The sequence below is a fragment of the Ruegeria sp. AB6 genome (genome assembly GCF_056542685.1).
Genome location: NZ_JBQGAD010000005.1, coordinates 230,687 through 288,357, shown reverse-complemented (window position 1 = coordinate 288,357; position 57,671 = coordinate 230,687). Strand labels below are relative to the sequence as shown.

The window sequence follows — 57,671 nt, the reverse complement described above, 5'->3', positions numbered from 1 at the left end:
CCTCGGGGCGGATGAACATCATGGCGTCATCCCCCTCTTTCAACTTGCCTTGGTTGGCGGTGGAAATTCGCGCCACTAGATCACCAGAGCGATTGGTCGCGATCATCGCCTCATTGCCCATGACCTGCTTGATCTTGCCCCGGAACACATTGTTTTCCCCAACGAATGAGGCCGCGAAGGCTGTGTTGGGATCATTGTAGATGGTCTTGCCATCGGCAATCTGGTCGATCACGCCCGCACGCATCACGGCGATGTTGTCGGACATGGTCAACGCCTCGCCCTGGTCGTGGGTGATGTAGATGAAGGTGATGCCGACACGCTGCTGAATCTCGCGCAGCTCGGTGCGCATATGCTGGCGTAGCTTCAGATCCAGCGCCGAAAGTGGTTCATCCAGCAGCAGCACATCGGGTTCGGCACAAAGCGCACGGGCAATGGCGACCCGCTGGCGCTGACCACCCGACAGCTCGCTGGGCAGTTTGTCGCCCTGCCCCGGCAGCGCGATCATGTCCAAAAGCTCATCGGCGCGCTTGCGGCGTTCCTTGGCGCTGGCGCCCTTGATCTCCATGGAAAAGGTGATGTTCTCCCACACTTTCATCAGTGGAAACAGCGCGAGGTTCTGGAAGATCAGAGCTGTAGGGCGTTTGTTCGGTCCAATCCCGCGCATGTCGTTGCCGCCGATCAGAACCTTGCCCTCGCTGGGGTCCAGAAAGCCCGAAACCGCACGCAGGATCGTGGTCTTGCCACAGCCCGAAGGGCCAAGGAACGAAAAGAAATCGCCCCCGTTTATGTTCACATTCGCGTCCCGCACCGCGACGAAATCGCCAAAACGAATCCACAGGTTCTCAAGATCTACACCGACCCCAGCACTCATGTTTGCTATCTCCGATGGATGCGGGTGTTAACCGCATAAAATTGGGCTCCGTCACGCTAAACCGTGCGGATTAAAGGCCCCCCGCAATGTCGCGGGGGGGTAACGTTTCTAAGCGATCAGGCGCTCTTGAACTTGTTGACGAATTCGGTCCGGGTTTCAGCGTACCACGGTGCTTCGGCCGGCCATGGGTTGAGGTTGGCCAACGAGTCGCCCGGATAGGCTTCGGCAAAGTTCTTCTTGTAGGTGTCGCCCGAATACTGATCGGCACCCAGAACCGGTGAGTTATAGCCGTGACTGTCAATCGCCACACCAGCCGGCTTCGCCTGATAAGCGAAGTCGATGAAGGCGTAGATCTGGTCGATATTTGCCGCACCGGTCGGAATCGACATACCGTCAACCCAGGCCATCGCACCTTCGACAGGAGCTTGGTAGTGCACCGGCTCGCCCGCCGATTTCAGCGCCAGCGGCGGACCATCCCAGGTCTGGCCGACAACAACACCTTCGTTCAGCAGGCCGTTTTTCTGAGTATCCGCGTCGTTCCAGATCAGTTTGATCCGGTTCTTGCGTTCGATGCACCAGTCGGTGATCTGACCCCAAACCTTGCGCATGGTGTCCTCGTCACCATAAGCGGCCCAGACCGAGCCCGGCTCCATCTCACCCGAACGTTCCATGTAAAGACCTGCGCCCAGCATCATCGAATGCGCGCGGCCCATGGTTTTGCCCGCATTCTCCTCGGACCAAACATCGCCATAAGACGGCGCATCGCCTTCGGGCAGCCATAGATCGGTGCGATAGGCAATGCCCTCGGTGCCCCAGATATGCGGCAGCCAGTGCACGCCCGCATCGCCAAAGTTCCACGCATCTGTGCCAATAGCGGCCATCGCCGGGTTCACCAGATCAATCGGTACCTTGTTCATGTCGAAGGGCTGCAGCAACTCAAGCGGTTCCCACTGCAAGGACCGGTTGTTGGTGGGCGAGACGATGTCAAAGCCTTGGCCCTTGGTCGCCTTCATCTTGTTGATGATCTCTTCGTTCGACCCGATGCCGGTATAGTTAACCTTGATTCCGGTCAGAGTTTCAAACTCTTGCAGGAAACTGGGTGGCAGATAATCCGACCACATCAGAATGTTGATCTCACCTGAAGAGGCCAGTGCGCTTTTGCTGTAAAGAGGGGCCGCCAGAGCCGCGGCACCTGCGCTTTTCAGCACCGTCCGCCTGGACAGGTTTGTTAGTTTAGTCATTGTTAGATCTCCCGTTGTAAATCCGTTTTTTTGTTTTTGTGGATACAGGTTAGACCTTTGCGATCCAGCTGTCAGTCCAAAAGTGACAGTTGGCAGTTTCCATAAGTCCAGTTTGAATTGACTTGGCGCCTTTGCGACCGCGTAACACCGCTGGTCGACGGGTCGGAAGATTTAACCAACCGGTGCGTTCACAAGCTAAAAAACACGTTCCATTATCCGATTAAGGCACGTTGGAATACCTGGCGGCGTGGCCGACAGGTACAATCGAAACGATCAACGCTGATGATTAAATTGGACTTCACCAATTCGCAGAAAAGTCAGGACTTGCTGCGCATAGATTTTCCGTCGTGAAACAAATGCACCTTTTCGGGACGGGCTGAGACACCAACAGTTTGTCCCCGCATATTGCGCTGGATACCCTGCAACTTGGCAATCACAGATTCAGCCCCGGTGCGGTTTTCAAAGTACAGCAGTGTGACTTCGCCTAGTGCCTCGGTGAAGTCCACCACCCCTTGAAAGGCCGCGTCCGCGTCAGCTGGAACAAAATCTTCTGGCCGGATGCCGACATTCACTTGTTTGCCCATGTCCTCCGCCTGGGTCGCGATAGCGCTCGTGATCGTTCCACCGGCCTCTAGCGTGACAACTGTCGTTTCGCCCGTTTGTGTGATGATACCGGGCAGCAGGTTCATCGAAGGCGAGCCGATGAATTGCGCGACAAATTCGTTATCCGGCGTCTCGTACAATTCCAGCGGAGTCCCAACCTGCGCGATCCCCTTGTTGGCAAGAACCACGATGCGACTGGCCAAAGTCATCGCCTCGACCTGATCATGGGTCACATAGATCATGGTGCTGTCAGGCATCGCCTCTTTCAGGCGCGCGATTTCGATCCGGGTGGCAACTCGCAAGGCGGCGTCGAGATTCGAGAGCGGTTCGTCAAACAGATAGACCTTGGGATCGCGGACAATGGCCCGCCCAATGGCAACCCGCTGACGTTGTCCCCCCGACAGTGCCTTGGGGAGCCGATCCAGAAATGGTTCCAACTGAAGGATACGCGCGGCGCGTTCGACAGCGGCATCCACATCCGCCGCAGGCATTTTGGCGATCTTGAGAGCAAAGGCCATATTCTCGCGCACGGTCATGTGGGGATAAAGCGCATAGCTTTGGAACACCATCGCAATGCCGCGCTGCGCCGGGGGCACATCGTTCATGACCTGCCCTTCGATCTCAAGCGTCCCGCCCGAGATCTTCTCCAGCCCTGCAATCATACGTAGCAAGGTGGATTTACCGCAGCCCGAAGGACCGACGAAAACGATCAGCTCGCCCCGGTCAATGTCCAGATTGATGTTCTTCAGAACATCCACATGACCATATGTCTTGGCCACATCCGTAAGTTTGAGCTCAGACATAACCTACCCCTTGTCCCGCGCCAGCAGACAGAATTGCGCAGCGTCGAGGGACAAAGCCCCTTCCCCTTCGACGCTGCCCAACTCCTCCCCGATTACGTACCAGTTCCCCTCTGGCATAGTGATTTGGGTCGAATCCGAGCCCAGATTGAAGGCACAGAACACCTGTTCAGTCGGGGCGTCCCGCAGGAAAGTCAGAACAGGGCCGTTTTGGGTCATTTGCTCCTGTTCTCCGGACATCAGTGCCGGATGCGCATGTCGCAGCGCAATCGCGCGGCGATAGTGATGCAGCATCGAGTTCGGGTCCTGCTCCAACCTGTCTACCGCGCGCTCGGCTTGCAGCGGGCTGACGGGCAGCCAAGGACGACCGGCGCTAAATCCCGATTGCTCGTCCTGCGCGGCCCAGACCATCGGCGTGCGGCATCCGTCGCGGCCTTTGAATTCTGGCCAGAATTCGATGCCATAGGGATCTTGCAGGTCTTCGAACGCCACATCGGCCTCGGGCAGGCCCAGTTCCTCACCCTGATACAGGCAGGCAGAGCCGCGAAGGCACATCATTAGAACCGCGTGCTGTCGAACGGCCTCGTCGCTTAATCCCCAACGTGTCGCGTGTCGCTGAACGTCATGGTTCGAGAAGGCCCAGCAAGGCCACGCGTCACCGGCCTTGTCCTCTAACTGATCGAAAACCTGTTTGGCGTAAGACGCAGTCAATGCGCGTTTTTCCAGAAACTCGAAGGCGTAGCACATGTGCATCCGTTTATCGCCGGAGGTGTATTCGCCCATGATCTCAAGCCCGCGCTGCGCGTCGCCGACCTCACCCAGACAAGCGCGGCCTTCATATTCGTCTGTCAACGCACGCAACCGTTCGAGGAAGGCGATATTCTCAGGCTGGCTTTTGGAGAAAAGGTGATCTTGATGGTTATAGGGGTTCACCATCGGCGCAATCGAGGCGTTGCGCTGATCCATCGGCAGGCCGGGGTTGTCGCGCAGCTGCATGTCGTGGAAGTAGAAGTTGATTGTATCCAGCCGGAACCCATCGACGCCCAAATCCAGCCAGAACCGGGCCAAATCCAGCAAGGCGTCCTGAACCGCCGAACAATGGAAATTCAAGTCGGGCTGCGAAGTCAGGAAGTTGTGCAGATAATACTGCAATCGCCGCGAGTCCCACTGCCAGGCCGAGCCTCCGAAGATCGACAACCAGTTGTTTGGCGGCGTTCCGTCCGGTTTCGGGTCCGCCCAGACATACCAATCGGACTTTTCGTTTTCGCGGTTGGACCTGCTCTCACTGAACCACGGGTGCTGATCCGAAGTGTGCGACAGCACCAGGTCGATCATCACTTTCAGCCCAAGCCCATGCGCCTGATCCAAAAGCTCTTTGAAATCCGCCATCGTTCCGAACATCGGGTCGACATCGCGGTAGTCGCTGACATCATATCCAAAGTCCTTCATCGGAGATTTGAAGAACGGCGATATCCAGATCGCATCGACCCCAAGCGAGGCGATATAGCCCAGACGCTGAGTAATCCCTTTCAGGTCGCCAATTCCGTCGCCATTGCTGTCCTGAAAGCTGCGGGGATAGATCTGATAGATCACACCACCGCGCCACCAATCGGACGCTGCTTGGGTTGCCTTCGTTGTGTCCACAGTGTTCTGCACGTTCATCAGAAGCCTCTATTTGACGGATCCGGCCAACAGGCCTCGAACCAGATATTTTTGCATTGCGAAGAAAACGATCAGCGGCACGGCGATCGATACGAACGCCGCCGTGGCCAGAATTTCCCAGTTGCCGCCCCGCGTGCCCAGCAGTTCGACGATCTGGTTGGTCATGACGGTGGTTTGACCAGACGCGTCGATCAAAAAGACCTTGGCAACCAGCAGATCATTCCAAGTCCACAGGAACTGGAAGATCGCAAAAGAAGCCAGCGCTGGGAAACTCAGAGGCAGGATCAGTTTGGTGAAGATCTGGAACTCGGTCGCCCCGTCGACCCGCGCGTTTTCGATCAGGTCTCGGGGAAGGCCAGCCATGTAGTTGCGCAGCAGGTAGATTGCCAGCGGCATGCCGAACCCGGTATGGGCCATCCAAACCCCAAGGTAGCCTTTCCCGATCCCGATATTGAGGTGGAATTTCAAAAGTGGGATCAGCGCCAGTTGCAACGGCACCACCAACAATCCAACTACGGCAGCAATCAGCAGGGCGCGGCCGGGGAAATCCATCCACGCCAACGCATAGGCCGCAAAGGCGGCCACCAAGATCGGAATGATTGTCGCAGGAATGGTCACAGTCAGAGTATTGAAGAACGCCCGCCCCATGCTGTCAGAAGAATCTTCGGCCAACAAAACCTTGTGGTAATTGGCCAACGTGAACTCGGGCGGCAATTCTGCGGTCACGAACACACGCGCGCCCCGGCTGCCGGTAAATTCTTCCGAATTCTCCATCCGGTAGTTGCCTTGCGCGTCCACGGTAATCGTACCCCCCCGACGCAGCTCAGCAGTATCACCCGGAACAAACGCATCCACGGCCCGAGAGCTGACACCCCATTGAGAGATCGTAGCCGTCGTGCCCGCGTCAAACAGGTTGCCTTCGATCACGTAAACCCCGTTTTCCAGAACCTGTGTGTCCGGCGCTGCAGACCGCAAAGTCAGATTCTGTTCGGACGGGAAAAGCGATTTCCACCAGCCGCTTGTGGCAATCTGATCGGCCGTGCGAAAAGACGAGATCAACAGCCCAAGTGTTGGCACCACCCAAAGCACGACCAGAAATATGACCGAGGCATGGACGACCCAGCGCAGCGCCGGTTTGGTTCCTACAATATCGCTCATGGCCTCACTCCATCTCTTTGCGCGCGTTGCGCACGTTCCAGATCAGGATCGGGGTGACCAGCAGCATGATCACCATGGCCGAGGCCGACCCCACACCCCAGTCATTGGCGCGGAACAGCTTGTCATACATGTAGTTGGCCAGAACCTGTGTCTCCCACTGGCCGTTGGTCATGGCAAAGACGATGTCAAAGACCTTGAGCACGGTGATCGTGATCGTGGTCCATACGACCAGAATTGTGGTCTTGATCTGCGGCACCTTGATGCGGAAGAAAATCTGAAACGGGTTGGCGCCGTCCAGAATGGCGGCCTCGACGGTTTCCTCGGGGATGCCACGCAAGGCCGCGGACAGGATCACCATGGCAAAGCCGGTCTGAATCCAAATCAGCACGACCATCAGGAAGAAACTGTTCCAGAACGGGATGGTCAGCCAAGTTTGCGGCTCGGTCCCGCCAAAGAAGATATAAAGCGCGTTCAGCATCCCGATCTGATCCTGTTCGGCCGGGCGAGTGTCATAGACCAGCTTCCAGATCACCGATGCACCCACAAAAGAAATCGCCATCGGCATGAAGATCAGCGACTTGGCGATATTGCCCCAACGAATGCGGTCGGTCAGTTGCGCAACCAAAAGACCCAAAGCGGTGGACATCGCCGGCACGATGATCAACCAGAACATGTTGTTGCGCATGGCTTCCCAGAACTTGGGCTCATTCGCCATCTGGATGTAGTTTTCCAGGCCCACCCATTCATAGCCCCCACCGGGTACCCGATCCGTAAGGGACAAGCGCAGCGTTTCGACCACCGGATAGGCCAGATACAGACCCAACGCCGCCAACGCCGGGAACAGAAACAACCACGGACGGATCATGTTGGCGCGGTTGATATTGCGCCCTGCATTCGGGCCGCGCGCCGGGAACAGCACTTTGTCCAGAAACTGGTTGGAGAGGTAGAAATAGCCCACACACCCTGACACGCCGATGGCGATGGTCAGCAGGCCCTGTAATGCCGGATGCATGCCGCGTCTCCCTTGCGACGGTGGCGGGCAACCCGAACTGGCGGGTTGCCCGATCAGGAACGCTTAGTCCAGCGCGTCCCAGGAGGATTGGATTTCGTTGGCAACCTCTTCCGCCGAGGCCCCGCCCGCATAGTCGACCATGCCGGTCCAGAACGTCCCTGCGCCAACACCGCCGGGCATCAGGTCAGACCCGTCAAACCGGAAAGTGGTTGCTCCCAGAAGGATGTCGTTCATCTTCTTCAACGTCGGGTCCGAGAACAGCGAGGTATCAACGCCCTTATGCGGTGTCAGGAAGCCGGTTAGCTGCATCCAGGTCTCGTGCGCTTCGGGTGTCTGCAGATACTCGATCAAAGCATGAGCGCCGGGGCTGTCATTGGTGATCGCCCAAAGTGTGCCCGCACCCAGAACCGGGCTGCCCAAGTCTTTGCTTTCATAGGCCGGGAAATAGAAGAAATCCGCATCCTCACCCACGACCGTGCCTTCGGGGAAGAAAGCCGGAATGAACGAGGCCTGACGGTGCAGATAGCATTGCGGCGGAGAGCTGAACATGCCTTTGGGACTGTCGCGGAAATCGGTCGTGGCCACGGCCCCTGCCCCACCAGCGACATAGTCGTCGTTGCGGGCGAAGGCTCCGAATTCTTCGATGGCCGCGATGACCTTTGGGTCATTGAATTTCATTTCATTTGCGACCCAGGCGTCATAATCCGCGGGCGATTGCGTGCGCAGCATCATGTCCTCGACCCAGTCGGTCGCGGGCCAGCCGGTCGCTCCGCCAGACCCCAGACCGATACACCAAGGCGTCTCGCCATCCGCGACGATCTGGTCCGTCAGAGCTTTGAGTTCCTCCATCGTGGTCGGCACTTCGTACCCGGCGTCCTCGAAGTTCTCGGGAACATACCAGACCAGTGATTTCACATCGACCTTGTAGAAAAACCCGTAAAGGTTATCAGCCCCGTCCGGGCCTGCATATGTCCCCAGATCGACCCAGGATTGACCCGCAGCGTAATTGTCGCGAATCCAATCGGATGTGCCATCTGCCAAAGGCGTCAGAAAGCCGGATTTGGCCATATCCGCCGCCAGACCGGGCTGCGGGAACACCGCAACGTTAGGGGCAGATCCTGCTTCCGCGTCGATGCGGATCTGCTGTTCGAAACTATCCGAGCCGACATAGGCGTACTCATGCCCGGTCGCGGCAGCAAAGCCGTCCAGCACCTTTTCGACATTTTCCTGATCCGGTCCCAACCAGGGGCCAAACACCGTGACCTTGTCGGCATGCGCCGCGCCCGCCATCAGGGCGAACGTTGCCGCGCCTGCGTAAAGCGAGTGTTTCATGAATTCTCCTCCCAACTCTGTTGCGCCCATGGGACTCAGTTTTCAAAGCGCTTTGAATGACGGGTTTTATCCGCTAACATTCAAGTTCTGTCAATATTAGGTTTGAAATTCGCCTAAAAATTAATAAAACACACGGTGAGTAGAAACAGGTTGACCCAATAGGAAAACCCACTCACAACAGTTTTGCCACCAATTTGAAGGCGCTTTGAAGCGAAATGAACCTAAAGCAGCTCTCAGAAATCCTCGGTCTTTCGCAAACAACGGTCAGTCGCGCGCTGAACGGATACCCCGAGGTGAACGAGGCCACGCGAGAGCGGGTTCAGGCTGCGGCGACCAAACACGGCTATCGCCCGAACAGCCGCGCTAAGGGACTGGCCACGGGGCGTTCTATGGTGATCGGGCACGTGATCCCCAGTTCCTCGCAACATGAAATGGTCAACCCGATCTTCGGGGATTTTGTCGCCGGGGCCGCTCGAACCTATGGCGCGCATGGCTATGACATGATGTTCACCAATGCCGACGATACCTCGATCGAACGCACCTATCGGGACCTCTTCCAACGCGGCGCAGTCGATGGGGTCGTTCTGCAAGGCCCCAAGGTCAACGAACACCGGATCGAGGTTTTGACCCGCATGGCGGTTCCGTTCATCGTACATGGCCGCTCGACCGGAATCGAGGTGCCGTATGACTGGGTCGATGTGAACAACAAAAGCTCATTCCTGAGGGCAACCCGGTTTCTGATTGATCTGGGGCACAAACGTATCGCGCTGATCAATGGGTTAGAGGATATGGACTTCGCCCAACGTCGCCGCGAAGGATATCTGCAGGCTCTGCAAGAAGCCAATCTTACGCCCGAACGCGCCCTGATGCGCAGCGCCGAGATGACCGAGGTTTACGGCCATCACGAAGCCCGCGACATGCTGCAGCTGGACAACCCCCCTACGGCCATATTGGTCTCGTCAATGATATCTGCCATCGGGGTGCGACGCGCTTTGAATGAGGCTGGGCTGAAAATGGGGCGCGATGTATCGGTTATCGCCCATGATGACGACCTGTCCTATCTCAAGAATGGACAAGACGTGCCGATCTTTACAGCAACGCGATCCTCGGTCCGGCAGGCTGGGGAAATCGCCGCCGAAATGTTGATCGACCGGATCAAATCACCGGACGACCCGGTTAAAACTAGATTGCTGGAGGCCGAACTGGTAGTTGGCGGCTCGACCGGCCCCGCTCCTGACAGGTTCTGAACATGAAATATACCCGCGCTGATTTCCCCAAAGATTTCCTCTTTGGTGTCGCAACCTCTGCCTATCAGATCGAAGGCCACGCGCAGGGTGGCGCAGGTCAGACCCATTGGGACACCTTTGCCCGCACGCCCGGCAATGTGGTGCGGGGCGAAAACGGAGATCTCGCTTGCGATCACCTCAACCGTTTCGATCAGGACTTTGATCTGGTGCGCGATGCCGGGTTTGATTGCTATCGCTTTTCAACCAGCTGGGCCCGGGTTCTGCCCGAAGGACGAGGGGCCGTGAACCAAGCCGGGTTGGACTATTACGACCGACTGGCCGATGCGCTGCTGGAACGCGGCATTCGCCCCTGTGCGACGCTTTACCATTGGGAACTGCCCTCGCCGCTGGCGGATTTGGGCGGGTGGCGCAACCGGGATATTGCCGGATGGTTCGCCGATTTCACCGAGATCATTATGGGCCGCATCGGCGACAGGATGTTCAGTGTTGCCCCCATCAACGAACCCTGGTGCGTCAGTTGGTTGAGCCATTTCGACGGCCACCACGCCCCCGGCCTGCGCGATATCCGCGCGACGGCTCGCGCGATGCATCATGTTCTGCTGGCGCATGGCCGCGCGATCGAGGCGATGCGTGGTCTGGGCATGTCCAACTTGGGAGCGGTGTTCAATCTGGAATGGGCCGAACCCGCCGATGACAGCGCCGAGGCGCGCAAAGCCGCTGACTTGTATGACGGTATCTACAACCGGTTCTTTCTGGGCGGTGTGTTCAACAAAGCCTATCCGCAAAATGTTCTGGACGGGTTGGAACCTTATCTGCCCGCTGGCTGGCAGGATGATTTCGACACGATCGGCGCGCCCGTGGACTGGTGCGGGCTGAACTACTACACCCGCAAACTGATCGCGCCCGCCGACACCGCCTGGCCCGGCCTGCAAGAGGTCCCTGGCCCCCTGCCCAAAACGCAAATGGGGTGGGAGATTGAGCCTTCCGCCCTGACACGTTTCCTGACCCGGGCCGCTCGTGAATATACCGGCGATCTGCCGATCTATGTGACCGAAAATGGCATGGCCAGCTCTGAGCGCCAGCAAGATGAGGACCGGATCGACTACCTCAACCAGCATTGGGCCGCTGTGAAAGACGCGTTGGATCAGGATGTGCCCGTCAAAGGCTATTTTATCTGGTCGCTGCTGGACAACTACGAATGGGCCCTTGGCTACGAGAAGCGCTTTGGTCTGGTTGATGTGGATTTCGATACGATGGGGCGGACACCCAAGGCGTCCTTTGAGGCGGTGAAAACTGCCCTCGCCGGTGCACAAGTCTCTGTCCCCCTGGCACAACCCGCCGGAGCCATGCATGAACACTGGAATCTGGTGGCTGATATCGGCGGGACCAACACCCGTTTGGGGGTTATCTCAAACGGGAGACTAACCGATCTGCGCAAATATCCGACGGGTCAACTGCCGCAACTGCTCGAGGCGTTTCACAGCCTGCGCGACGAGATTGGCACCGACCCCCGCGCGGTTGTCGCCGCCGGGGCGGGCCCGGTGCGAGATGGTACGATCCGACTGACCAACGCGCAGCTTGATTTGTCCGAGGACGACATCGGTCGTGCGACCGGCGCGCAGCATACCTTCGTGATCAATGACTTCACCGCAGCGGCGTGGTCTGTGGCCGAAATCGGTGCCGGTGACGTCGAAGTGTTGCAGGGTGCGGAAACCCCACCGGTCGGCACCCGCTTGGTCGTTGGGCCGGGCACCGGGCTTGGGGTTGGGTCGTTGCTTTATTCCGAGGGGCACTATCATACTGCATCCGGCGAAGGCGGCCATGTAGGCCTGTCCCCGCGCCACGCTGACGAGGTTGAAATATTTCGCGCCGCCCGCGAGGTCGCGACCGAGTGTTTCTTTGACGACTCGCTGACCCTTGAGGCCGAGATGTTCCTGAGCGGCACCGGTCTGCCCATCCTCTACCAAGCCATCCAACTCGCAGCCGGTCAAACCAACGCGGAAACCCGTCCCGCAAAGGATATCCTGCAAGACGCGCTGGCCCAAACCGACCCTCATGCGGTACGCGCGGCCCATATGTTCACCACTCATCTGGGGGCTGTCATGGGCGATATGGCTGTGACCATGATGCCAGCGGGCGGTGTTTTTCTGGTGGGCGGCGTGGCCGAAAAGAACCGTTGGCTGTTCAAGGACACCTTCCGCGACGCTTTCAACGCCGGGGGTCGGTTCAGTGAGCTACGCCGGTCGATGAACCTCTATGTCTCGGAACAGGATGAATTTGGCATTGTTGGCGCTAACAATTTCTGCAAAAGTGCCCTCGCGCGTCGGATGGCCTGACGCGGCCAAACTGGAAAGGTCCCGGCATGATCCTGTGCTGCGGTGAAGCGCTGATCGACATGATCCCCACCCCAACCACCGACGGGGCACAGGGCTTTGTCCCCCATTCAGGCGGAGCGATCTTCAACACCGCCATAGCGCTTGGTCGTCTGGGCGCGTCGGTTGGGATGCTGACTGGCTTGTCCAGCGACATGTTTGGGGCACAACTGTCCGGCGCGCTGACAGACAGCCATGTGGATCAGTCTCATGTCATCCGCTCTGACCGTCCCTCGACACTGGCCTTTGTGCAGTTGAAGGACGGACAGGCCAGCTACAGCTTTCTAGATGAAAACTCGGCCGGACGGATGCTGCGGCCCGAGGATATGCCCGCGCAGTTGCCCGGCACCACAGCGCTCTATTTCGGCGGCATCAGCCTGGCCTGCGAACCTTGTGCGGATGCGTATGCGGCCTTATTAGACCAACATGCCGACGCGTGCGCTGTGATGCTCGACCCCAATATCCGCCCTGGCTTTATCGCGGATGAGACCCGGTACCGCACCCGCCTGAACCGCATGATCGAACAGGCCGACATCTTAAAAGTATCTGACGAAGACCTGAATTGGATCGTCCCCGGACCTGAATCCCTGGCCGAGAAAGTCCCTGCCTTGCTGGAAGCCGGACCGTCTGTTGTCATTGTCACCAAGGGCAGCGAGGGCGCCTCTGCATATCTACACGACGGGTCCGAAACCTCGGTGCCGGTCAAACAGGTGCAGGTGGTCGACACAGTCGGAGCGGGCGACACGTTCAATGCGGGCGTTCTGGCCCAGCTTGACGCGGACGGCTTGTTGACCAAATCCGGTCTACGCTCGGTGGACGTCAGTGCCATCCGATCCGCTCTAAGCAAAGGGGCCGAGGTTGCCGCCGTCACCGTATCCCGCGCCGGGGCGAATCCGCCCTGGGCACACGAACTCTGACCACGAAGGCCAAACCGATGAAACGTTCCGAAATCAACGAGATCAAATCCGCAGCCGAGGCGTTCATTCATTCCTTTGGCGCGGTTCTGCCTCCTTTCGCAACATGGTCGCCTGAACAGATGCGCAGCGCTCGGGCCGAGGGCATTCGCGCGCGGGGATTGGGCTGGGATATCACCGATTACGGTCAGGGCCGATTTGATGAGCTTGGATTGTTCTTGTTTACACTGCGCAACGGCGATGTCACTGACCTGAGCAATGGGCGCGGTATGCTTTATGCGGAAAAACTGCTGGTCTCGCGGGACAAACAACTCTCACCCATGCACCGCCATATCGTGAAGGCCGAAGACATCATCAACCGGGGCGGCGGTGATCTGGTGATGGAGATCTATGCCTCGGACACGGATGGCGGCATCGACCGCGACAACCCGGTCATTGTGCCAAGCGACAACTGCCCGGTCACAATCCAACCCGGTGAACTGTTGCGCCTGAAGCCCGGTGAAAGCGTGACATTGATGCCGGGTATCTGGCATGCCTTTTGGGCGGAGAAAGGCGATTGCCTGATAGGCGAAGTCTCAACCGTCAACGATGACCGAACCGACAATGTGTTCGAGGACCCAATTCCGCGCTTTGCCACGATCGAGGAAGATGCCGCGCCCGATTTCTTGCTGGTGGCCGATTACTGAAAATCTCAATGCGTGCCGCGGGGCACGAAGTGAGGTTTAATCAGAATTGTTTCGCTGGCTTTCAAAGGGTTCTTCAGCCGTTTCTCCAAAAGTTGGATGACGTGCTCGACAGCTTCGTCGATCGGATTGCAAACCGTTGACAGATCGAATGTTGGCCAGCCAGCCATCTCGATATCATCGAACCCCACAACTGACAGGGTTTCTGGAACTGATATTCCCAAGTCTCGGGCCGCTGTCAAAGCCCCAATCGCGGTTGCATCATTGGCACAAATCAATGCATCCAGCGAATGCGTGGTCAGCAGGCGGGTGGCCGCCCTGTGGCCAGCGTCGACAGTGAAGTCGCCGTCGGTTTCGGCAACAAGCGAAAGCCCAGCCTCAGCCAAACTGTCCAGTACCCCAGCCCGGCGACCGCTAGAAGAGGAGAAAGCCTCGGGGCCACCGATATAGCCAAATTTCTTTCTTCCCTTTTCGATCAGAACCCGAGTGGCAATCCGGGTGCCCTCGGCGTTTCGACAACAAACATTGTCAACACCCTGGGCCTCGACGACGCGCCCAGCGGAAATCATTGGAACCCCGATCTTGCTGCATTGCGTGACGACTTCGGCCTGCATACTTCCACCACGCAGGATCAACGCGTCCAACGGGTAGCGCAAGACTTGCTGAATTGCCTTTTCCGCAGACTGATCGCCGCCGTCGATCAGGATCGGCCATTTGTTCAGCGCGTTCAATTGCCCAACCAAAGCCATTACGAACTCGGTATCATAAGCACTGCGCATATTTCCGACAAAAACAGCGACAAGATGCGAGCGGCCATCTTTCAGCCCTGCCGCCAGCGCATTGGGCTGATACCCCATCTGCGCCGCGACCTCATGTATTTTTTTCCGCTTATCCGCATCCAGATAGGCGCCAGGTGTGAACGCGCGTGACACAGACGACCGCGATACACCTGCCGCTTCGGCCACAATCTGGGCAGTCACCCGCCGGGGTCGCGGGGTGTTATATTCATTGTCACTGCTCACGCACTAGCTGTCCTCTGTTTCTGAATAATTTGTCAATAATGCAAAAAATCTTTCACCGAACTGTCACATGCAAAGCGTATGTGACCACGTGTGCACAAGATGTGCATCACGAATGGGATTCGCCCTATCTGTGCAGATTTTTGACGCTGCCTGGGGCTTCGGCCCCGCAACCTGGTGCGCTGACCAAAACCTTGGTCCGCGGCCAAACCGGAGAGAGACATGACCAAGCTGACCTTCAGCGCTACCGCCGCCGCGCTCGCCTTTACTGCGACCGCAACTTTTGCCGAAACCGAGATCACATGGTGGCACGCAATGGGCGGCCAACTGGGTGAAACCGTCAACAAGATTGCCGAAGATTTCAACGCCTCGCAGGACGATTACAAGATCACTCCGGTCTACAAGGGCAGCTATGAGGAAACACTGACCGCAGGTATCGCCGCCTTCCGTGCGGGCGAGCAGCCCAACGTCATGCAGGTCTTCGACGCCGGTGCCGCCACCGTGATCGGAGCCAAGGGAGCAACTATCCCCGTTCAGGATCTGCTGGCCGATAATGGCGTGAATTTCGACATCAACGACTACATCGCCGGTGTGCGGTATTTCTATGCCGACAGCGACGGCAAGATGATCGGCATGCCCTTCAACTCGTCTACGCCAATCCTGTATTTCAACGTGGACGCGCTGGAAGCTGCAGGTGTCACTCCGCCGAAAACCTGGGAAGAGTTCCAGACAACCACTGCTCCTGCGCTGAAAGACGCGGGCTACATCGCGCTCAGCCAGTCGCACCTGCCCTGGATTTTCACCGAAAACTTCATGTCGCGCCACAACCTGCCGTTTGCCACCAACAACAATGGCTATGACGGCATCGACACGCAGATCCTGGTGAACAATGACGCCATCAAGGCCCACTTCACCGCCGTGACCGATTGGAAAGACGAAGGTCTGTTCGAATGGTATGGTACCGGCTGGGGCGACAACGCCAAGCCGTTCGAAGAAGGCAAAGTCGCCATGTGGCTGGGTTCGTCGGGCTCTTTTGGTGGCCTCCTGCAAAAAGACCTGCCGTTCGAATTCAGTGCGACCGAGCTGCCCTATTGGGAAGCCGTGACCGCCGAGCCTACCCAAACCTTCATCGGTGGCGCCGCTTTGTTCGCAATGTCCGGCAAATCGGACGACGAGAACAAGGCCACGGCTGAGTTCTTCCGCTTCCTGACCGCGCCTGAAACCCAGTACTTCTGGCACCAGGAAACCGGATACGTACCGATCACCGAAGCCGCATATGAGGTTGCCAAGAAAGACGGCCATTATGACCGCTTCCCGGCCGCCGAAGTTGGTGTGAACCAGTTGCAGGCTAAGGCGGGCGACAACACCAAGGGCTACCGCATGGGCTTTTACGTCCAGATCCGCGACATCATGAACCGCGAATATGGACGTATCCTGACTGGTGAAACCGACGTCGAGACCGCCTTCAAGACAATCGAAAAAGAAGCCAACGAACTGCTGGCACGCTTTGGTAAGACCCAGGGTTAATCCCCGTTATCACCCCCTGGATGGTCGTGCCTCCGGGTGCGACCATCGCTCATTATTCGCACGGAACCATTCATGAAACGCGCGGGCTTTGACACGATCTGGCTTCCTGTGGCGCTGCTGATGCCGCAACTGCTGATCATTGCCATCTTCTTCTACTGGCCTGCGGGCTGGGCTTTGCAATCCTCGTTCTACTTGCAGGACCCGTTTGGGTTCGGCTCGACCTTTGTAGGGGGGGAAAACTATACCTCGCTGCTGGGCAATGATCAGTACAAGCGCGTGGCAGGGTTCACGATCCTTTATTCGGTGCTTGTGACGTTCTTTTCGCTCGCCATCGCGCTGCTGCTAGCGGTCAAGGCGGACAAGGTAATCCGAGGGGCAAAGACCTATCGCACGCTGCTGATGTGGGTCTATGCCATCGCACCACCTGTGGCCGGGTTTCTGGGCATCCTATTCTTTGATCAAAGCACTGGGCCGCTGACCAAGTTTTTCCAAATGTTCGGCTGGGATTTCAAACTGGGCGTGGACTATAACGCCACGGCCACCGCTATGGTCATCGTGGCCGTGTGGAAGCAGATCCCGGTCAATTTCATCTTTTTCCTCTCGGGCCTGCAATCCATTCCGCGATCCGTGCGCGAGGCGGCGATGATCGACAACCGCTCGGCCACCGGACGGTTCTGGCAGGTGACTTTCCCGCTGCTGGCCCCCACCGCGTTCTTCCTGCTAATCATCAACATCACCTACGCGCTGTTCGACACCTTTGGCGTGATCGACGCGCTGATGAAGGGTGAGCCGGGCAACAACCCGATGACGCTGGTCTACAAGGTCTATCTGGACGGGTTCCGGGGCAATGACCTTGGCGGCTCATCCGCGCAATCGGTGATCCTGATGGTGCTGGTGCTGATCCTGACCGTGTTTCAGTTCCGCCTGGTGGAACGCCGGATTCACTATACGTAAGGGCTTTGGACATGGCTGAGACAACACTCGAAACTCCCGTTGAAACCCATCGTCCCCGCCGCATCAAATGGGGCGCGATCGGCGATCACACCGTCCTGATCCTAGGCGCTTTGCTGATGATGATACCACCGCTGCTGGCGCTGACCACGGCCAGCCATGACGCTGTGACGATCCACCGCGAGGGGTTGCAGCTGACGCTGGGCGACAAACTGGGCAAGAACTTCCATGCCGCCATGTTCGAAAAGGGTGGGTTCACCCAGACGGTGGATGGCACGCTGATGCTGATGAATTCCTTCATCCTTGGCATCGGCTTTGCGGTGGGCAAGATTATCATCTCGATGATGGCGGCCTATGCCATCGTCTATTTTCGCCTGCGCTTTGCCACGCTGGCCTTCTGGGTGATCTTCACCACCCTGTTGCTGCCGCTGGAGGTGCGCATCCTGCCCTCATACGAGGCGATCCAGAAACTGGGCCTGACAAACACCTATACCGGTCTGATCGTACCGCTGATCGCATCCGCAACCGGCACGTTCTTTTTCCGTCAGTTCTTCATGTCCGTCCCTGAGGAGCTGGCCGAGGCCGCCAGGATTGACGGCGCAGGCCCATGGAAGTTCTTTGTCGATATCCTTGTACCGCTTAGCCGGACGATGATCGCTGCGATCTTCATCATCATGTTTGTCTTTGGCTGGAACCAATATCTGTGGCCGACACTGATCACGACGGATGAGAGCTTTTTCACCCTGGTCCGGGGCATCAAACAGATCGTGCTGTCCTACACAGATAGTCAGATCCCAGAACACGGGCAGGCATTGGCGCTGGCCATTGTCGCGATGATCCCACCCGTGGCGATCGTCGTCTTTTTCCAAAACTGGTTCGTTAAGGGCCTTACAGAATCCGACAAATAAGGAATACGCGCATGGCTCAGGTTTCATTAGAGGGCATCCGCAAGGTCTATCCCAACGGCTTTCAGGCGGTTCAGACCACCAGCTTCACCATTCAGGACGGCGAGTTTGTCGTGCTGGTCGGCCCCTCGGGCTGTGGCAAATCCACCCTGCTGCGGATGATCGCGGGGTTGGAGGAGATCACCGAAGGTACACTGAAGATCGGCGACCGGGTGGTCAATGACGTGGATCCGGCGGACCGGGACATCGCGATGGTGTTCCAGAACTATGCGCTCTACCCGCATATGACCGTCCGAAAAAATATCGGCTATGGCCTCAAGAATCGCGGCAACCCGGCCTCCGAGATCGCGGCCAAGGTCGAAGACGCCGCCAAGATGCTGAACCTGACCGAATATCTGGACCGCAAACCAGCGCAGCTGTCGGGTGGTCAACGTCAGCGCGTCGCCATGGGCCGCGCCGTAGTGCGTGATCCGGCGCTGTTCTTGTTTGATGAACCGTTGTCGAACCTCGACGCCAAGCTGCGCAACCAGATGCGGATCGAGATTAAGGCCCTGCAACGCCGCCTTGGCACCACAGCCGTCTACGTGACCCATGATCAGGTCGAGGCGATGACGATGGCCGACCGGATCATCGTCCTGAATGCTGGCCGGATCGAACAGATCGGCACGCCGTCGGAAATCTACCACAACCCAGCCTCGACCTTTGTGGCCTCATTCATGGGGGCACCGCCGATGAACCTGATCCGAGCTCAGGTCGAGCAAGGAGAAGTGCGCATCAATGGCTATGACGGTCTGATGCCAGCACCTGCTTCGCAAAACGGGCCGGTGACTTTGGGCATTCGCCCCGAGGATGTGGTACTGGACGATCACGGCAACATCCCGTTCCGTGTAGACATTCTGGAAGAGCTCGGCGCCCATCGCCTGTTGCATGGCGTGGTGGGGGAACAACCTTTTTCGGTGATGATCGGCAAGGATGATGCAGCCTCCACCGGGACTGCGACATTGAATTTGAAGCCCGAGGCCCTGCGGCTGTTTGATCCTGAAACGGGGCGCAAACTGTGACGGGGCAAACGTTTGAGACATTGCCCGCCGTGACGCTGGAACAGCGTAACGCGATCTTGGCTGCGCCGCGCACGGCTGAAGCGCATCGCGATTTGCTGTCCAGCCTGCCTGCCATGAATGCCGTGCAAGTTGGAGGCCGTGCTACGTCCAGTCATTTGCAAAGCGATTTCACAGTGGCTGCCTGGAATGTGGAACGGTGTCTTTTCCCCGAAGAATCCGCCGCACAACTTGGCAAGGTCAGCCCCGATATCGTCTTGTTGTCCGAGGCCGATCACGGCATGGCCCGCACTGCACAGCGGCATACCACTGAAGTGATGGCCGACGCGCTTGGCATGACCTACGCCTTCGGTGTCGAGTTTCACGAACTTGATCTCGGCGGCGCGACCGAGCGGGGCTTTTGCACAGATGACTTCAACAGTCTTGGCTGGCATGGGAACGCAATCCTGTCCTCGGTGCCGTTTGAACGCACGGCGATGATACGGCTGGACGATCACGGCCATTGGTTTGCCTCGGACACTGGCGCGACGGACCCGGATCAACCGCGGGTCGGCGGTCGCAATGCCATCGCCGCCATTATCCCGGCCACGCAGGGTTCGCTTTGCGTTGTGTCCACTCATCTGGAAAGCAACGCAGATGCAGCGCACCGCCATCAACAGTTCCAACGGTTGTTAGATGAAATCGACGCGTTTGCGCCCGGACTGCCCGTTCTGATCGGTGGGGACCTGAACACCGGCAACCATCTGCCCCCCGATTTTGACTGGCGACGTGAAACCTTGTTTGGGTTGGCCGAACGCGAAGGCTACTCATGGTCTTTCACCGCAGAAGGTCCTACAACCCGACCCAGCCTGATCACTCCGCATCCTGAGCGGGTCATGAAACTGGATTGGCTGGCCGGACGGGGTCTGAAGTGTCTAGACAAAGGCATTCTGACTTCAATCTCGGATGAAGGTACGCCGCTTTCGGATCATGATTGCGTCTGGTGTTGCACAGGCTAAGCACTGGCCCGCTCAACTATCTGGATAAGTCCCTTTTACCGAAACAGAAAAACCGTCTAACATGCGGTTCATCGCGGTAGAGGGACGCAACCATGGTAACAAAAGCAGAATTGGAAGCAGAGGTCGCCGAACTGCGCCGCCAGTTGGCCGAACACGCCAACCCCGAGCCACCCAAGACCCCGGAACCAGCCGATGCATTCGTCGACAACCTCGGCCATTGGACTGCCCAAATTGATGAAGTTCTGACAGAATTCGAGGATTTGCCGCATAAAAAGCCCATCCTATTCGCCCTTGGCGTCTTTGCGCTTGGGTACATGATCGGTCGATCCCGGTAGGAGCCTGACATGAGCCGCATTTCCCGAAATATCTCGATCATTTTGCGCGCTGAACGGCTGATTGCACAGCGTCAAGTCGCAGTTGCCGCAAAGCGCACAGGCATCTATGCCGCAGCAGGTCTTGCCGTGGGTCTTGCCGCCGTGATGCTGAACGTGGCCGGGTTTTTCTGGCTGTCAGAGACTCTGTCAACGACCTCGGCCGCGCTGATTGTGGCCGGGATTGATCTGGTAGTGGCCGTTCTGCTTGCGGTAGTTGCGAATTCCATGACGGCACAGACAGACACGTCGGATGCCGTCGAACTGCGCGACATGGCTTTGCAAGATATTGAAACCGAAATCCGAGAAAACTTCGCGGATGCGCGCAACGCCGTAACCGGCATTAGGCGCGATCCGCTTGGCACGCTGACTCCTGAAATTGTCAGTGCACTTCTTGGGGTCCTGCTGAAATACGCCAAGACCCGTAAAAAGCCGCAGGACTAGGTCACTCCATTAGGTTCGCAGCCGCGCGGGCGATCACCATTTCCTCATTCGTCGGAATCGACAGAATCCGCACGCGGCTGAAATCAGTTGAAAGAACCGTGCCGCCATCGGCATTCCGGGCGTGATCCATCTCGATCCCGATCCAGCGCATGCCGTCACACACCATCTGCCGGATTGCGGCCGAGTTCTCGCCAACACCACCCGTAAAGACCAGCGCGTCGATCCCTTCCAGTGCGGCTGACAATGCGCCCAATTCGCGGCGTATGCGGAAGACGTAATAGTCAATGGCCTTACGCGCCTCGGACGTGTCAGCGGACAGAAGGGTGCGCATGTCCGACGATATCCCCGACAGACCCAGCAGACCGGATTTGCGATACAGAATCTCGGCAATCTCATCCGCCGACAGGCCTTCCTGCTGCATCATGTAAAGCACAACACCAGGGTCAAGCTGCCCGCTGCGCGTTCCCATTGGCAACCCGTCTAGCGCCGAGAACCCCATGGTCGAGGCCACCGCCCGACCACCCGAAACCGCACACATCGAGGCCCCGTTACCCAGATGCGCAATAACCACGCGCCCGTTGTACAAGCCCGGCGCGATCTCTTTCAGCTTTTGCGTTATGTAGTCGTAGCTGAGCCCGTGAAACCCGTACCGTCGTACGCCTTTGTTATAGTAGCTCTGCGGCAGGGCGAAGGTGTCGTTGACCCAAGGGTGCGTCCGATGGAACGCCGTGTCAAAGCAGGCGATCTGCGCTGTATCCGGGAAGGCCGCGCTGGCTGCGCGTATCCCTGCAAGACTATAGGGCTGATGCAGCGGCGCGAAAGGTATGAACCCAGACAACGTCTCGACAACCGAGGCGTCAATGCGCACCGGCTCGGAATAAACAGTACCCCCGTGGACGATGCGGTGCCCGATGGCACGTACATGGATGTCCGGCAGGTATTCCCGCGCCATTTCCAGAAAGGCGTGGATCGCCTCGTCATGGCTTTTGGTGTTGGTCAAAGGACGGTCGATCGAGCGTCCTCCAGCGGATTGGGCCAGCAAACGTGGTGCGTCGCCCAAACGTTCGATCTGGCCACGCCAGCGCATACTGGGGCGATTGCCCTCAACCAGCTCATAAAGCGCGAATTTCAGGGAAGAAGACCCGGCGTTCAGCGCCACAACATGATCAGCCATGGATTTTACCCTTGTTTGCATGCGCATGAAGCGCGGCTACAGCACAGGATGCCAATCGCGAGGCATCATCATCGGATCGTGATGTCAAAATGATCGGAACGGCCGCACCGATCACGACCCCTGCCGCCTCGGCATGAGAGATGAAGGTCAACTGTTTTGCCACCATATTCCCGGCCTCAATATTAGGCGCGACCAGAATATCGGCAGCACCAGCAACCTCTGACGTGATCCCTTTGGTACGGGCGGCGTTCAGATCAACCGCATTGTCCATCGCCAGCGGCCCATCGACCAACCCGCCGGTGATCTGACCGCGCTCCGCCATTTTCGACAGCAAGGCCGCATCGACCGATGACGGCATATGCGGGTTGATCGTCTCAACCGCCGACAACACGCCGACCTTGGGCTGTTCGATTCCCAAAGAATGTGCCAGGTGAATCGCGTTTTGCACGATATCCGCCTTGGTTTCCAAATCAGGCGCAATATTCACCGCCGCATCCGTCACCATGATCGGGCGCGACATGCCCGGAACATCCATTACGAACACATGTGACAGTCGCCGCCCAGTGCGCAGCCCTTTTTCACGACGCAAAACCGCGTGCAGCAACTCATCCGTATGCAGATACCCCTTCATCAGGGTCTGCGCGCGTCCTTCGACTACAAGATCCACGGCACGGTGCGCGGCGATGCCGTGGCTGCGGGCCTCGACAATTTCGATGCCCGACAAGTCGGCCACCAGCTCTGCGGCAGCAGCGGCGATTTTATCGGGGTCCCCGACGAGGATCGGCGAAATAATATGATTGGCATGCCCCAGCAACGCGCCGCTCAGAGAGTTGGGCTCTTCTGGCGCAACAACGGCGGTTGGCATCGGCTCTAGTGGGCGCGCTTTTGCCAACAGCGCGTCGAAATGGCGGTGCCGCTGCACGATCAGGCCAGGGACCTCGACCGAGTCGAACTCCATATGCGTCGAAGGCGGTGTGACCTGAACGGTGCCGCTGAGAACCAGTGCATTGTCAACGACCCGTCGCACTTCGGCTGAGCAGAGCAGATCACCATCGTCGCGCTTTTCCTCAACAGCGACAAAGGCAGTCAGTTCTTCACCAGCAAGCACCGGGAGGTGGAAGGCCAAATCCGCGCGCCGAGTCTGCGTTCCGGCGCCGGGCATGTAGTTTCCCAGCACGGCTGCGACCAGACCGGCGGGCCACAGCGCGGGTGCGACGGCTTCGGCAAGGCCGTCGCCATCCCCGTCATAGGCTGCCAGATGCAGCGGATTGTGATCGCCCGAGGCCGAGGCAAAAGCATAAAGGTCGTCAACCGTGCACAAGCGGGTTAGTTGTGCCGTGTCGCCAACCTTGAGCTGCTCGAAGGTTTTGTTTTCCTGGATTTTCATAGCGTGCCAACTTTGGTTTTTCGGACGTCTTACCGACTTGGGTCGCGGGTTTAATTGATGCAGGTCAGTTCGGGGTCACAATAGTACGTCCAGCACCCTTGAGCCCACAAAACGGTGCCTCGGCTTTCAGATTTTGCTGCGTCGCAGCATAACTGATTGCCCACTGAGCAGCAATATCCTTTGCGCTGTCTTCACCGGAACGTTGCGGAATCCGTATTGACCCATGCTCTGATCTGAGGCAGTGACGCTACGATGGTTCCCGATGCTGCACGCGCGGGATGAAAAGGGAATACGGTAAGGTGCAGACCAAATCCGTAACTGCCCCCGCAACTGTAGGCGGTGAGCGACGCCAATTTCCCACTGGCCGGATCAGGTCGGGAAGGGTGGCCAAGCACAGACCCGCGAGTCAGGAGACCTGCCATCTCAAACGCAACCAAACCGGGGCGGGGTGTCCTGGAAAGAGGCTCAATGTCACATCGACCCGATGTCTTCAGAACCGTTCCTTTACCTGCCCGTCCGGCATGCAGGTGGGGCGGAGCATGACGGATCATGTGGTGCTGATCTGCACGACCTGCCAAGGGGCTGAGGCGGCGCAATCGATTGCCGAGGCCCTGCGAGAGCGCCTGCCCGAGGGCTACGGCACACGGATGATTGAGTGTATGGCCGGTTGCGATCACCCACTGACCGTTGGATTTCAGGCGGGTGCGAAGGCACAATATCTGTTTGGCGAAATTCAAACCTCGGCCGATATCGACGCTTTGGCCGCTTTCGCGCGGCAATACCAAAACAGTTCCACAGGTTGGACCAAGGCAACGGATCGCCCCGAGGCGCTGTTGCACAAGACCTTGTCGCGGATGCCGCCCTTGGCGACGGGGGCCACATGACCGAACATGCGTTCCTTCAGGTCAACGGCGTCGGTTATCACGCCTATCACGGCGAAGTTCTGCTTCAGGACATCACCTTTGCGCTTCACGAAGGCGCGGTTCTGGCCATCGCTGGGCCCAATGGCGCGGGCAAGACAACGCTGATGAACCTTCTATGCGGGTCCGAGCATCCTTCGGACGGCAATGTATTGTTCAAGGGGCGAAATTTGCGCAGCATGTCGGCGACCGAGCGTGCGCGGATGATCGCTGTTGTCAGCCAGCAGGAATATCCCGACGGGCGGCTCTCCTTGCGCGAGTATGTAGCGCTGGGACAGATCCCGATCCGGGCCGACCGCTCGGCCGAGGCCCATGCCGCCGATCTTGGGCGAATTTTGGACCTGACCAGCCTGAACGATCTGGCCGACAAACGCATGGCGGTTCTGTCGGGCGGGGAACGGCAGCGCGCCCATATCGCGCGGGCATTGGCGCAAAACCCGGCACTGCTGTTTCTGGACGAGCCCACCAACCATCTGGACCCGGACGCCAAGGGGCGGATGTTGTCACTGGTGGCCGGGCTGGGGATCACAGTGGTGATGATCGTCCACGATCTGGTCATGATTCCGGAATTTGCGACGCATGTCGCGCTGATGAAATCCACCCGTCTTACCGGGTTCGGACCTGTGGCCGACGTGCTGACCACCGACCGCGTGCGTGACACGTTCGGCGTAGATTACCTGTTTTTCCAGCACGAGGGCCGCTTGATCCCAGCGCTGGACATCCGAAAAACCTCAGTTTCCAATCCTGTTAGGAGCATTACCGAATGAAACACATCTTGTCCGTGGCGCTGGTTACAGCCATGGCGGGCGGTGCCGCCGCGCATGAAGTTACCGTCGACAATTGCGGCGAACCGCTGGTGTTTGAAACCCAGCCCGAGCGTCTGGTCGTGCATGACATGAACATGACCGACATGGCCTTTGCACTGGGTCTACAAGACAAGATCGTCGGCCTGACCGGGATTACCGGCTGGTACAAAACCAGTCCCGAGTTCGACTCGCTGCGCGGCGATATCCCGGAACTGGCCCCGAAATATCCGACGGTCGAGAACCTGGTGGCCGTTGAACCCGACCTGTTCTTTGCCGGTTGGTACTACGGAATGCGGCCCGGCGGTGATGTGACACCGGAAACGCTGGCGCCCTTCGGGATCAAGACTATGATCCTGTCGGAAAGCTGCGTTCACCTGCATAAGGACCGCCCAAAGGCCAGCATGGACCTGCTGTTTGACGATGTCGTGCGTCTGGGCAAGGTCATGCATGTTGAAGACAAGGCCGAAGCGTTGGTTTCAGGCTGGAAAGACGAGCTGGCCGCGATTGAGGCGAAAACCGCCGATCTGCCAAAACCGCGCGTATTCCTACTGGACGGGCCCGCTGATGCGCCCTTCACCGCCGGAAAATACGCCATCCCTGATGCGATGATTGCCGCTGCGGGCGGTCAGAACGTGACCCATGACATGGATACAAGCTGGGGCCGTAGCTCTTGGGAGGCCGTCGCCGCCGCGAACCCCGAGTTCCTGGTGCTGTTGGACTATCAAACCGGAAATGGCGCGGCGGATACGTTCAAATTCCTGCAAGAGCACCCGGTGATGTCGCAAACCGATGCGGTCAAAAACGAGCGCTGGATCGGTCTGCGGTACGAAGAACTAACGCCGGGACCCGCGAACATTCAGGCGATCTCGAAAATGGCACAGGCCATGCACAAGGGCCTGAACTAATTTGGGCCGTCTGGGGCTGACACTTTTGGTGGGGGCGGTCATTCTGGCCGCCCTTCTTCTGGTTTCAACAATCTACGGAACCACATCCATCCCTCTGTCCGATACATTCAAGGCCATATTGCTGGGCACAGGCCTTGTGGATGGAGACGTGTCGCCCCTGCACCGTATCGTCTTTGACCTGCGCCTGCCCCGCGCGCTGTTTGCGGCCGTGATCGGCGCTGGTTTGGGGATTGTTGGCGTTGTCTTGCAGACAACCACGCGGAACGATCTGGCCGACCCGTTTCTGTTCGGGCTGTCTTCGGGCACTGCAGCGGGTGCTGTGTTCGTCATCACCGTAACCGGGGACATTCTGGGGTTCTGGACCTTGCCGCTGGCGGCGTTTTGCGGAGGGCTGGTGGCCTCTGGCATCGTGCTGGCTTTGGTACACGGATTGCGGACGAGCGCGCCTGAGAAATTGATCCTAGCCGGGCTTGCGGTGTCCTTCCTGTTCTCAGCCCTAACCAATTACCTGATTTTCGCAGGCGATAACCGTGCTGCCCATTCCGTCATCTTCTGGATGCTTGGCGGTTTGGGTCTGGCGCGATGGGAAACCTTCCCGCTGGTCTGCGCCGGGCTGGCGCTTATTCTGGCCTATGCCCTCTATCGTAGCCGCTGGCTGGATGCGCTGCTGACCGGAGATGTCACGGCAACAACACTGGGCGTTCCGGTTCAGTCGCTACGGTTCAAAATGTTCTTTGTTGCAGCGCTCGCGACCGCCGTTTTTGTGTCGGTCGCCGGAGTGATCGGCTTTGTTGGCCTGATGGTTCCACATATTGCGCGCGGCATCGCTGGTCCTTTGCACAATCACCTTGTCCCGACGGCAGCCGTGGTTGGCGCGGTACTGCTGACCGGGTCCGATATCCTCAGCCGCCTGATGCTTGCCCCGCAAGAACTGCCGGTCGGAATTGTGACGACCTCACTGGGGTCGATTTTCGTTTTCATTCTGCTGCTCAGAACGGCGAAGCCCAAAAGATAAATTGGCTTGTCTTTGTCAGTCCCGACGCTTGCCGGGCTGTCAGCGCACCTGCAACAATTTGACAAAACAGATTTTTTGCATGCATATTTTTTTAAGTTCCATGCAAAAACTGCCAAGAAATTGATCAATATCAAATCCGGCGCTGAACGAAGCCGTTAATCGGGAATAGCGACGAACAGAATCTAGCAAAGCCAGGTCTTTGAGAATGGGCCAAGTGACTACCCGGCGCGCCTTCCTGAGCGCGAGATTTAACGATGAGGACGGTGTGACAGCCAGACCTCCGGGATCGGTCGGGCCTGACTTTCTGAAGCACTGCACGAAATGCGGCGATTGCGCATCGGCTTGTCCTGAGGACGTGATTGCAATCGCTGCGGACGGCTTTCCTGTTTTTCAACCCTCAGACAATCCCTGCACTTTTTGCGGCGAATGCGCCAATGCTTGCCCAACCCCTGCTTTGGACATCGACCTTGTTTTCGACTGGCCATGGCGTGCCGCGCTGAAGCTGGACTCTTGCCTGTCGATGAATGGCGTCAGTTGCCGCCTCTGCCAGGACAATTGCGAAGAAAGCGCGATCCGGTTCTCGCTGCAAACCGGTGGTCGGGCCAAACCGACACTGGATGTAGCGGCCTGCACCGGCTGCGGGCTCTGCCCTACAGTTTGCCCGGCGGATGCCATCTCGCTGGGCCACACCCCTCAACCCAAAATGGAAGCTGTGCAATGAACATCTGCGGTTGCCTTGCCCATGTCGCGCCCGACTACGCTACGGCTGCGGCGCAATCCATGAGCGATACACCGGGTGTGGAAATCCACGCCCAGACCGAAGACGGCCGTTTCGTCGTCGTGGTCGAAGATACCCCTGAACGCCTTGCGTCCGAGACCATCATGGATCTGCACCAGATCCCCGGGGTCGTGTCTCTGACGTTGACCTATCACCATTTCGAGGACCTTGCAGAGACCCGCCCGCGTCCCGATGCCCTAAGCCAAACCACCAGCCGGAGGCTCACGCTATGACACATTCTGAATCACGCCGGACATTCCTCAAGGCCACTGCTGCCACAGCCACGGCCTCGGCCGCCGGTATTCCGCTGGCCACAGGCGCGGCCGACGCTCAGGCGGCGACACCGGATATCCGCTGGGACAAGGCCGCGTGCCGGTTCTGCGGAACGGGCTGTTCCGTTCTGGTTGGCACCAAGGAAGGCCGCGTTGTGGCCACTCAGGGCGACCCGGACGCGCCGGTGAACCGCGGCCTGAACTGTATCAAGGGCTATTTCCTGTCCAAGATCATGTATGGCAAAGACCGCCTGACCACTCCGTTGCTGCGCAAGACCAATGGCGAATACGACAAGAATGGCGAGTTCGAACCGGTCAGCTGGGACGAAGCCTTTGATGTCATGGCCGCTAAGTGGAAAGAGGCGCTGGCCAAGAAAGGCCCGACCAGCGTGGGCATGTTCGGCTCGGGTCAGTGGACGGTCTGGGAAGGCTATGCCGCCGCCAAGCTGATGAAAGCGGGCTTCCGCTCCAACAACATCGACCCCAACGCGCGCCATTGTATGGCTTCTGCTGTTGTTGGGTTCATGCGGACCTTCGGCATAGATGAGCCGATGGGCTGCTACGACGATTTCGAGCACGCAGACACATTCGTTCTGTGGGGTTCCAATATGGCCGAAATGCACCCCATCCTGTGGTCGCGCCTGACAGACACGCGTCTGACCAAACCGGGCAGCGAAGTTCATGTTCTGTCAACATTTGAACATCGTTCTTTCGAATTGGCGGACAATGGCATCGTGTTCAACCCACAGACCGATTTGGCGATCCTGAACTACATCGCCAACTACATCATTCAGAATGGCGCGGTGAACGAAGACTTCGTCAAAAAGCACGTAAACATCACCAAGACGGCAACCGATATCGGTTACGGCCTGCGCGACGAAAACCAACTTCAGCAAGACGCGGAAAACCCGAACTCGGGCAAAATGGAACCCATCAGCTTCGAAGAATATGCCAAAGCTGTTGAGCCTTACACTTTGGAATATGTATCTGAACTCTCAGGTGTTCCCGCTGACAAGCTTGAGAAACTTGCGAAACAATATGCGGATCCAAACCGGAAAGTCATGAGCCTTTGGACCATGGGTTTCAACCAGCATACGCGCGGTTCGTGGGTGAACTCGCTGATGTACAACGTCCACCTTTTGGTTGGCAAGATTTCCGAACCCGGCAACTCGCCCTTCTCGCTGACCGGCCAACCATCTGCCTGCGGCACCGCCCGAGAGGTTGGCACATTCGCCCACCGCCTGCCCGCGGACATGGTTGTCGCAAATGACGAGCACCGCGAGATTTGTGAAACCGCATGGAAAATTCCCGAAGGTACAATCCCGCCAAAACCGGGCTTCCACGCTGTTTTACAACACCGAATGCTGAAAGACGGTGTGCTGAACGCGTATTGGGTTCAGTGCAACAACAACATGCAAGCCGCCCCGAATATCAATGAGGAAGGGTATCCCGGTTATCGCAATCCTGAAAACTTCATCACAGTTTCAGATCCCTATCCAACCGTCACCGCAGTTTCAGCTGACCTGATCCTACCAACGGCTATGTGGGTCGAGAAAGAAGGCGCATATGGCAACGCCGAGCGCCGCACTCAGTTCTGGCATCAACAGGTTAAAGCGCCGGGCGAGGCTAAATCCGACCTTTGGCAGCTAATGGAATTCTCGAAACGCTTCACCGTAGAAGAAGTCTGGGGCGAAGAGCTGCTGGCCAAGATGCCAGAGCATCGCGGCAAGACGATGTTCGAGGTTCTGTTCCAGAACGGGAATGTGGACAAATACCCGCTTTCTGAAACTGCCGAAGGTTTCGACAATGACGAAGCACAGCATTTTGGGTTTTACGTGCAGAAAGGATTGTTCGAAGAATACGCCGAATTCGGGCGCGGTCATGGGCACGATCTGGCACCGTTCGAAATGTACCATCAGGCACGCGGTATGCGTTGGCCGGTCGTGGACGGCAAAGAAACGCTTTATCGTTTCCGCGAAGGCTATGACCCCTATGTACCCGAAGGGGCCGACGTGAAATTCTATGGCCACAAGGACGGCAAGGCCAAAATTATCTTCGCGCCTTACGAACCTGCTGCTGAAGAGCCGGACAATGAATACGATTTGTGGCTCTGTACTGGTCGGGTTCTGGAACACTGGCATTCGGGTTCGATGACCCGCCGGGTTCCGGAATTGCACCGCGCCTTCCCGTCAGCTGTTGTTTTCATGCACCCCGACGACGCCCGGGATCGCGGTCTGCGGCGCGGTCAGGAAATTGTTTTGTCCACCCGCAGGGGCGAAGTGACCAGCCGGGTCGAAACCCGCGGGCGCAACAAGGTGCCACGTGGGCTGGTCTTCATGCCTTGGTTTGACGAGCACCAGCTGACTAACAAACTGACGCTGGATGCAACCTGCCCGCTGTCGAAGGAAACCGACTACAAGAAATGCGCCTGTAAGGTCGAGCGCGCATAAGAAACTGGCAAGGCAAAGGTAAGACCCATGTCAGGTGTTGGCTCTCCCCTCTCGCCGCAGCGGCGCCGGTTCCTTCAGGACTCGGCGCGCGCCGCTGGCGGCTGCGTTGCGGCCGGGTCGCTGTTGGCCTGGCTAGCACGCGACGCGCGGGCTTTGCCAGCCGAGGCCTTGCGTCCCCCCGGTGCCTTGCCGGAACAAGACTTCCTGTCCGCCTGTATCCGTTGCGGTCTGTGCGTGCGGGATTGCCCCTACAACACGCTAAAGCTGGCCGAGCTTGGCGTCGATGCCGTCGCCACCGGCACACCCTATTTCACCGCTCGTGACGTGCCATGCGAGATGTGTGACGACATTCCCTGTGTCGCCGCCTGCCCCACCGGGGCGCTGGACCCGTCGCTGGATAACATCGATGACGCCGATATGGGCGTGGCCGTGCTGGTCGATCAGGAAAACTGCTTGAACTTCCTAGGGCTGCGGTGCGACGTCTGCTACCGCGTCTGCCCCGTAATTGACGAGGCGATCACGCTTGAGACCGCGCATAACACCCGTTCGGGACACCATGCGCTGTTCCTCCCTACCGTACACGGCGACCGCTGCACCGGTTGCGGAATGTGCGAGAAAAGCTGCGTTCTACCGGAAGCCGCGATCAAGGTTCTGCCTACCCGGCTGGCACGCGGTAGCAGTGCCGACCACTATCGCAAAGGCTGGGAAGAAAAAGCCGCCAAAGGCGCGCCCGTGGTCGAAGGTATCATCGACCTACCCGACCGCCTGCCCGGACCGGGTACCGATAATCTGGTCACGCCGGGCGGCTTTGCGCCGGGATACAATTTGCCGGGGGCTGGACAATGAGTGCACGCACACATCTCCCCGTCGGCCAAGAGGCAATCGAAGCCAAAGGCTGGTTAGGTGCGCACAAATACCTGTTGCTGCGCCGAGCCTCACAGTTGTTCTTTCTGGTCCTGTTCTTGCTGGGCCCATGGTTCGGCATCTGGATCGTTCAAGGCACGCTGGCCGGGTCGCTGACCCTTGGCGTGTTGCCGCTGACCGACCCATTTGTTCTGCTGCAAAGCGTGGTTGCCGGGCACTGGCCCGAACTGACCGCCCTGATCGGAGGCCTGATTGTTCTGGTCGCCTACGCGCTGATCGGCGGGCGCGTCTATTGCTCCTGGGTCTGCCCGATCAACCCGGTAACCGATGCCGCCCACTGGCTGCACCGCAAGCTGGACCTGCCCAAAGGCTGGCAACCCAAGCGCGGTACGCGGCTGTGGATCTTGGCCACCGTACTGATCGTCTCGGGTCTGACCGGCGTCATCGCATGGGAGTTGATCAACCCGATCACCATGCTGCATCGCGGGCTGATCTTTGGCGCGGGCTTTGTCTGGGCGATGATCGTTGCAATCTTCTTCTTCGACCTGTTCGTGTCTCGCCACGGATGGTGCGGGCACCTGTGCCCGGTCGGAGCATTCTATGGCCTAATCGGCACCAAAGCGATGTTGCGTGTCAGCGCGCCCAATCGCGCAGCCTGTGACGACTGCATGGATTGCTTTGCCGTCTGCCCGGAAAACCACGTCATCTCACCCGCGTTGCGCGGCAAAACCGGCACCACACCGCTGATCCTGTCGCCCGACTGCACGAATTGCGGCCGCTGTATCGATGTTTGCGCGGTTGATGTTTTCAAGTTTACTCACCGGTTCGACGACCACGTCGCCGCACCTTCCGATCCCGTTCCCGCGCCCATTCAGCGCGCAGCCAGACCCACCTAAGGGAGTGCCAAGATGAACAAGCCAATCCTGACCGGCGTCACAGCCCTGATCCCCGTCATACTCCTGAGCGGTTTCGCCCTTGCCCAATCCGCGCAAGTCGAAGCCCTGCGCGGGGCCGAGGTTGATGAACCCGTTCCACTCGATCAGGTCCACCGCACTATCGAAGGACGTATGCAGAGGAATTACCGGCAGCAACCCCCGCTGATCCCGCATTCAATCGAACAATACCAAATCGATCTGCGGACCAACCAATGCCTGTCCTGCCACGACTGGACAAAGGCGGGTGAGCGCAACGCACCCACTTTATCGATGACGCACTATCTGGACCGCGAAGGACGTGAACTGGATCAAATCGCCGGTACTCGGTACTTCTGCAACCAGTGTCATGTCCCACAGGCAGACACGCCGGCGCTTGTCGATAACGTTTTTGAACCTTCTTCCGGAAACTGATCCAACGCTTGACTGAAAGGAGCACCGAAATGGCAGACTCCCCCGAAAAACGCGGCTGGATCGGCCGCATCTGGAATGCGATCTGGACACCGACCGTTCTGTTCAGCTCGGGCTTTCTGGTGCTGGCAGGGTTCCTCGCCGGTATCCTGTTCTGGGGTGGGTTCCACTGGACCCTGGAACTGACCAACACCGAAGAGTTCTGCACCTCGTGCCACACGATGGAAACGAACCTCGGCGAATACCGCGAGACGATCCACTACAACAACCACTCGGGCGTGCGGGCTATATGTTCGGATTGCCACGTGCCGCATGAGTGGAACCACAAGATCAAAGCCAAGATCATGGCGGTCAAGGATGTCTATCACGAGCTGGCCGGCACCATCGGCACGCCCGAGAAATACGAAGAACATCGACTGAGCATGGCCACCGCTGTGTGGAAAAAGATGAAAGCTTCAGACAGTCGTGAATGCCGCAACTGTCACAACTTCGACTATATGGATTTCACCCTTCAGGAAAATCGTGCGGCGTCCGAGCATCAGCGTGCCATCGACACCGGCATGACCTGCATCGACTGCCACCAGGGGATCGCGCACAGCCTGCCACCTGGACATCTGCAGCGGTATCAGGAAATCACCGAAGAGCTGGCTGCTGACGCACCGACACCGCTGGGTCAACAGGTGGCGGACGGAAGTGAAGAAATCCGGTCATTCCTGACCAATCGGTCCGAGTAAAAAGGAGGCAGATATGCTGGAACTTCTGGGAACAATCGGAGCCAACATAATCAGCCTGCCCGGTATATTGGGCCTGGCACTGGGTATGATGACCCGCAACCCCTTGCTTGGCGCGGTGATGGGAGGCGTTGTTGGCGTCGCTGAAACGCTAATCTTTGCGCATTGGTCATTCGCCAATTTCGGAACAGGCGAACTGCTTATCGCAGTGGTCGTCGGGATGTGCGCAGGGGCCTTGGGTTCGGCAATTCGCATCAAGGGCGCTACTGTTTGATGTTTTGACAAACAGGTTTGCCGTAGCAAACTTTGCATTTAACAGTTGAAGGCGGTGCTAAATTGGCGCCGCCTTCTCTTTTCGCGCAAAAGTTGCGCTCGACGAAAACGGCCCACAAACATATAAAACATCAAACAATCTGACTCATTTTAGCGGATTATTGAAACACCAGGGCACATAGATACTTCAAAAATTGGTGTCCATTGGGGTGCAACAAGGTTCGGTTTTTGCACAAACGCGCTGAATTTTTATTTCAACGTTTTCCGACGCTTGTTGACCAGAAGATTCGATGGGCATCTTGAAGTCGCAATACGAAGACCGCTGTTGCAAAATTGCAATCTGACAAAATTTTCCAACTAAACACTTTCCACCATTTACGCCCCCAACTCGCATTGGCTACTAATGTTAACATATCGTTAACGAGTTCATCTTTGGGGGTATGCAATGAATAGTTGCGCAAAGCAGCACACGCCGGCACGTGTGGCAAGAGGCGGTCGTGTTGTGAAGTGGAAGGGCCGGGTGGCCAGTGTTGCGCCTTCGGTATTCCTGGCCTCGATAGCGGTAAGCGCATGCGCAACTGTTGCTTCTGCGGATGTTGTCATTTCTGCACCGCAGACGACCCCGGCGGACTTTCTCATCGACGAGGACATAACGATCACCGAAACCGGGGCTGTTAATCTGACCGCGGATTCTGGCCCCGCCGTGCAGATCAACACCGATTACACCAGCGTCTTTACCAATGACGGAACGATCTCCGGCCCCGCCCCCGGAGAACAACTTGGGTTCGGCCTGGAGCTAAATGGAGATCTGGGTGAAACCGGACAGGTTATCAACAACGGGTTGATCGACATTGATATCGACGCCAATGGGTCCGCGCTTGGCCTTGGTGTCCTGTTTGACGACGATCTTGCCGGAACATATCAGAACAACGGGACAATCGACGTCAATGTCAGCAGCGACAATGCCGTCGCATTGGCGATTGGAACTGTGGTCGACGGTGTTGCTCAATCAACGGCGACGATCGAAAACAACGGGGACATACTGGTACAGTCCTCGTCGGTTCCGACTGAAAACGCGGCTGCGGCCGGGTTTCTGTTCGTGAACCCCGCCGAAACAGACATCGACAATACCGGTACGATCCAAGTCACAGCCCAGACGGGCGAACAGGCCTCCGCCTTCGGCTTTCAGTTTGAAGGAAGCCTGAACGGCAATCTGACCAACTCGGGCACGATCAGCGCTACGGCCACGGACGGGGTGGACGATGTCTATGCCATCGGGGTTGAGGTGATCACCGATGTAAACGGCGACATCAACAACACCGGCACTATCTCGGTTCTGGCCAATGGTTCAGCGGATGACGCGACTGCCTGGGGCATCCATGTCGAAGGCGACCAGAACGGTGCCCTGATCAACTCGGGCACCATCGTCGCAACGGCGCAAACGACCTCGGGCAGCGCTGATGGCGCGGCTGTCTATGTTGAGGGCAATACGGTTGGCAACATCACCAACAGCGGGACGATTGATGCACGCGGCACCGGGACGGCGTCTGCCAGCGGAGCGGCTTATTATCTGGGCGGCGATTTCGACGGCGATTTCGAAAACTCGGGCACCATTCTGCTGGCCTCTGACTCCACCGCGTCCGAGGCAGAGACTTTTGGCCTGTTTGTCAGCGGACAAATGGACGGTGATTTCACCAATGGTGGCACGATCACCATAATCGCCACGGGCAGTTCCGCCGAAGCCCATGCCCTGATGGTCAATGGCGGCCTGAACGGGGAAATTCGCAACACCGGCACGCTTACGACCCAGATCAATGCCTCGTCCGAGGGATCTGGCGGCGGGTTTGTCATCCGCAACGGGCTGACCGGAAACTTTGCCAACACCGGCACGCTTCAGATCAACGTTTCAAGCGAAACCTCCGAGGCGACGGCCTTTGGCCTGCGTGTCTTTGGTGGAATGGACGGTGACGTCACTAATGACGGCACAATCACAGTCGAAGCCGAGGGCGATTTCTCGGCCTTTGCGGCGGCTGCCGATATCCGCAACACCCTGACCGGATCAATCACCAACACTGGCACTCTGCGTATTCAGGCCGAAGCGTTTTCGACCGCAACTGCCGGGGGCTATACGATCACCAACGGGATGGTTGGCAGTTTCAGCAACAGCGGTACCCTAATGGTGTCGGCCATTGGCAGCACGAACGAGGCTCGCGCCTTTGGCCTGCGCGCCTTTGGCGGGGTCGATGGGGACATCACGAACTCTGGCACGATTGCCGCTCAAACCAGTGCGGCGCAAACATCGGTGGCTACAGGCTTTATTGTCGGCGGGCCGTTTGACGGTAACTTCCTGAACACCCAGACAATTACGGCAATGGCCGAAGCCAGCACCGGGTCGGCTCGCGCCCATGCCCTGGACATCACTAGCACCTCGACAGGACAGATCGAAAACAGTGGCACACTGAACGTGCGGGCCGAAGGATCGACCAACGCCTTTGCATCCGCCATCGACATCAGCGGCGGCTTGAATGGCGACTTTGTCAATTCCGGCACCGTCCGCGCCAAAGCGGACAATCTGTCCGGTGGCTCCTCGGCCTCTGCTTTCGGGGCGTTTATTGCCAACGGCATGACCGGAAATATTGAAAACTCGGGCACGCTTACTGTTGAAACCAACGGACAAACTCTGGGTGTCGCTGCCGGGGTTTTCGTGACTAATAATGGGTTGGACGGAGATTTCACCAACTCAGGCACAATCATGGCCAATGGATCAGCCGAAACCGGCGACGGTCGCGCTTTTGGTCTGCTTGTGAATGGCGGCATTGATGGCGTGCTGACCAACAACGGCACCCTGATTGCCGAAGCCTCGGCCCTTTCTTCGGCCCGTGCAACTGGCATTGTCGCGAATGGTGGACTGACGGGAAGTTTTGCCAATTCGGGTACGATCTCGACCACGGCGATTTCAGAAACCGATGAAGCGCTGTCGCAGGGTATTTTCACGGGCAACAGCAGCGACGCAACGACAGCAAGCAATACCGGCAATGTCTCTGCGTCTGCCACTGGCGCGTCGGGCGCAACGGCGCAGGCGTTGTCTCTGGGCGGGGTCTACAATGACGCAGTCACCAACTCGGGCCAGTTGACGGCAGTCGCCGCTATCGCAAACGGAACCGGTGATGCCGACGCCAGTGGTGTGTTTATTGCCGATTTGCAGGGCACATTCGCCAATACTGGCGTGATCAATGCCGCTGCTTCGGGCGGCGACACGTCCGAGGCCTTTGGTCTGAACATCCAGAATTTCGACGGCGAGATTACCGAGGTTGGCTCTATCTCGGCGCGTTCGGACACAGATGATGCCTATGCCATCTTCTTGGGCTCGGGAACCGGGACGCTGAATCTGGACACTCAGGACAATGTCGACGGCTTGATCCGTGTTCAGGATCATCAGGTCAATCTGTTCGCCCAAGGCGGCAGTTCGGTGTTCTTTTTCGAAGATGCAGCGCCAGAAACAGGGGACTTCAACACGATTATCTCGGACGGCCGGTCGGGATGGTTCGTGCAGGATGAAGGTGGCCCGGCACCGGTCTATGCCGCTGTCGATCCGGCCGAGATTCTGACATCGGCCGATATCGTAGCCTATTACGGCACTCTCATCGGCAGCTCGAACGGAGCGCTGCGCTATGAGGCTGCACAGGTCACACGCAATGCCGAAACCGGCAATGTCTCGGGCCTGAGCATTGGTGGCTTCCGTCCTTATGTGCATCTCGACGCGGCCTCACGCCGGTTCGAGAATGTGCCGGGCATTGATACGGATGTCACGGCGATCAACGGTAGCGTCGGCTTTTCGGGACAGTTGGACAATGGCACTGCGCTTGCCTTTGGGCTGGGCGTGTTCCGCACGGATGGCGACACCGACACCACCGATTTTGACACGGACGGCTTCTATATCGACGCCTCGATCGGACGTCAGATCGGCGCCTATACGGTCGAGGCCGGGCTGGGCTATGGCTGGCTGTCCACCGACCGCACGCGCGAGATTTCAGGCAGCGCTGATGCGGATGCCGATTTCGACAGCACCTTGCTGACGGTCTACGCCGGTGTCGAGCGGGATTTCGAGACCACAGGCACCATCGGCCTGACCGGTTTTGGCGACCTCCGCTATACCCGGCAAGAGGATGACAGCTACACCGAAACCGGCTCATCCGCGAACGCGACCGTGGACGACGCCACAACTGACGTGATTGAGGTCCGTTTGGGTGTCGAAGCCTCCAAGGCTCTGAACACAGGCGGCGTGTTGGTCGGTCAGCTTTCCGGCGTTGTCCGGCAGGGCCTGGGCGACTCGGATGCGGATGTCACTGTCTTTGGCTCAACCCAAAGCCTCAGCTTTGCGGCCACCGACTTCTCGGGCGCGAGTGTTCTGATTGGATATGAACATGAGTTCATCCCAAACATGCAGTTCGAGGCCAACGCCTCGCAAGAGGTTGGCAGCGATGCACAGGGACCGAATTTCCTTGCGGGCATTCGCTGGTCGTTCTGAAAAACCGATCTTAAAGAACAAGGGCCGAAGTGGTTGAACACTTCGGCCCTTGCTTTAGCGGCGGCCTTTCTTCCTGTTCATCCAGAAAGGCGGCATATCACCTGCCATGATACAGCCGTAGGGGTCGATATAGTCCTCGATCTCGGCCAGATCATAGGATTTGATCTGCGCCACAACACTGTCCGCGCTTTTATAGCTGGACGGCAGTTCCGAGGCGTCCACACCACCGGCATGGAAGCGAATATCCAGACCTTCGGTTTCCGCCTTCAGCATCTCATCCGGCGTAACCGACCCCATCCGGCGCTTATGTTCGGAACGCGAGAAATTCCGCCCCGCCCCATGTGGGCTGAAGCCCAGACCGTGACCTGCATCCTTGCCGCGCACGACCAGCACCGGCTCGGACATGTTCAGCGGGATCAGGGTCAGCCCGGTCGCGTCCGCGGCATAGTCACCCCACGCCGGGGTTGCGCCCTTGCCGTGATAGAACAGATCGCCCCGTTTGAAGACGAAGTTATGTTCGTTCCAATACCGGTCCCCGACATCGCCCACTCGCGCGGCCTCAACCGTTGCCTGATGGATCGCGTTGTGGTTGGCCTTGGTCCATTTGCGGATCAGTTGCAGGGCATCCCAATAGTCGCGCCCTTCCTGCGTGTCAGCCGGAATCCAGGAGTTTTGCTTCGGCGTACCCGGCGACAGCTCCTTGCGGAAGCGATGCGCGACGGTCATGCCGTTCTTATACAGAACAGCCCCCGGCCCGCGCGAACCGTGATGGGTCACAATCGCCGTCCGCCCGGTTTTGCGCGACCGGCCGACAAACAGGAAATGGTTCCCGTCGCCTTGCGTCCCCATATGCTCTTGCGCCATACGCAGCGATTTCGGGTTGTCGAGAAACGGATTTTCACGGAACGCATCCAGCAGTTTCAGCGAGGTTGTGAAGCGCTTGCCCTGCGGCCGACCGCCCGGTCCGAAATGGGTCACTGACTGCGCCGCATCCAGCACGGCCTTTGGGTCAGCATTCCCCAGATCGGTGATCATGACCGAGCAGCAAATGTCGGCCGAATGCATCCCCGGATGGATCGCATTGCGCGCCGCCGCGACGCCGCCAACCGGGATCGTGCCGATCGGACCGGCTGGACAGGCATCGGGCATAATCGCCCCGGCCTCAATCGTCGGGGTCCGCATCAGCGCGGTCATCGTTTCGCGGACTTTCTCGACGTTGTCCTCCTCATCCGGGTCACTGGCATCGATATTCTCGTGAAACGGCACCTCACCGGGCGCGCGCAGGTCCATTGTTGGCGGGATCGCAGGGATCTCGCCCTCCAGCTCCTGCCGGATGCGCACCAGACCGAAGCCCTCGGCCCGCATCTCATTCGCGCGCGCCAGCAGGGCGGGGAATTGCTTGCCCGGGCGATGTCCCCAGTCTTTCAGGTGTTCGCCCGTTACGGGGTCAAATGTATTATCCATCATCATATTCACTCAAATTCAGGCCCCGGCGACAAGTGGGGAAGAAACAGTTCGGGAGGCCCGCCCCGCATCTGAATGGGCAGATGCGTTTGCCGTCTGGGCGCCGGCACGGAGGGGAGTTGAACCCGCTCGACCTATCCCTGGTTAGAGCCATGTAGTTCCTTCGGCATTCGCCGGGGGTGTCCTTTCGTTTTGGGTCTCGACGACAAGAGTTTGGTGAAACGCCCTGCTCTACCCAACTGAGCTACCGTCCGTCCCCCGTGGGGCTCGGACGAGCGGGATTCGAACCCGCGACCTGGAGATTAACAATCTGTAGTTCCACCGGCATTCGCCGAGACATGCCTTTCGTTCGGGTCAGGCAGACAAGGGGTGATGAGACCACGCCCTGGTCAGGGCGCGGATCGGTAACAGCGATGTAGTCCCACCGGCATTCTGCCTGATGTTGTTCTGATGGCCGGGGCAGCGCACTGCCCGAGCCTTGTTTATACATCGATCTTTTCGATCTCAGCGACCCAATGATCCGGGCCGGTTTGACCGCTGGCAAATGCCGCGATCTGGTCAAAGACCGCATCCGAGAACCCGCCGACATTCAACACATCGGCACGCGTCTGCGCCTGAGTGGTCCCGTATGGGGCGATGTCGATGCAGACCAGCTTGGCCTGCGGGTTGCGACGCTTGATCACCTCCCATTCCTTCAACATCGCTGTCGCCTGACCGCCAGCGCGGGCATCCACCCAGGATTGGTTGTCGGACACGAACACCACCAGATCCGGCGCGCGACCGCGCTTGTTCAGCCAGGCCAGCGGCGCGGAACAGTTCGTCCCGCCTCCAGCCAGTGCGGCCAGACGCTCGGCATTGGTCAGGATCGTGTCGCGCGGCTCCAGACGCACATCACGCACGTCGAAATCGAACGGCATCACCTGACACCCGCGGTTCATCCGTTGGAAGGACGCCGCCACCAGCGCCGCCACATCCACATGCCGCACGGCCGAGGTCGCCCCCGGACGATACCCGGTCACGGACCACGTCATCGACCCCGACACGTCTGGGCACACAACCACCTGCCCCGCAACCTGCGGTACGTTCTGCGCGGCGATCTCCATCGCGTCGTGCAGCGCGTCCACGATCAGGCGCGGCATATCCGGCACCACGTTCTGCGCGGCCACCATCAACTGGTACGGAAAGGCCCGAGCCTTGGCGATGGCTTTTGGGTCGCGCAGCAAAGCCGCCACGTGATCCACGTTGCGGGTCACGTCGAAAACGCCGTGACGCTGGAACGTGTTCAGGTTCTGCCGCACCATCTGCCACGAGCCCTTGCGCGCAATCCGCGCCCATTGGACCTGCGTCAGCTCCAGTTGCGTCAGCATCTGGAACGGCACGTCCGGCACCGGACCCTTGCCGGTTTCACGAAACGCGATCCAATCCCTCAGGGCCTGCGGCAGCCGTGCCAGATTGCACGGCCGCCCGACGATCCAGGCAAACAGCGCCTCCCGCTCGGCCGAGGCCGGTTTCGGGTGCACCATCTTGATCACGTCCGCCAAAGACGGGTCATTCCCGATATTGGCATTCAGCAGCACCCGGTCAGAGACGGTGTTCAACCAGGTCTGGACCATCGCTTTCGGTGCCGACCCCAGAGACTTACGCCCCGTTTGACCCGACCGGGTAACCTGCACGAACGTGCGCAGCATCTTGCCGTTATCGACCACACGGGCGAAAGCCGCCCGAAACAGGACCGGATCACGCCGGGCCAAAACAGCCAACAAGACAGCAGGCATGTCCTTCATGTACCCCGACTGGCGGGCATAGATCGCAGCCTGCGCCAAGTACTTTGGCTCAACGGTCTCAGCCACATCCAGAACGTATTCCAACTCTTCCTGCGGCGACTGATAGAACATGCCGCCAAATGTTCCCGTCACGGCGACCTGCGCCAGAGCATGGGCATCTGAATATGCAAAAGCCAGCGCGCCATGGGCGTTCTTCGCAGTTGCTTTCGGCGGCAACCGGCCTTTCAACAATGCAAACACGGATTTGTTCGCCATTTTCCTATCCTCGTTTTGTCTTGAGGATGTTTTCTCATGGTCCAGCCAAAGCGCAGAGAAAAAAGTGAAAATAGTATAAGCTGTTGTTTATAATATAGTAATCGACGATTTGCGATACGCTTAAACACGCGATATTATACTTTTGTATCTTATATTATAGAATTGGATATATCGTGAAGAATGTGGTCATCGGGTTTCTTGGTACGCAGCTGGATATGGGCAAAAAACGGCGCTGGAAGCCGACGCCCAGCCTGACATCGCATGATCATTTTCCTGTGCATCGGCTCGAATTGTTGCACGACCGCAAGTTCAACCGGCTCGCCCATCAGGTCAAACATGAGATCGCCGAGATATCGCCCGAGACCGAGGTCTTGCTGCAACAGATGGACCTGGATGACCCCTGGGACTTCCAAGAGGTCTACGGCAAGCTGTTTGACTTTGCTCTCGCCTATGGCTTTGACGAAGATCGCGAGCAGTATCATGTACACCTGACCACCGGGACGCATGTGGCGCAAATCTGCTGGTTCCTACTGACAGAAAGTCGCCATGTCCCGGCGCGGCTGATCCAAACCGGCCCGCCCGGCCCAAAGGATCCAACCCCGAAATTCGATGTCATTGACTTGGACCTGAGCCGGTACAATGCCCTTCAGCAACGGTTCGACCAGCTTTCGCGTGAATATAGCGATCAGCTAAAAGGCGGGATCGAAACACGAAACGCGCAATATAACACCTTGATCGACCGGATTGAGTTGGTTGCGAGCAATTCCGACGAACCGATCCTGCTGCTGGGTGAGACCGGGACCGGCAAGACGGAATTGGCTCAGCGGATTTACAACCTCAAACTGGATCGGCGCAGGGTCAAGGGACGACTAGTCCATGTCAATTGTGCCACGCTCAACGGCCCCGATGCGCTGGCCACCCTGTTCGGCCAGCGACGCAGCTATCTGGGGCAGGCCGGGACCGAACGTGGCGGGCTGCTGCGTGAAGCAGATGGCGGCGTCCTGTTTCTGGACGAAGTTGATGAATTAGGCTGGTCCGAGCAATCCATCTTGCTCAGCGCGATCGAGACCGGACGGTTTTACCCACTTGGATCGGATCACGAGGTGTCCAGCCGGTTTCAGGTCATCGCAGGTGCCAGCCACGATCTGCGCGCGTTGACGGCCGAGGGACGTTTTCGCCCTGACTTGCTTGCCCGCCTGAGCATGTGGAACTTCAGATTGCCCGCCCTGCGCGACCGGCGTGAGGATATCGAGGCCAACCTTCACTATGAACTCGCACGGTCGGAGCGCAGCCTGGGCATTCAGGTCGGCTTCAACATCGACGCGCGCGAGAAGTTCATACAGTTCGCCACCAACCCATCGACCCATTGGCCGGGCAATTTCCGCGACTTCAGCGGATTGGTGAAACGCCTCTGCACACTGGCCCCGCGGGGCCGGATCACCCGAACAATGGTCGAGGATGAGACAGCCGCGCTGCAACAAGATTGGGCATCCTCGACCTCAGACAGCGACGAGACGCTGGTGCGCGGTATTTTGGGATCAGCCACGCGTGACATTGATCCTTTCGACCTGGTGCAATTGGCGAACGTCATCCGAACATGTCAACGCACGCCCAATCTTAGCGCGGCGGGTCGGGCGTTGTTTTCGGTCTCACGGGAAAAGCGCAGCACGCAGAACGATGCGGATAGGCTGCGGAAATACCTGCAGAAATTCAACCTCGACTGGCACAAACTAACCGTCCCCAGCCAATAGTCAGCCAGTATTTTTTCGCTGGAGCAATCACGGAACGGTGAGAGATTTCTAAATTGGAAAAAAAATATTACCAATTCCTAAAGTCTCCTCTATGCTCTCTAGCTATCAGCATGTTTTCTGCGAAAGCATGGTGATGATCTATGGGAGGATCAAATGACCAATAAACTGATTACACGCCGCAGCGCGTTTCGCACCCTTGCCGGTGCCGGGGCGGCAACTTTGGCTGCACCGCATATCGCCACCGCAGCAGGTGAGACCACAACTTGGAAGATCCAGACATCCTGGCCCGGCGGAATCGGGTTGCAGACCTTCAAAGACTGGTGCGCCACGATCGAAGAAAAAACCGGCGGTGAGCTGGCCTTCCAGGCCTTTGGTGCCAATGACGTGGTTGGGGATTTCCAATTGGCAGATGCGGTGAAAAATGGCGTGCTTGATGCCATCAACCCGTTCACCATCTACTATCAGGGCATCATTCCCGCCGCCGTGTTCCTCAGCTCGTACCCGCTGGGTCTGCGGCAACCGCATGAATACGACACGTTCTATTATGGCCTGGGCGGGATCGATATCGCACGCGAGCTGCTAGGCCGTCAGGGTCTGCACTTTGTCGGACCGGTGCATCACGGGCCGAACATCATCCACTCGAAAGTTCCAATCCGGTCGGTTGACGACTTCGCGGGCCGTAAAATGCGCCTGCCGGGCGGTATGGTGGCCGAGGTATTCTCGGAGCTGGGCGCTGAAACAACCGTTCTGCCGGGCTCGGAAATCTTCCCGGCGCTGGAAAAAGGCACTATCGACGTGGCAGACTTTGTGGGTCCGGCCGTGAACCACGCCTTGGGCTTCAGTCAGGTGACGGACTATATTGTGATGGGTCCTCCGGGCTTCATGTCGGTCTATCAGCCGGTCGACATCATGGACATCACCGTGGGCAAGGCCGCATGGGACAAACTGAGCCCGCAGATGCAGGAATTCGTGGAAATGGAAACTCACGTCTATTCCGATCTGCATCACGCCGCCATTCAGGCCGCCGACCAGGAAGCCTGGAAAAAGTTCGAAGCAGAAGGCACCGAAATCACACGCTTGTCTCAGGACGATGTCGAGCTGATGACCGAAGTCGCCGTGCCAATCTGGTTCAAATATGCCAACCGCGACAAAGACGCGGCGCGTGTCTTCAAGATCCAACTTGACTACATGATGTCGGGTTCCTTGGGCTATGTGACGCCTGAAATGATCGAAGGCTATACACTGGACCTGTAATCCGCTGAAGCCTAATCAAAAGTCCGCGCGAATTTCGCGCGGACGTGCCTTTTCTTTGGAATTCGGAACGTACTATGCCGAGCGTCGATTTCACGCTGCCGCACTGGCTATACTGGGTCGGGCTAATCGCTTTCCCGGCTCTGGCCATGGTGCTGGCGCGCAAAGCCCAACCTGAACAGCGCACCTATGGGTTGCCGCTGGGCTATCTGATCCTTGTCACTGGGGGAATGCTGGGTCTGCACCGCTTCTACCTGCGCAGCCTGCTGGGGTTGGTCTATCTACCGGTCTTCCTGCTGATCCTGTTCGCCAATGGCGAAGAGCGTACGGCCCGCAACGAATTCTCGAACGCGGTCAATATCGTCCGTCAGGCCGAACGCACGATCACGCGCGAAACCGAACGGGTCGCCACTGCCGAAGAAGGGCTGGAAGATCTGCGCGCCGCCGCTGAGGCCACGCAAAATGGCACTGCGCTGCAAAAACGCCGGGCAGAACGCGCTTTGGATCGGGCGGAAAAAGCTATTGAGACCGGGCGCGAACGGCTTGCGGAATCCGAGGCAGCGCTGGCTGAGGCGCAACCGCTGGCCGAAATTGCCGGTGCTGGTCGTGCCTTCTGGAGCTCAGTAGCGCGCTATGCGTTCTTCACGATCCTCGCCTTCTTGGCGATTGATGCGCTGATGCTGCCGCGCCTTGTGGCCAGTGCGCGCGTCAAGGCGGCTGCGGATCCACATGAGCCCGAGATGGAGATCGACGAAGAAACCGCAGCCCGCGCGGCGGAGATGGACCCCGGTGCCCGTAAGGCTGATCAGGATTATGCCGAGAACTGGATTGACCGCCTGTCTCTCTATGCAGGTGAGTTCGTCAGCTATTGGGCCGTGATTGCCGTATTCGTCTATTACTACGAGGTGATCGTCCGCTACGTGTTCAACGCCCCTACCAACTGGGCGCATGAATCCATGTATCTGATGTTCGGGATGCAGTACCTGATCGCTGGGTCCTATGCGATGCTGACCGAAAGCCATGTGCGTGTGGACATCTTCTATGCACCGCTGACCAAGCCGAAGCGCGCGTGGGCGGACCTGTTCACTTCGATTTTCTTCTTCATCTTCGCCGGAACCCTCCTGGTGACATCCTACATCTTCGCGATGGACGCGATTGCCGTTCCGACCGGTAACTCCGTCGTCTCAGACTGGGCGCGGGGCGAGATGAGCTTCTTCCAGATGTTCGGCGCACTGACCTTCGGCGACTGGACCGATCCGAACATCCGCTGGGGCGAAATCAGCTTTAACGAATGGGAAATCCCGCTTTGGCCAATGAAATGGATGATGGTCGTGGGCGCGGTTCTGTTGATTTTGCAAGGGGTGTCGAAACTATCCAAAGACGTCCGAACGATTGCACGGGGGTACTGACCGATGGGTCTTGATATGTCCATCGAGCTGTTGACGCTCGTAATGTTCGGCTCGCTGCTGGTTCTGCTAATGGCAGGCCTCCCGCTGGCCTTTGTGACCGGAGGCCTGGCCTGTGTGTTTCTGTTCGTTCTGGGGGATGCGCGTGCGCTGAATATCGTACCCAGCCGGATTTTCCCGCTGATGACGAACTATCAGCTATCCGCCATTCCCTTGTTCATCTTCATGGCGTCAATGCTGGAACGGGCCGGGATCATCAACGATATGTTCGATGTGATCTACAAGGTGCTTGGCGGTCTGAAAGGCGGCCTTGCTGCGGCGACGATTATTGCGTCGACCGTTCTGGCGGCTATGGTCGGTGTGATCGGCGCAGCTGTGGTGACAATGGGGATCATTGCCCTGCCCGCCATGTTGAAACGCGGCTATGACACCAAGATCGCTATGGGTTCGATCATGGCCGGGGGGACATTGGGCATCCTGATCCCACCTTCCATTCTGGCCATCATCTACGCGGTTGTTGCCGAACAATCGGTTGGGGAGCTTTTCATCGGCGCGGTCATTCCCGGCCTGATGCTGTCGGGTATGTACATCATCTATGTGGTGGTGCGGTCCTATATCAATCCGGTGCTTGGCCCGCCAATCCCGGTTGACGAGCGCATCTCGAACCGAGAAAAAATGCGTCTGCTGGGCAAAATGTCCGCTCCGATTGCGCTGATCGTGATTGTTCTGGGCGTGATCTTCTCGGGCGTTGCAACCCCGGTTGAGGCAGCTGGTATTGGGACCTTTGGCGCATTCATCGTGGCCGCGATCCACAACAAGCTGGACTGGCCCACCGTACGCGAGGCCTGCCTGACCACGCTGAAAGCCTCGGCCATGGTGATCTGGATCATGTTCGGCGCCACGATCTTTGTGGGTCTCTACGTGTTGGAGGGTGGACAGCAATTCGTGCAGGAAACCATGCAAGGCGCAGGTCTGGGGCCCTGGGGTATTCTGATCGTCATGCAAATCCTGCTGGTGGTGCTGGGGATGTTCCTGGACTGGGTCGGCATCCTGTTGCTGTGCGTTCCGATCTTTGTGCCGATCATCAAGGCGCTGGGGGCTGCGGCCTTTGGCTTTGATGACCCTAACGATCTCGTGCTGTGGTTTGGCGTGCTCTATCTGGTAAACATGCAGATGAGCTTCCTGTCGCCGCCCTTCGGGTATGCGCTGTTCTATCTGCGCGGCGTGGCCCCACCATCGATTCCGATGACGGATATCTTCAAGGCGGCGCTGCCCTTCCTGTTCCTGCAGATTGTCGGATTGGTCATCTGTATGATGTTCCCGTGGGTTGTGACGTGGTTACCCAATATCGTCTACGGGTAGACAAAAAACGGGCGGGGAATTCTCCCGCCCGTTTTCGTTTGACCGTTCTGTCGGTCTCTGCCGTCATTTTCTATTGGTTCAGTTCGTGAAGTCCGGCTTACGCTTTTCCACAAACGCACGGATGCCTTCCAGCGCTTCGTCCCGGCCCAGAGCAAGGCCCATCTCCCGGCGTTCGCGTAGCAGATGTGCCTCAAACTCGGCCGTATCGGGGGCAGAGAGCAGCGCCTTGATCGCCGCCTGCGCCTCTGGCGGTCCCGAGACCAGATCCCGTGCTAGCTCCAATGCCTGTTTCAACGCCGAACCGGGTACAACCACCCGGTTCACGACGCCTACGTCATACATGCGCGGGGCAAGAACAGGCCTGCCGGTCAGGCACATCTCGGTTGCAAGTTGACGTGGCAAGTTCATGGTCAGGAATCCCGAACCACCCCCATCAGGCACTAGCCCCGCTTTGACATAGGCCAGCGTGAACTTTGCATCTTCCGCAGCAACGATCATGTCGCAGGCAAATGCCAATGAAGCACCGGCCCCTGCAGCCCCACCTTCCACAGCCGCAATCACCGGGACAGGGCACGCACGGATGGCCCGGATCATGCGGTGCAGGTATTCAATCTGTGCCTCACGCTCCGGCAGGGTCATTTCGCGACGGGACTTGAGCATCCGCAAGTCGCCCCCGGCAGAAAAAAACCCACCCGCACCCGTAATCACCACGGCGCGGACGCCGGATTCAGCTGCGGTAGCGTCGCGCAGCGCTGCCTCAATCGGTTCATAGACCAGACGCGACAAAACATTGCGCCGTGCCGGTTCATTGATGGTGATGATCAGCACCGCATCGCGAGCTTCGAACAAAACAGCCTCGCTCATGGATCAGCTCTCCATGACACGGTGCAATTGCGCATAGTGATCGCCCAATTGGTGGTCGATCATCATCAATCGTTTGGCGTAGTGCGAGCCGGGATATTCCCAGGTCATTCCGATCCCTCCGTGAAGCTGAATGCATTCTTCTGCAATCATCGTGCCTGCGCGTCCGATCAGGTTCTTGGCCATTGCGATATACTTCGCCTCGGCGTCGGAGCCCAGTTTGCTTGCTGCCAGAATAGTGATCGAGCGGCATTGCTCCATTTCGATGGCCATATCGACCGTACGATGCTGCAACGCCTGAAAACTGGCAATCGGGCGCCCGAACTGCGTGCGCTGCTTGAGGTAATCGACCGTCATGTTGACCAACACCTCCATCACGCCCACAGCCTCGGCACATAACGCCAACCGACCTGCGTTCAGGGCGGATTCGATGATGTCAACGGCATTCTCACTCAGGCAAATGGCGGTTGCGCTGTCGAGGATCAACTCCCCTGCTCCACCGCCGTCAATCATCGCATAGTCGACGGTTTCAGGATTTTCGACCAGAAACAGGCCAAGCCCCTCGTCAAGGCGTGCTGCGACCAGCACGCCATCTGCCCCAGGCAATCCATAGACCACCGATTTACGACCATTCAGCACCCAGTGATCGCCGGATTTGTCTGCGCTGGTGCGGATCAACGCCAGACTGTCCGCATCCGGTTCAAACACAGCCAAAGCAATCCGCTTTCCACCTGTGACCAACTCTTCAACCAAGGCTGCAGCACCACAATCGGCGGCGGCGCGAGCCGACATCAACGCGGCCAGCATCGGCTCGGGGCACAGACCACGGCCCAGCTCCTCAAATATGGTTGTGATGTCGAAACCTGTGCCGCCAAAGCCGCCTTGCTGTTCCGGGACAAAGGCACCGATCAGGCCCAATTCGGAGAGTTCAGCCCATTTGGCCGGGGAATGGAACGGCGCAGCGTCCAGCACGCCGTAGCGGGTGTCGAAATCATACTGATCCGCCAGATAGCGCCTCACCGTGTCCGACAACATCTGCCTGTCTTCGGTTAAGTTGAAATCCATAGGTCAGCCTCCAAACAGGTCTTTGGCAATGATGTTGCGCTGAATTTCGTTCGATCCACCGAAGATCGAGAGTTTTCGATTGTTGAAATAGCTCGCCGCCGCACGCCGGGCGTCTTCGGGCACCGTCACCGCGTTTTCGGGCAGATCTTCAACGGGGAACGGCGCGGCGGCTGCCCCCAGGGCAGTACGCGTCAAGCTGAGTACCCGCTGCCGGATCACCGTGCCTTTGATCTTCAGCATCGAACTTTGCGTACCCGAGGCCGCGCCTTCCTTGGCCGCCGACAACATCCGCAGGTTCGTCACGCGCAACGCCTCCAAATCAATCTCGACCTCGGCCATTTCGGCGGCGAACAACGGATCCTGCGCCAAGGGCCTGCCCGCGCGCACCAGCATCTGCGACAAGTCCTTGAGCTTTTCCAGATCGCGGGTCGAGAACCCGACACCCGCGATATTGGTCCGCTCATGCGTCAGCAGATATTTGGCGATGGTCCAACCTTTGTTCTCTTCACCGACCAGATTTTCCACCGGCACCCGAACGTCGGTGAAAAAGACCTCGTTCACCTCATGCCCGCCTTCCAACAGTTTGATCGGGCGCAGTTCAACGCCGGGGGCATCCATATCGACCAGAACAAAACTGATGCCTTCCTGCGGCTTCCCTTCGGTCGACGTTCTCACAAGGCAGAAGATCTTGTTGGCGTGTTGACCCAGCGTGGTCCAGGTTTTTTGACCGTTGATGACGTAGTCACCCCCGTCCCGCACCGCGCGAGTTTTCAGGCTGGCCAGATCCGAGCCAGCGCCCGGCTCTGAATAGCCCTGACACCACCAGTCTGAGCCATCCAGAATACGTGGCAGAATCTCAGCCCTTTGCTTATTGGTGCCGAATTTGATCAGCACCGGCCCCAGCATATTGAGGCCAAAGGGCACGATGCGCGGGGCGTTGGCGAGGGCGCATTCTTCGTCAAAAATATGCCGCTCAACCGCGCCCCAGCCGGGGCCGCCATATTCGGTGGGCCAGGTCACAGCGAGCCAGCCCCGCGCATTCAGCCGGGCATGCCAACCTTCCATTTCCTCTTTGGTCAGACTTTCCGAGTTACGGCCTTTTCGGACCAGCTCCGGGCTCAGGTTTTCCGACAGAAAGGCGCGGACTTCAGCGCGAAAAGCCTCTTCTTCGGGGGTGAAACTCAGGTCCATGCTCAGCCCTCTTTGTTGAGGTCGTTGAAGGTTTTGCCCGCCTCGACCAGTTCGCGCAGCAGGGCGGGCACCTGCCAATAATAGGGGTCTTCCTGCGCATATTGTTCGATCCGCTGCACGATGACAGCCAACCCGGTGATGTCAGCATATTGCAGCGGACCGCCCCAGTGGCGCGGGAAACCGTAGCCAAACAGAAAGACCGCATCCACGTCGATCGGGCGCAGGGCGATCTTGTCTTCGACCACCCGCGCGGCCTCGGACACCATCGCGGCCATATAACGATCCACAATTTCGGCATCGGTAAAACTGCGGGCAGTGATACCCTTAGCCTCCCGCTCGGCCTGTGCGAATTCCGCCACAGCCGGGTTCACGCTGCGATTTTTGCCGTCGTAGATATAGAAACCCTTGCCGCTTTTGCGCCCGAACCAACCCTGTTCACACACTCGGTCGGCAATCTCGACATAGCGCTCTTCGTCCGGACGGAACTCGGCCTGACGTTTGCGCGTGGCCCATCCGATGTCCTGCCCCGCCAGATCGGACACGGCGAACGGCCCCATGGCAAAGCCGAAATCTTCGAGTGCAGCGTCGATCTTTTCGAAAGGTGCCCCGTCCAGCTGCATATAGGCCGAGGACTTGCGATAATGTGCCAGAATGCGGTTTCCTATGAAGCCATCACACACCGCAGATCGGACCGCGACCTTGCGCAATTTCTTCGCCAGCCTGAAGCTGGTTGCCACGATCTCCGGGGCGGTGTCTTTGCCGACGACAACCTCCAGCAATCGCATCACATGCGCGGGCGAGAAGAAATGCAACCCGATCACGTCCTGCGGTCGGTTTGTCGAGGCCGCAATTTCATTCACATCCAGATACGAAGTGTTGGTCGCCAGAATAGCACCTTGTTTGCAAATATGATCCAGCTTGCCAAAGACCTCGCGCTTGACATCCATGGATTCAAATACCGCTTCGATCACCACATCCACATCGGCAAGCGCGGACATATCGGTGGTGCAAGTCAGTTTCGCCAGCGTCGCATCGCGCTGTTCCGCGTTCAGCTTGCCGCGTTTCACAGCACCCTCGAGGTTCTTGGTTATCGTATCGCGCGCGAAGGCCACGCGGCCCTCTTCCATCTCGATGAGGGTGACCGGCATCCCGGCCAGAAGCATCGCAGTGGCAATGCCCGACCCCATGGTACCGCCGCCGATCACCCCACCGGTTTGCAAATCCCGCGCCTCGGCCTTGGATTCGGGGATATGAGAAACGGCCCGTTCGGCAAAAAAGGCGTGTTTCAGGCCCTTATGGGCATTGCTCGCCATAGCCTCGGTGAATAGACGCCGCTCTTCTTTTAGTCCATCAGACAGCGGCAAGTTGCTGGCCTCGGCCGCTTTCAAGGCACGTTCCGCGACCTCGCCCCTTGTCTTTGCGCGGAAGGCGTCCAGATCGTTAGTGGTTATGCGGTTTTCAAGATGCGCCGTTACTCGGGGCGTAAGCGCGCCGTCCAAAACCTGCCGGCCGGCGGCCAGAGCGACCTCAGCCGGGACGCCATCCTGCAGATCATCCAACAGTCCGGCCTCTAACGCGGCCTCGGCGGAAATCGGTTTCCCCGAGGTGATCATGGTCAGCGCGGTCATCCCTTCGACCAGCCGCGGTAGGCGCTGCGTGCCGCCAGCACCGGGCAGAAGACCCAGATTGACCTCGGGCAGACCCAACTTAAGACCCTTGATCCCGACCCGTGCCTCACAGCTCAGCGCGATCTCAAGACCGCCGCCCAAGGTCGTGCCGTGCAATACGCAGACAATGGGCTTGGCGCTGGCCTCAAGGATTTCGCAAACTTCAGGCAGCATAGGCTGTTTCGGAGGTTGGCCGAATTCCCGAATGTCGGCGCCCGCCACAAAGGTGCGGCCCGCCGCATAAAGCGCGATGACCTTGACGCGAACGTCCTCCTCCAGTTCGCGCACCGCATTCACCAACCCGATGCGCACATCAATCCCCGCCGCATTGACTGGCGGGTTGTCGATTTTCACCAGCGCAACCTGACCTTCGAGCTTTGTTTCAACTGCTGCCATAAAAACCTCCTGTTATCAACCACATATGCCTAGGCTGCGCCCCAGCGTTTGTACCGTGTCGCGCAGTTTCGGCCCCACGATCTGTTCCAGTTTCTCGCGATCCAACTCAGACGTGTTGGCCCCGCAAAGAAACGCAAAGGGCGGCGCACCGGGGGCGGGGCTGAAGGGAACTGCACAGGCGTTGACGGCCCGGTTCCACCCGCCCAGAGACGACACATAGCCCATGCTTTCCAACTGTTCGCGATCCGTGCGCACCTGATCTGTTTCCCGCGCTTGCGCAGGTTCCACGGCCAGGATGGCCCGGCCCGCCGCGCTTTGTTCCATCGGAATGCGATGCCCTTCACTCAACCATAGTGACGACGCGTTTCGCGGTCGCCAGCAGCGCGTCAGCATCACCGCGTCGCCGTTGCGCATGGTCAGGGCGACCAGAACGCCGGTGTCATCGGCCAACTGCTGCATGATGTTTTCGGCCATCGGCAAAAAGGACAATCCCGCCCGCGCTGTGTACCCCAGCGCCATGACCGAGGGCCCCAGCCGGTACGCCTCGGACGGGTGCAACTGTTCTAGAAACCCCATCGAGGCCAGCGTGAACGTCATCCGCGCCACGGTCGAGGGCGGCATACCCGTGCGCCGGGCCAGTTCGCGGTTGCCCAGCGATGCATCGTCGGGCTTGAACGCCTGCATGATCCGCAACCCCTTGGCCAGGGTCGCGGCGAAGCGGCGGTCTCGTTCCGCGTCCGGCATCCGGCTTAGACGCGCTCGAGGATCAGCGCGATCCCCTGCCCTACGCCAATGCACATGGACAGACAGGCATAGCGCCCGCCGGTTTCCTCAAGATAGCGCATAGCGGTTAGGATGATCCGCGCACCTGACGCGCCCAGCGGATGCCCAACCGCAATCGCGCCTCCGTTCGGGTTCAGGCGGCTGTCAGCGGGGTCCAGGTCCAGATGTTTGCAGCAGGACAGAACCTGCGCGGCGAATGCCTCGTTAATCTCGATCAGGTCCATGTCGTTCATGGTCAGTCCCGCGCGGTCCAAGGCCTTTGGGATGGCCAGAGCCGGCCCGATCCCCATGATCCGGGGCGGCACGCCTGCGATAGCACCGGCCACGATACGGGCGCGTGGCTTGGCACGGTCGGTCTTGGCGCCGATCATCAGCATCGCCGCGCCGTCATTGACGCCCGAGGCGTTGGCCGCCGTCGTCACACCTTCGGGAAAGATCGTGCGCAGCGATGCCATTTTCTCAAGCTGTACATCCGGGCGAGGATGTTCGTCCTGCGTCACCTCATGGGTCGCGCCTTTACGGCCTTTGATCGTGATCGGAGTGATCTCGGCATCAAAGAACCCCCGCGCGCGGGCGGTTTCGAACCGGACCTGAGAGGCGTATCCAAACTGATCCGAGGCTTCGCGGGTGATCTGGTAATCCTGCGCCAGATTGTCGGCGGTCTGGGGCATTGGATATTCGCCATGCATCTGGGCAATGCGCGGATTGGGAAACCGCGCACCAATGGCACTGTCGTAGATTTGCGTCTGACGGGCATAGGGAGTTTCAGATTTGGCTATTGTGAAGGGTGCGCGGGTCATGCTTTCGACACCGCCCGCCACATACAAAGGCGCCTCGCCCACCGTGACCGACCGCGCCGCGTCCAGCGCCGCCGACATGCCCGAACCACACAGGCGGTTGACGGTTTGCCCCCCGACCTCGACCGGCAGACCGGCCAGCAGAGCGCTGTAGCGGGCGACATTGCGGCTGTCTTCGCCCGACTGGCAGACATTGCCCAGAATGACATCCTCAATCTCAGCAGCATCAAAAGCACTGCGCTGAACCAGCGCCTCCAGCACCTGTGCGGCCAGATCGTCGGGCCGAACCGAGGCCAGCGCACCGCCATGGCGGCCAAAAGGGCTGCGCAGCCCGTCATATATGTAGGCGTCAAGCATTCTTGGCCTCTTGATCCAGTTGTGCCAGTTCGGGCGCAAAGGCCTGAACCAGTTTGTGTTTCAGAATTTTCCCCGTCGCGGCCTCTGGCAACGCGTCGGTGACAACAATGTGATGGGGGATTTTGTAGCGGACCAGAGTTTCCCCCAGATGAGCCTTCAACTCGGCCACGGTCGCTGGAACGCGTAGGGTTACAAAGGCCAGCACGTCCTCATTCCCATCCCGCGCGCGGCCCACAACTGCGGCTTGCGTGACGGATGGATGGGCGTTCAGCGCGGCTTCGATCTCGGGCGGGTAAACGTTGAAGCCGGAATGGATGATGACCTCTTTGCAGCGCCCTACGATGTAGATGCGCCCGTCTTCCTCTATTCGCGCCAGATCACCAGTGCGCAGGAAGCCGTCCGGGGTAAAGGCCTGCGCGGTTGCTTCCTGGTTACGGTAATATCCCTTCATGATGTTACGTCCACGCGCCAGCAACTCGCCGACTCCGTCCGCGCCGGGATTGTCCAACCGCACGTCGATCCCCGGCAAAGCAGGACCTACCGAGTCGTCCTGCGGCGGGTTCTCGGGCTGCGTGGTGGCAATGCCCGGAGACCCCTCAGTCAGACCATAGCCGTTATGGATCGGACAACCGAATATCCGCTCGACCCGGCGCTTCCAGCTTGGGTCCAGAGGCGAGCCCCCCGAAGACAGGTAGCGCAATCCACTGTCCACGCGGTCTATGCCGTTGTCTTTGCAATGTTTGAGGATCAACGCAAACATCTGCGGCACGCCCGACAGCATCGTTGCACCGCTGTGCAGCCCAGCGATCACCTGCACCGGATCGAACCGGGGTTGAAACCGCAGGCAGCCGCCCGCCAGAAACGTGGTCAGGATGATCGAGGAAAACCCGAAAATATGTGTCCCCGGCAGAACCACCAGCGACTGATCGGCCGCCGTTGCTTGCCGTCTCTGTTTCGAGGCGTTGGCCGTGAACAGCAAGTTATCATGGGTCAGCATCACCCCTTTGGGTGCGCCGCTGGTGCCGGAAGTATAGAGGATCGCTGCCACCTGCCCCGCGCCGGCTTCGACCGGTTCGGACGTTTCTTCCCGCAAAGGTGAGATCACAAGAGACCCGCAGCTCAGCTGCCCCGACGAAACGGCCCCCAGCCGTTGCGCATGGGCCCGCGCAGCATCGGACACATCCGATGTGCAAATCACGCAACGCGCGCCAGAATGGGCGATGACCGTGTCGACCTCTTGTTCGGTCGCGCGCGCATTCAGCGGGACGATCCACGCGTCCAAGTCACTGAGCGCGAGAACAACTGCCGCATAAGTGGCGCAGTTCTCGGCCAGTACAACAACCCGGTCGCCCGGACGCACGCCATGCGCCCGTAACATCCGGGCGGCCTCCCTTACCGCGCCCCGCAACTCCTCATAGCTGAGCCGCGTTTCATCATGGTCGATGATCGCCAGCGTTGCCGGGTCCTTGCCGTCGATCAAGTGGTGAATTCGGTGCAACGCATTCTCCTCAGATGCGGTGCGACTGTTCTAGCAATCCGTCAGAAAGGCGTCAATATTCGGCACTCTGTTCCGCAATGCAGAACAAAAACTCGTCAGAATACCTCAAAAAGGCCCGCCGCGCCCATTCCGCCACCGATACACATGGTTGCCACGGCATATTTCGCCCCGCGGCGTCGGCCCTCGATCAGCAGGTGGCCGGCCATCCGCGCGCCGGTCATCCCAAACGGATGCCCGATCGAGATCGAGCCGCCATTCACATTACAAATCTCAGGATCAATCCCCAGCGTTTGACGGCAATACAGCGCTTGCGAGGCGAAAGCCTCGTTCAACTCCCACAGGTCGATGTCATCCACCTTCAATCCATGACGTTTCAGCAGGCGCGGCACGGCAAAAACCGGGCCAATGCCCATCTCATCTGGCTCGCACCCGGCAACGGCAAACCCCATGAACGCACCCAACGGCTCCAGCCCTTCCCGCGCCGCGAAACCCGAGTCCACCACCACACAGGCTGACGACCCATCGGACAGTTGCGACGCGTTCCCCGCCGTCACGAATTGGTCCGCACCGCGCACCGGCTCTAACCCGGCCAGACCTTCGAGCGTCGTGTTCGGCCGATTGCAATCGTCCCGATCAATAGTCACGGCTTTTTCAGAGATTTCGCCCGTTTCCTTGTCTTTGACCCGTTGCACCGCCTGCATCGGCACGATCTCGTCGTCGAACTTACCGGCGGCCTGGGCAGCGGCGGTGCGCTTCTGGCTTTCCAACGCCAGTTCGTCCTGCGCTTCACGGGTGACACCATAGCGCGCGGCCACGATATCAGCGGTTTCGATCATGGTTAGATAAACGTCGGGCTTATGTTCCAACAGCCACGGGTCGCGGTCAAAAGGCCCCGGTGTCTGATCCCTTAGCGTGATGGATTCCACCCCACCCGCAATCGCGGCAGGCACCCCGTCCTGCACCACTGCATGCGCTGCCATGGCAATCGCCTGCAAGCCCGAGGAACAGAACCGGTTGATGGTCGTCGCGCCCACGGTCACGGGCAACCCTGCGCGCAGCACGGATTGGCGGGCTATATTTGCGCCGGTCGTGCCTTCGGGAAACCCGCAACCGATGAAGGCGTCTTCGATCAAGGCAGGATCAACGCCGGCGCGATCAACCGCGTGTTG

General features: G+C 58.6%; 48 protein-coding genes, 1 pseudogene and 1 riboswitch (2 of these 50 running past the window's edge). Of the genes and pseudogenes, 29 read left to right on the top strand and 20 right to left on the bottom strand.

All coding sequences use genetic code 11. The features are described from left to right. The 7 genes from ACR0DB_RS12985 to ACR0DB_RS12955 all read right to left on the bottom strand — a co-directional run. Positions 1 to 871 carry the 5' portion of an ABC transporter ATP-binding protein gene (locus ACR0DB_RS12985; RefSeq protein WP_170785917.1) on the bottom strand. Its footprint begins 242 nt before the window's first position, so only the first 871 of its 1,113 coding nucleotides appear in the window; it begins with the start codon at positions 869 to 871; its stop codon lies beyond the left edge, outside the window. A 116-nt stretch (positions 872 to 987) separates the two neighbouring features. After that, positions 988 to 2,112 (bottom strand): extracellular solute-binding protein, encoded by a 1,125-nt coding sequence (locus ACR0DB_RS12980; protein WP_170773495.1) that lies wholly within the window; start codon positions 2,110 to 2,112, stop codon positions 988 to 990. A 317-nt stretch (positions 2,113 to 2,429) separates the two neighbouring features. Continuing rightward, positions 2,430 to 3,518, bottom strand: a complete 1,089-nt coding sequence (locus tag ACR0DB_RS12975) for an ABC transporter ATP-binding protein (protein ID WP_480551382.1) — start codon at positions 3,516 to 3,518, stop codon at positions 2,430 to 2,432. 3 nt (positions 3,519 to 3,521) lie between these two features. Next, positions 3,522 to 5,177, bottom strand: a complete 1,656-nt coding sequence (locus ACR0DB_RS12970; protein WP_480551380.1) for an alpha-amylase family glycosyl hydrolase — start codon at positions 5,175 to 5,177, stop codon at positions 3,522 to 3,524. A 9-nt stretch (positions 5,178 to 5,186) separates the two neighbouring features. Continuing rightward, the gene (locus ACR0DB_RS12965; RefSeq protein ID WP_480551378.1) at positions 5,187 to 6,335 is read right to left on the bottom strand and encodes a carbohydrate ABC transporter permease; all 1,149 of its coding nucleotides are present in this window, start codon (positions 6,333 to 6,335) and stop codon (positions 5,187 to 5,189) included. A 4-nt stretch (positions 6,336 to 6,339) separates the two neighbouring features. Further along, entirely contained in the window at positions 6,340 to 7,347 is a 1,008-nt protein-coding gene (locus tag ACR0DB_RS12960; protein WP_170754134.1) for a carbohydrate ABC transporter permease, read from the bottom strand. 63 nt (positions 7,348 to 7,410) lie between these two features. Then, positions 7,411 to 8,679 (bottom strand): ABC transporter substrate-binding protein, encoded by a 1,269-nt coding sequence (locus tag ACR0DB_RS12955; RefSeq protein ID WP_170355129.1) that lies wholly within the window; start codon positions 8,677 to 8,679, stop codon positions 7,411 to 7,413. A gap of 215 nt (positions 8,680 to 8,894) precedes the next feature. Between ACR0DB_RS12955 and ACR0DB_RS12950 the strand changes: the two genes are divergently transcribed. The 5 genes and pseudogenes from ACR0DB_RS12950 (at position 8,895) to ACR0DB_RS12930 (ending at position 13,898) form a co-directional block, all read left to right on the top strand. Beyond that, positions 8,895 to 9,926, top strand: a complete 1,032-nt coding sequence (locus ACR0DB_RS12950) for a LacI family DNA-binding transcriptional regulator (RefSeq protein WP_480551376.1) — start codon at positions 8,895 to 8,897, stop codon at positions 9,924 to 9,926. 2 nt (positions 9,927 to 9,928) lie between these two features. Continuing rightward, positions 9,929 to 11,230, top strand: a pseudogene (locus ACR0DB_RS12945) (GH1 family beta-glucosidase); the annotation flags it as partial. Between the two features lie 42 nt (positions 11,231 to 11,272). After that, positions 11,273 to 12,262, top strand: a complete 990-nt coding sequence (locus ACR0DB_RS12940) for a glucokinase (protein WP_480551470.1) — start codon at positions 11,273 to 11,275, stop codon at positions 12,260 to 12,262. A 26-nt stretch (positions 12,263 to 12,288) separates the two neighbouring features. After that, entirely contained in the window at positions 12,289 to 13,215 is a 927-nt protein-coding gene (locus ACR0DB_RS12935; RefSeq protein ID WP_480551374.1) for a carbohydrate kinase family protein, read from the top strand. 17 nt (positions 13,216 to 13,232) lie between these two features. Beyond that, positions 13,233 to 13,898: a D-lyxose/D-mannose family sugar isomerase gene (locus tag ACR0DB_RS12930; RefSeq protein WP_480551372.1), complete on the top strand. Its 666-nt coding sequence runs from the start codon at positions 13,233 to 13,235 to the stop codon at positions 13,896 to 13,898. Between the two features lie 5 nt (positions 13,899 to 13,903). On the opposite strand, the gene ACR0DB_RS12925 is transcribed toward ACR0DB_RS12930, so the two are convergent. After that, positions 13,904 to 14,917: a LacI family DNA-binding transcriptional regulator gene (locus ACR0DB_RS12925; protein WP_480551370.1), complete on the bottom strand. Its 1,014-nt coding sequence runs from the start codon at positions 14,915 to 14,917 to the stop codon at positions 13,904 to 13,906. Positions 14,918 to 15,136: 219 nt separating this feature from the next. Between ACR0DB_RS12925 and ACR0DB_RS12920 the strand changes: the two genes are divergently transcribed. The 7 genes from ACR0DB_RS12920 to ACR0DB_RS12890 all read left to right on the top strand — a co-directional run bounded on the left by ACR0DB_RS12920 (position 15,137) and on the right by ACR0DB_RS12890 (position 21,168). Continuing rightward, positions 15,137 to 16,441: an extracellular solute-binding protein gene (locus tag ACR0DB_RS12920; protein ID WP_170773473.1), complete on the top strand. Its 1,305-nt coding sequence runs from the start codon at positions 15,137 to 15,139 to the stop codon at positions 16,439 to 16,441. Between the two features lie 72 nt (positions 16,442 to 16,513). Further along, entirely contained in the window at positions 16,514 to 17,395 is an 882-nt protein-coding gene (locus ACR0DB_RS12915) for an ABC transporter permease subunit (RefSeq protein ID WP_170773471.1), read from the top strand. 11 nt (positions 17,396 to 17,406) lie between these two features. Next, entirely contained in the window at positions 17,407 to 18,300 is an 894-nt protein-coding gene (locus ACR0DB_RS12910; RefSeq protein WP_480551368.1) for an ABC transporter permease subunit, read from the top strand. A gap of 11 nt (positions 18,301 to 18,311) precedes the next feature. Continuing rightward, positions 18,312 to 19,358 carry an ABC transporter ATP-binding protein gene (locus ACR0DB_RS12905; protein ID WP_170773458.1) on the top strand — a complete coding sequence of 349 codons (1,047 nt, stop codon included), beginning with the start codon at positions 18,312 to 18,314 and terminating at the stop codon, positions 19,356 to 19,358. Next, on the top strand, positions 19,355 to 20,353 hold the full coding sequence (locus tag ACR0DB_RS12900) for an endonuclease/exonuclease/phosphatase family protein (protein WP_480551366.1): 999 nt from the start codon (positions 19,355 to 19,357) through the stop codon (positions 20,351 to 20,353). Before ACR0DB_RS12905 ends, ACR0DB_RS12900 begins: the two co-directional genes overlap by 4 nt. Positions 20,354 to 20,445: 92 nt before the next feature. Next, positions 20,446 to 20,688, top strand: a complete 243-nt coding sequence (locus tag ACR0DB_RS12895) for a hypothetical protein (protein ID WP_480551364.1) — start codon at positions 20,446 to 20,448, stop codon at positions 20,686 to 20,688. Positions 20,689 to 20,697: 9 nt separating this feature from the next. Next, positions 20,698 to 21,168: a phage holin family protein gene (locus ACR0DB_RS12890; protein WP_170785889.1), complete on the top strand. Its 471-nt coding sequence runs from the start codon at positions 20,698 to 20,700 to the stop codon at positions 21,166 to 21,168. Between the two features lies 1 nt (position 21,169). Here ACR0DB_RS12890 and ACR0DB_RS12885 read toward each other — a convergent pair whose 3' ends face one another. Together ACR0DB_RS12885 and ACR0DB_RS12880 are read right to left on the bottom strand one after the other, a co-directional pair. Beyond that, entirely contained in the window at positions 21,170 to 22,342 is a 1,173-nt protein-coding gene (locus ACR0DB_RS12885) for an acetate/propionate family kinase (protein ID WP_480551362.1), read from the bottom strand. After that, a complete protein-coding gene (locus ACR0DB_RS12880) occupies positions 22,335 to 23,729 on the bottom strand; it encodes a bifunctional enoyl-CoA hydratase/phosphate acetyltransferase (RefSeq protein ID WP_480551360.1) in 1,395 nt (464 codons plus the stop codon). Before ACR0DB_RS12880 ends, ACR0DB_RS12885 begins: the two co-directional genes overlap by 8 nt. Before the next feature lie 237 nt (positions 23,730 to 23,966). After that, positions 23,967 to 24,166: riboswitch (cobalamin riboswitch) on the top strand. Between the two features lie 102 nt (positions 24,167 to 24,268). Here ACR0DB_RS12880 and ACR0DB_RS12875 point away from each other — a divergent pair. From ACR0DB_RS12875 to ACR0DB_RS12815, 13 genes are all read left to right on the top strand, one after another. Beyond that, positions 24,269 to 24,613 carry a DUF1636 family protein gene (locus ACR0DB_RS12875; protein ID WP_170773446.1) on the top strand — a complete coding sequence of 115 codons (345 nt, stop codon included), beginning with the start codon at positions 24,269 to 24,271 and terminating at the stop codon, positions 24,611 to 24,613. Continuing rightward, positions 24,610 to 25,416 (top strand): ABC transporter ATP-binding protein, encoded by an 807-nt coding sequence (locus ACR0DB_RS12870; protein WP_480551357.1) that lies wholly within the window; start codon positions 24,610 to 24,612, stop codon positions 25,414 to 25,416. The genes ACR0DB_RS12875 and ACR0DB_RS12870 overlap by 4 nt, the downstream gene beginning before the upstream one ends. Then, the gene (locus tag ACR0DB_RS12865; protein ID WP_480551355.1) at positions 25,413 to 26,360 is read left to right on the top strand and encodes an ABC transporter substrate-binding protein; all 948 of its coding nucleotides are present in this window, start codon (positions 25,413 to 25,415) and stop codon (positions 26,358 to 26,360) included. Before ACR0DB_RS12870 ends, ACR0DB_RS12865 begins: the two co-directional genes overlap by 4 nt. Before the next feature lies 1 nt (position 26,361). Beyond that, complete coding sequence (locus tag ACR0DB_RS12860) at positions 26,362 to 27,375, top strand: FecCD family ABC transporter permease (protein WP_480551353.1); 1,014 nt, start codon at positions 26,362 to 26,364, stop codon at positions 27,373 to 27,375. Between the two features lie 205 nt (positions 27,376 to 27,580). Continuing rightward, positions 27,581 to 28,096, top strand: a complete 516-nt coding sequence (locus ACR0DB_RS12855) for a ferredoxin-type protein NapF (protein ID WP_480551351.1) — start codon at positions 27,581 to 27,583, stop codon at positions 28,094 to 28,096. Then, positions 28,093 to 28,386, top strand: a complete 294-nt coding sequence (locus ACR0DB_RS12850; RefSeq protein ID WP_170773436.1) for a chaperone NapD — start codon at positions 28,093 to 28,095, stop codon at positions 28,384 to 28,386. The genes ACR0DB_RS12855 and ACR0DB_RS12850 overlap by 4 nt, the downstream gene beginning before the upstream one ends. Beyond that, complete coding sequence (gene napA, locus ACR0DB_RS12845; RefSeq protein WP_170773434.1) at positions 28,383 to 30,875, top strand: nitrate reductase catalytic subunit NapA; 2,493 nt, start codon at positions 28,383 to 28,385, stop codon at positions 30,873 to 30,875. Before ACR0DB_RS12850 ends, napA begins: the two co-directional genes overlap by 4 nt. 27 nt (positions 30,876 to 30,902) lie before the next feature. Beyond that, positions 30,903 to 31,721, top strand: coding sequence for a ferredoxin-type protein NapG (napG, locus tag ACR0DB_RS12840; RefSeq protein WP_170773432.1), 819 nt, complete (start codon positions 30,903 to 30,905; stop codon positions 31,719 to 31,721). Then, positions 31,718 to 32,635 (top strand): quinol dehydrogenase ferredoxin subunit NapH, encoded by a 918-nt coding sequence (napH, locus tag ACR0DB_RS12835; RefSeq protein WP_170773430.1) that lies wholly within the window; start codon positions 31,718 to 31,720, stop codon positions 32,633 to 32,635. The genes napG and napH overlap by 4 nt, the downstream gene beginning before the upstream one ends. Before the next feature lie 12 nt (positions 32,636 to 32,647). Further along, a complete protein-coding gene (locus ACR0DB_RS12830; protein ID WP_170773428.1) occupies positions 32,648 to 33,085 on the top strand; it encodes a nitrate reductase cytochrome c-type subunit in 438 nt (145 codons plus the stop codon). A 29-nt stretch (positions 33,086 to 33,114) separates the two neighbouring features. Continuing rightward, positions 33,115 to 33,816, top strand: a complete 702-nt coding sequence (locus ACR0DB_RS12825; RefSeq protein WP_170773426.1) for a NapC/NirT family cytochrome c — start codon at positions 33,115 to 33,117, stop codon at positions 33,814 to 33,816. 13 nt (positions 33,817 to 33,829) lie between these two features. After that, positions 33,830 to 34,087 carry a hypothetical protein gene (locus tag ACR0DB_RS12820; RefSeq protein ID WP_170773424.1) on the top strand — a complete coding sequence of 86 codons (258 nt, stop codon included), beginning with the start codon at positions 33,830 to 33,832 and terminating at the stop codon, positions 34,085 to 34,087. A 501-nt stretch (positions 34,088 to 34,588) separates the two neighbouring features. Then, positions 34,589 to 38,614, top strand: coding sequence for a beta strand repeat-containing protein (locus tag ACR0DB_RS12815; protein ID WP_480551348.1), 4,026 nt, complete (start codon positions 34,589 to 34,591; stop codon positions 38,612 to 38,614). 54 nt (positions 38,615 to 38,668) lie between these two features. Here ACR0DB_RS12815 and ACR0DB_RS12810 read toward each other — a convergent pair whose 3' ends face one another. Next, positions 38,669 to 40,081: an RtcB family protein gene (locus ACR0DB_RS12810; RefSeq protein WP_480551346.1), complete on the bottom strand. Its 1,413-nt coding sequence runs from the start codon at positions 40,079 to 40,081 to the stop codon at positions 38,669 to 38,671. Positions 40,082 to 40,560: 479 nt separating this feature from the next. Beyond that, positions 40,561 to 42,117: a vWA domain-containing protein gene (locus ACR0DB_RS12805; RefSeq protein WP_480551344.1), complete on the bottom strand. Its 1,557-nt coding sequence runs from the start codon at positions 42,115 to 42,117 to the stop codon at positions 40,561 to 40,563. A gap of 173 nt (positions 42,118 to 42,290) precedes the next feature. Between ACR0DB_RS12805 and rtcR the strand changes: the two genes are divergently transcribed. The 4 genes from rtcR to ACR0DB_RS12785 all read left to right on the top strand — a co-directional run bounded on the left by rtcR (position 42,291) and on the right by ACR0DB_RS12785 (position 47,887). Beyond that, positions 42,291 to 43,868, top strand: a complete 1,578-nt coding sequence (rtcR, locus tag ACR0DB_RS12800) for an RNA repair transcriptional activator RtcR (RefSeq protein WP_480551342.1) — start codon at positions 42,291 to 42,293, stop codon at positions 43,866 to 43,868. 153 nt (positions 43,869 to 44,021) lie between these two features. Then, positions 44,022 to 45,122 carry a TRAP transporter substrate-binding protein DctP gene (gene dctP / locus ACR0DB_RS12795; protein ID WP_170773413.1) on the top strand — a complete coding sequence of 367 codons (1,101 nt, stop codon included), beginning with the start codon at positions 44,022 to 44,024 and terminating at the stop codon, positions 45,120 to 45,122. 74 nt (positions 45,123 to 45,196) lie between these two features. Beyond that, positions 45,197 to 46,528, top strand: a complete 1,332-nt coding sequence (locus ACR0DB_RS12790) for a TRAP transporter small permease subunit (RefSeq protein WP_480551340.1) — start codon at positions 45,197 to 45,199, stop codon at positions 46,526 to 46,528. A gap of 15 nt (positions 46,529 to 46,543) precedes the next feature. Then, positions 46,544 to 47,887, top strand: a complete 1,344-nt coding sequence (locus ACR0DB_RS12785; protein WP_237215859.1) for a TRAP transporter large permease — start codon at positions 46,544 to 46,546, stop codon at positions 47,885 to 47,887. Positions 47,888 to 47,965: 78 nt separating this feature from the next. Here ACR0DB_RS12785 and ACR0DB_RS12780 read toward each other — a convergent pair whose 3' ends face one another. From ACR0DB_RS12780 to ACR0DB_RS12745, 8 genes are all read right to left on the bottom strand, one after another. Next, complete coding sequence (locus tag ACR0DB_RS12780; RefSeq protein ID WP_480551338.1) at positions 47,966 to 48,751, bottom strand: oxepin-CoA hydrolase, alternative type; 786 nt, start codon at positions 48,749 to 48,751, stop codon at positions 47,966 to 47,968. 3 nt (positions 48,752 to 48,754) lie between these two features. Beyond that, positions 48,755 to 49,813 carry an acyl-CoA dehydrogenase family protein gene (locus tag ACR0DB_RS12775; protein ID WP_480551336.1) on the bottom strand — a complete coding sequence of 353 codons (1,059 nt, stop codon included), beginning with the start codon at positions 49,811 to 49,813 and terminating at the stop codon, positions 48,755 to 48,757. A 3-nt stretch (positions 49,814 to 49,816) separates the two neighbouring features. Next, entirely contained in the window at positions 49,817 to 51,004 is a 1,188-nt protein-coding gene (locus ACR0DB_RS12770) for an acyl-CoA dehydrogenase family protein (protein ID WP_170773403.1), read from the bottom strand. Positions 51,005 to 51,006: 2 nt separating this feature from the next. Further along, on the bottom strand, positions 51,007 to 53,067 hold the full coding sequence (locus tag ACR0DB_RS12765) for a 3-hydroxyacyl-CoA dehydrogenase NAD-binding domain-containing protein (protein ID WP_480551334.1): 2,061 nt from the start codon (positions 53,065 to 53,067) through the stop codon (positions 51,007 to 51,009). A 15-nt stretch (positions 53,068 to 53,082) separates the two neighbouring features. Next, a complete protein-coding gene (locus ACR0DB_RS12760) occupies positions 53,083 to 53,811 on the bottom strand; it encodes an IclR family transcriptional regulator (RefSeq protein WP_170773399.1) in 729 nt (242 codons plus the stop codon). Between the two features lie 5 nt (positions 53,812 to 53,816). Further along, the gene (locus ACR0DB_RS12755; protein WP_480551332.1) at positions 53,817 to 55,004 is read right to left on the bottom strand and encodes an acetyl-CoA C-acyltransferase; all 1,188 of its coding nucleotides are present in this window, start codon (positions 55,002 to 55,004) and stop codon (positions 53,817 to 53,819) included. After that, positions 54,997 to 56,502: a class I adenylate-forming enzyme family protein gene (locus ACR0DB_RS12750; protein WP_480551330.1), complete on the bottom strand. Its 1,506-nt coding sequence runs from the start codon at positions 56,500 to 56,502 to the stop codon at positions 54,997 to 54,999. The genes ACR0DB_RS12755 and ACR0DB_RS12750 overlap by 8 nt, the downstream gene beginning before the upstream one ends. A gap of 95 nt (positions 56,503 to 56,597) precedes the next feature. Then, positions 56,598 to 57,671, bottom strand: partial view of an acetyl-CoA C-acyltransferase gene (locus ACR0DB_RS12745; RefSeq protein ID WP_480551328.1) — the 3' portion only. The gene runs 105 nt beyond the window's last position; only the last 1,074 of its 1,179 coding nucleotides appear in the window; its start codon lies beyond the right edge, outside the window; its stop codon occupies positions 56,598 to 56,600.

Bases quoted from the DNA above. Each gene is read 5' to 3' on its own strand.
- ACR0DB_RS12980 (WP_170773495.1), bottom strand. From the start codon at position 2,112: ATGACTAAACTAACAAACCTGTCCAGGCGGACGGTGCTGAAAAGCGCA.
- ACR0DB_RS12975 (WP_480551382.1), bottom strand. From the start codon at position 3,518: ATGTCTGAGCTCAAACTTACGGATGTGGCCAAGACATATGGTCATGTG.
- ACR0DB_RS12970 (WP_480551380.1), bottom strand. From the start codon at position 5,177: ATGAACGTGCAGAACACTGTGGACACAACGAAGGCAACCCAAGCAGCG.
- ACR0DB_RS12965 (WP_480551378.1), bottom strand. From the start codon at position 6,335: ATGAGCGATATTGTAGGAACCAAACCGGCGCTGCGCTGGGTCGTCCAT.
- ACR0DB_RS12960 (WP_170754134.1), bottom strand. From the start codon at position 7,347: ATGCATCCGGCATTACAGGGCCTGCTGACCATCGCCATCGGCGTGTCA.
- ACR0DB_RS12955 (WP_170355129.1), bottom strand. From the start codon at position 8,679: ATGAAACACTCGCTTTACGCAGGCGCGGCAACGTTCGCCCTGATGGCG.
- ACR0DB_RS12950 (WP_480551376.1), top strand. From the start codon at position 8,895: ATGAACCTAAAGCAGCTCTCAGAAATCCTCGGTCTTTCGCAAACAACG.
- ACR0DB_RS12940 (WP_480551470.1), top strand. From the start codon at position 11,273: ATGCATGAACACTGGAATCTGGTGGCTGATATCGGCGGGACCAACACC.
- ACR0DB_RS12935 (WP_480551374.1), top strand. From the start codon at position 12,289: ATGATCCTGTGCTGCGGTGAAGCGCTGATCGACATGATCCCCACCCCA.
- ACR0DB_RS12930 (WP_480551372.1), top strand. From the start codon at position 13,233: ATGAAACGTTCCGAAATCAACGAGATCAAATCCGCAGCCGAGGCGTTC.
- ACR0DB_RS12920 (WP_170773473.1), top strand. From the start codon at position 15,137: ATGACCAAGCTGACCTTCAGCGCTACCGCCGCCGCGCTCGCCTTTACT.
- ACR0DB_RS12915 (WP_170773471.1), top strand. From the start codon at position 16,514: ATGAAACGCGCGGGCTTTGACACGATCTGGCTTCCTGTGGCGCTGCTG.
- ACR0DB_RS12910 (WP_480551368.1), top strand. From the start codon at position 17,407: ATGGCTGAGACAACACTCGAAACTCCCGTTGAAACCCATCGTCCCCGC.
- ACR0DB_RS12905 (WP_170773458.1), top strand. From the start codon at position 18,312: ATGGCTCAGGTTTCATTAGAGGGCATCCGCAAGGTCTATCCCAACGGC.
- ACR0DB_RS12895 (WP_480551364.1), top strand. From the start codon at position 20,446: ATGGTAACAAAAGCAGAATTGGAAGCAGAGGTCGCCGAACTGCGCCGC.
- ACR0DB_RS12890 (WP_170785889.1), top strand. From the start codon at position 20,698: ATGAGCCGCATTTCCCGAAATATCTCGATCATTTTGCGCGCTGAACGG.
- ACR0DB_RS12885 (WP_480551362.1), bottom strand. From the start codon at position 22,342: ATGGCTGATCATGTTGTGGCGCTGAACGCCGGGTCTTCTTCCCTGAAA.
- ACR0DB_RS12880 (WP_480551360.1), bottom strand. From the start codon at position 23,729: ATGAAAATCCAGGAAAACAAAACCTTCGAGCAGCTCAAGGTTGGCGAC.
- ACR0DB_RS12875 (WP_170773446.1), top strand. From the start codon at position 24,269: ATGACGGATCATGTGGTGCTGATCTGCACGACCTGCCAAGGGGCTGAG.
- ACR0DB_RS12870 (WP_480551357.1), top strand. From the start codon at position 24,610: ATGACCGAACATGCGTTCCTTCAGGTCAACGGCGTCGGTTATCACGCC.
- ACR0DB_RS12865 (WP_480551355.1), top strand. From the start codon at position 25,413: ATGAAACACATCTTGTCCGTGGCGCTGGTTACAGCCATGGCGGGCGGT.
- ACR0DB_RS12855 (WP_480551351.1), top strand. From the start codon at position 27,581: ATGGGCCAAGTGACTACCCGGCGCGCCTTCCTGAGCGCGAGATTTAAC.
- ACR0DB_RS12850 (WP_170773436.1), top strand. From the start codon at position 28,093: ATGAACATCTGCGGTTGCCTTGCCCATGTCGCGCCCGACTACGCTACG.
- napA (WP_170773434.1), top strand. From the start codon at position 28,383: ATGACACATTCTGAATCACGCCGGACATTCCTCAAGGCCACTGCTGCC.
- napG (WP_170773432.1), top strand. From the start codon at position 30,903: ATGTCAGGTGTTGGCTCTCCCCTCTCGCCGCAGCGGCGCCGGTTCCTT.
- napH (WP_170773430.1), top strand. From the start codon at position 31,718: ATGAGTGCACGCACACATCTCCCCGTCGGCCAAGAGGCAATCGAAGCC.
- ACR0DB_RS12830 (WP_170773428.1), top strand. From the start codon at position 32,648: ATGAACAAGCCAATCCTGACCGGCGTCACAGCCCTGATCCCCGTCATA.
- ACR0DB_RS12825 (WP_170773426.1), top strand. From the start codon at position 33,115: ATGGCAGACTCCCCCGAAAAACGCGGCTGGATCGGCCGCATCTGGAAT.
- ACR0DB_RS12820 (WP_170773424.1), top strand. From the start codon at position 33,830: ATGCTGGAACTTCTGGGAACAATCGGAGCCAACATAATCAGCCTGCCC.
- ACR0DB_RS12810 (WP_480551346.1), bottom strand. From the start codon at position 40,081: ATGATGGATAATACATTTGACCCCGTAACGGGCGAACACCTGAAAGAC.
- ACR0DB_RS12805 (WP_480551344.1), bottom strand. From the start codon at position 42,117: ATGGCGAACAAATCCGTGTTTGCATTGTTGAAAGGCCGGTTGCCGCCG.
- dctP (WP_170773413.1), top strand. From the start codon at position 44,022: ATGACCAATAAACTGATTACACGCCGCAGCGCGTTTCGCACCCTTGCC.
- ACR0DB_RS12790 (WP_480551340.1), top strand. From the start codon at position 45,197: ATGCCGAGCGTCGATTTCACGCTGCCGCACTGGCTATACTGGGTCGGG.
- ACR0DB_RS12785 (WP_237215859.1), top strand. From the start codon at position 46,544: ATGTCCATCGAGCTGTTGACGCTCGTAATGTTCGGCTCGCTGCTGGTT.
- ACR0DB_RS12780 (WP_480551338.1), bottom strand. From the start codon at position 48,751: ATGAGCGAGGCTGTTTTGTTCGAAGCTCGCGATGCGGTGCTGATCATC.
- ACR0DB_RS12775 (WP_480551336.1), bottom strand. From the start codon at position 49,813: ATGGATTTCAACTTAACCGAAGACAGGCAGATGTTGTCGGACACGGTG.
- ACR0DB_RS12770 (WP_170773403.1), bottom strand. From the start codon at position 51,004: ATGGACCTGAGTTTCACCCCCGAAGAAGAGGCTTTTCGCGCTGAAGTC.
- ACR0DB_RS12765 (WP_480551334.1), bottom strand. From the start codon at position 53,067: ATGGCAGCAGTTGAAACAAAGCTCGAAGGTCAGGTTGCGCTGGTGAAA.
- ACR0DB_RS12760 (WP_170773399.1), bottom strand. From the start codon at position 53,811: ATGCCGGACGCGGAACGAGACCGCCGCTTCGCCGCGACCCTGGCCAAG.
- ACR0DB_RS12755 (WP_480551332.1), bottom strand. From the start codon at position 55,004: ATGCTTGACGCCTACATATATGACGGGCTGCGCAGCCCTTTTGGCCGC.